51 protein-coding genes, 4 tRNA genes and 5 pseudogenes (1 of these 60 running past the window's edge) are annotated in these 57,245 nt (G+C 73.1%); 34 read left to right on the top strand and 26 right to left on the bottom strand.

Annotation, left to right across the window (positions count from 1 at the left end):
* The 4 genes from H299_RS0115355 to H299_RS0115340 all read left to right on the top strand — a co-directional run.
* Window positions 1–414, top strand: partial view of a M28 family metallopeptidase gene (locus tag H299_RS0115355; protein WP_486587285.1) — the 3' portion only. Its footprint begins 1,188 nt before the window's first position; 414 of the gene's 1,602 nt are visible here — the last part of the coding sequence; its start codon lies off the left edge, out of view; it ends in the stop codon at window positions 412–414.
* 67 nt (window positions 415–481) lie between these two features.
* A complete protein-coding gene (locus H299_RS0115350) occupies window positions 482–868 on the top strand; it encodes a hypothetical protein (protein ID WP_486587284.1) in 387 nt (128 codons plus the stop codon).
* Window positions 869–1,040: 172 nt separating this feature from the next.
* Window positions 1,041–1,337 carry a type II toxin-antitoxin system VapB family antitoxin gene (locus H299_RS0115345; RefSeq protein ID WP_006377352.1) on the top strand — a complete coding sequence of 99 codons (297 nt, stop codon included), beginning with the start codon at window positions 1,041–1,043 and terminating at the stop codon, window positions 1,335–1,337.
* Window positions 1,338–1,428: 91 nt separating this feature from the next.
* Window positions 1,429–2,139, top strand: a complete 711-nt coding sequence (locus H299_RS0115340) for a LytR C-terminal domain-containing protein (RefSeq protein ID WP_078512766.1) — start codon at window positions 1,429–1,431, stop codon at window positions 2,137–2,139.
* Window positions 2,140–2,151: 12 nt separating this feature from the next.
* Here the strand turns inward: H299_RS0115340 and upp are convergent, their stop codons facing one another.
* A complete protein-coding gene (gene upp, locus H299_RS0115335; RefSeq protein WP_027749118.1) occupies window positions 2,152–2,787 on the bottom strand; it encodes a uracil phosphoribosyltransferase in 636 nt (211 codons plus the stop codon).
* A 94-nt stretch (window positions 2,788–2,881) separates the two neighbouring features.
* On the opposite strand from upp, the gene H299_RS39950 reads away from it, so the two are divergent.
* From H299_RS39950 to H299_RS0115290, 9 genes are all read left to right on the top strand, one after another.
* On the top strand, window positions 2,882–3,043 hold the full coding sequence (locus H299_RS39950; RefSeq protein ID WP_199782453.1) for a hypothetical protein: 162 nt from the start codon (window positions 2,882–2,884) through the stop codon (window positions 3,041–3,043).
* 154 nt (window positions 3,044–3,197) lie between these two features.
* Window positions 3,198–3,743, top strand: coding sequence for a tRNA adenosine deaminase-associated protein (locus tag H299_RS0115325; protein ID WP_027749117.1), 546 nt, complete (start codon window positions 3,198–3,200; stop codon window positions 3,741–3,743).
* Window positions 3,744–3,761: 18 nt separating this feature from the next.
* Window positions 3,762–4,331, top strand: a complete 570-nt coding sequence (gene tadA, locus H299_RS34360; RefSeq protein WP_027749116.1) for a tRNA adenosine(34) deaminase TadA — start codon at window positions 3,762–3,764, stop codon at window positions 4,329–4,331.
* Between the two features lie 10 nt (window positions 4,332–4,341).
* Window positions 4,342–4,428: transfer RNA gene (locus H299_RS0115315), tRNA-Ser, on the top strand.
* Window positions 4,429–4,907: 479 nt separating this feature from the next.
* Window positions 4,908–5,681, top strand: coding sequence for a hypothetical protein (locus tag H299_RS34355; RefSeq protein ID WP_037759179.1), 774 nt, complete (start codon window positions 4,908–4,910; stop codon window positions 5,679–5,681).
* Between the two features lie 8 nt (window positions 5,682–5,689).
* Window positions 5,690–6,379 (top strand): sortase domain-containing protein, encoded by a 690-nt coding sequence (locus H299_RS34350; RefSeq protein WP_051262503.1) that lies wholly within the window; start codon window positions 5,690–5,692, stop codon window positions 6,377–6,379.
* Window positions 6,380–6,780: 401 nt separating this feature from the next.
* Window positions 6,781–6,942, top strand: a complete 162-nt coding sequence (locus tag H299_RS39945) for a hypothetical protein (RefSeq protein ID WP_199782452.1) — start codon at window positions 6,781–6,783, stop codon at window positions 6,940–6,942.
* Between the two features lie 321 nt (window positions 6,943–7,263).
* Complete coding sequence (locus H299_RS0115295; RefSeq protein ID WP_027749115.1) at window positions 7,264–8,082, top strand: RNA polymerase sigma factor SigF; 819 nt, start codon at window positions 7,264–7,266, stop codon at window positions 8,080–8,082.
* 198 nt (window positions 8,083–8,280) lie between these two features.
* Entirely contained in the window at window positions 8,281–9,183 is a 903-nt protein-coding gene (locus H299_RS0115290) for an RNA polymerase sigma factor SigF (RefSeq protein WP_027749114.1), read from the top strand.
* Window positions 9,184–9,473: 290 nt separating this feature from the next.
* On the opposite strand, the gene H299_RS0115285 is transcribed toward H299_RS0115290, so the two are convergent.
* The gene (locus H299_RS0115285) at window positions 9,474–9,683 is read right to left on the bottom strand and encodes a hypothetical protein (protein ID WP_027749113.1); all 210 of its coding nucleotides are present in this window, start codon (window positions 9,681–9,683) and stop codon (window positions 9,474–9,476) included.
* Between the two features lie 219 nt (window positions 9,684–9,902).
* Here H299_RS0115285 and H299_RS0115280 point away from each other — a divergent pair, with 219 nt between their 5' ends.
* The 5 genes from H299_RS0115280 to H299_RS0115260 all read left to right on the top strand — a co-directional run bounded on the left by H299_RS0115280 (window position 9,903) and on the right by H299_RS0115260 (window position 14,558).
* The gene (locus tag H299_RS0115280) at window positions 9,903–10,382 is read left to right on the top strand and encodes a MarR family transcriptional regulator (protein ID WP_027749112.1); all 480 of its coding nucleotides are present in this window, start codon (window positions 9,903–9,905) and stop codon (window positions 10,380–10,382) included.
* Between the two features lie 32 nt (window positions 10,383–10,414).
* Window positions 10,415–12,142: an MDR family MFS transporter gene (locus H299_RS34345; RefSeq protein ID WP_078512765.1), complete on the top strand. Its 1,728-nt coding sequence runs from the start codon at window positions 10,415–10,417 to the stop codon at window positions 12,140–12,142.
* A gap of 106 nt (window positions 12,143–12,248) precedes the next feature.
* Complete coding sequence (locus H299_RS34340) at window positions 12,249–13,076, top strand: YceI family protein (RefSeq protein ID WP_037759177.1); 828 nt, start codon at window positions 12,249–12,251, stop codon at window positions 13,074–13,076.
* 492 nt (window positions 13,077–13,568) lie between these two features.
* On the top strand, window positions 13,569–13,967 hold the full coding sequence (locus H299_RS40465; RefSeq protein ID WP_486587283.1) for a hypothetical protein: 399 nt from the start codon (window positions 13,569–13,571) through the stop codon (window positions 13,965–13,967).
* Between the two features lie 171 nt (window positions 13,968–14,138).
* Window positions 14,139–14,558, top strand: a complete 420-nt coding sequence (locus H299_RS0115260) for a hypothetical protein (RefSeq protein ID WP_027749111.1) — start codon at window positions 14,139–14,141, stop codon at window positions 14,556–14,558.
* 171 nt (window positions 14,559–14,729) lie between these two features.
* Here the strand turns inward: H299_RS0115260 and H299_RS0115255 are convergent.
* Window positions 14,730–14,802: transfer RNA gene (locus H299_RS0115255), tRNA-Arg, on the bottom strand.
* Window positions 14,803–15,000: 198 nt separating this feature from the next.
* A tRNA-Ser gene (locus H299_RS0115250) sits at window positions 15,001–15,090 on the bottom strand.
* A 254-nt stretch (window positions 15,091–15,344) separates the two neighbouring features.
* On the opposite strand from H299_RS0115250, the gene H299_RS34330 reads away from it, so the two are divergent.
* Together H299_RS34330 and H299_RS0115240 are read left to right on the top strand one after the other, a co-directional pair.
* Complete coding sequence (locus tag H299_RS34330; RefSeq protein WP_486587282.1) at window positions 15,345–15,857, top strand: SSI family serine proteinase inhibitor; 513 nt, start codon at window positions 15,345–15,347, stop codon at window positions 15,855–15,857.
* A 310-nt stretch (window positions 15,858–16,167) separates the two neighbouring features.
* Window positions 16,168–20,337: a PAS domain-containing protein gene (locus H299_RS0115240; RefSeq protein ID WP_027749110.1), complete on the top strand. Its 4,170-nt coding sequence runs from the start codon at window positions 16,168–16,170 to the stop codon at window positions 20,335–20,337.
* A 38-nt stretch (window positions 20,338–20,375) separates the two neighbouring features.
* Here the strand turns inward: H299_RS0115240 and H299_RS38380 are convergent.
* A pseudogene (locus H299_RS38380) lies at window positions 20,376–20,950 on the bottom strand (AMP-binding protein); the annotation flags it as partial.
* Window positions 20,951–21,277: 327 nt separating this feature from the next.
* Here H299_RS38380 and H299_RS39630 point away from each other — a divergent pair.
* Window positions 21,278–21,415, top strand: a complete 138-nt coding sequence (locus H299_RS39630) for a hypothetical protein (protein WP_158692337.1) — start codon at window positions 21,278–21,280, stop codon at window positions 21,413–21,415.
* A 730-nt stretch (window positions 21,416–22,145) separates the two neighbouring features.
* Here H299_RS39630 and H299_RS0115215 read toward each other — a convergent pair.
* From H299_RS0115215 to H299_RS40450, 5 genes and pseudogenes are all read right to left on the bottom strand, one after another.
* Window positions 22,146–22,328: a DUF397 domain-containing protein gene (locus H299_RS0115215; RefSeq protein WP_027749107.1), complete on the bottom strand. Its 183-nt coding sequence runs from the start codon at window positions 22,326–22,328 to the stop codon at window positions 22,146–22,148.
* Window positions 22,312–22,833 (bottom strand): annotated as a pseudogene (locus tag H299_RS38370) (Scr1 family TA system antitoxin-like transcriptional regulator); the annotation flags it as partial. The gene H299_RS0115215 and the pseudogene H299_RS38370, both read right to left, overlap by 17 nt.
* Before the next feature lie 112 nt (window positions 22,834–22,945).
* Window positions 22,946–23,206: pseudogene (locus H299_RS40460) on the bottom strand (alkaline phosphatase D family protein); the annotation flags it as partial.
* Window positions 23,191–23,322, bottom strand: a pseudogene (locus H299_RS40455) (alkaline phosphatase D family protein); the annotation flags it as partial. The pseudogenes H299_RS40460 and H299_RS40455, both read right to left, overlap by 16 nt.
* Window positions 23,323–23,360: 38 nt before the next feature.
* Window positions 23,361–23,573: pseudogene (locus H299_RS40450) on the bottom strand (AMP-binding protein); the annotation flags it as partial.
* Between the two features lie 150 nt (window positions 23,574–23,723).
* On the opposite strand from H299_RS40450, the gene H299_RS0115195 reads away from it, so the two are divergent.
* Complete coding sequence (locus H299_RS0115195; RefSeq protein ID WP_027749105.1) at window positions 23,724–24,029, top strand: hypothetical protein; 306 nt, start codon at window positions 23,724–23,726, stop codon at window positions 24,027–24,029.
* Complete coding sequence (locus H299_RS40445; protein ID WP_486587281.1) at window positions 24,016–24,414, top strand: DUF7848 domain-containing protein; 399 nt, start codon at window positions 24,016–24,018, stop codon at window positions 24,412–24,414. Before H299_RS0115195 ends, H299_RS40445 begins: the two co-directional genes overlap by 14 nt.
* Here the strand turns inward: H299_RS40445 and H299_RS0115190 are convergent.
* From H299_RS0115190 to H299_RS0115140, 11 genes are all read right to left on the bottom strand, one after another.
* Window positions 24,326–24,886 carry a SigE family RNA polymerase sigma factor gene (locus H299_RS0115190; RefSeq protein ID WP_486587297.1) on the bottom strand — a complete coding sequence of 187 codons (561 nt, stop codon included), beginning with the start codon at window positions 24,884–24,886 and terminating at the stop codon, window positions 24,326–24,328. The two genes, H299_RS40445 and H299_RS0115190, sit on opposite strands and share 89 nt — an antisense overlap.
* A 176-nt stretch (window positions 24,887–25,062) precedes the next feature.
* Window positions 25,063–25,980: a DUF1906 domain-containing protein gene (locus H299_RS0115185; protein ID WP_486587280.1), complete on the bottom strand. Its 918-nt coding sequence runs from the start codon at window positions 25,978–25,980 to the stop codon at window positions 25,063–25,065.
* A gap of 208 nt (window positions 25,981–26,188) precedes the next feature.
* Window positions 26,189–26,428, bottom strand: a complete 240-nt coding sequence (locus H299_RS0115180; protein ID WP_027749102.1) for a hypothetical protein — start codon at window positions 26,426–26,428, stop codon at window positions 26,189–26,191.
* Window positions 26,429–26,741: 313 nt separating this feature from the next.
* Window positions 26,742–28,091 (bottom strand): MFS transporter, encoded by a 1,350-nt coding sequence (locus tag H299_RS34315; RefSeq protein WP_051262501.1) that lies wholly within the window; start codon window positions 28,089–28,091, stop codon window positions 26,742–26,744.
* On the bottom strand, window positions 28,088–29,560 hold the full coding sequence (locus H299_RS0115170) for a glutamine synthetase (RefSeq protein ID WP_199782451.1): 1,473 nt from the start codon (window positions 29,558–29,560) through the stop codon (window positions 28,088–28,090). The genes H299_RS34315 and H299_RS0115170 overlap by 4 nt, the downstream gene beginning before the upstream one ends.
* A complete protein-coding gene (locus H299_RS0115165) occupies window positions 29,557–31,374 on the bottom strand; it encodes an IucA/IucC family protein (RefSeq protein WP_027749100.1) in 1,818 nt (605 codons plus the stop codon). The genes H299_RS0115170 and H299_RS0115165 overlap by 4 nt, the downstream gene beginning before the upstream one ends.
* Window positions 31,371–32,846 (bottom strand): lysine N(6)-hydroxylase/L-ornithine N(5)-oxygenase family protein, encoded by a 1,476-nt coding sequence (locus H299_RS34310; RefSeq protein WP_486587296.1) that lies wholly within the window; start codon window positions 32,844–32,846, stop codon window positions 31,371–31,373. Before H299_RS34310 ends, H299_RS0115165 begins: the two co-directional genes overlap by 4 nt.
* Window positions 32,847–32,938: 92 nt before the next feature.
* Entirely contained in the window at window positions 32,939–34,561 is a 1,623-nt protein-coding gene (locus H299_RS34305; protein WP_078512760.1) for an aminotransferase class V-fold PLP-dependent enzyme, read from the bottom strand.
* A gap of 302 nt (window positions 34,562–34,863) precedes the next feature.
* Entirely contained in the window at window positions 34,864–35,733 is an 870-nt protein-coding gene (locus tag H299_RS0115150) for an ABC transporter ATP-binding protein (protein ID WP_051262526.1), read from the bottom strand.
* Window positions 35,734–35,741: 8 nt separating this feature from the next.
* Window positions 35,742–36,902 carry an iron ABC transporter permease gene (locus H299_RS0115145; RefSeq protein ID WP_027749098.1) on the bottom strand — a complete coding sequence of 387 codons (1,161 nt, stop codon included), beginning with the start codon at window positions 36,900–36,902 and terminating at the stop codon, window positions 35,742–35,744.
* Between the two features lie 26 nt (window positions 36,903–36,928).
* On the bottom strand, window positions 36,929–37,984 hold the full coding sequence (locus H299_RS0115140) for a FecCD family ABC transporter permease (protein ID WP_486587279.1): 1,056 nt from the start codon (window positions 37,982–37,984) through the stop codon (window positions 36,929–36,931).
* 90 nt (window positions 37,985–38,074) lie between these two features.
* Here H299_RS0115140 and H299_RS0115135 point away from each other — a divergent pair, with 90 nt between their 5' ends.
* Entirely contained in the window at window positions 38,075–39,088 is a 1,014-nt protein-coding gene (locus H299_RS0115135) for an iron-siderophore ABC transporter substrate-binding protein (RefSeq protein WP_027749096.1), read from the top strand.
* A 125-nt stretch (window positions 39,089–39,213) separates the two neighbouring features.
* On the opposite strand, the gene H299_RS34300 is transcribed toward H299_RS0115135, so the two are convergent.
* A complete protein-coding gene (locus H299_RS34300) occupies window positions 39,214–40,008 on the bottom strand; it encodes a (2Fe-2S)-binding protein (protein ID WP_037759221.1) in 795 nt (264 codons plus the stop codon).
* 193 nt (window positions 40,009–40,201) lie between these two features.
* Between H299_RS34300 and H299_RS0115125 the strand changes: the two genes are divergently transcribed.
* Window positions 40,202–42,871, top strand: a complete 2,670-nt coding sequence (locus H299_RS0115125) for a hypothetical protein (protein ID WP_158692336.1) — start codon at window positions 40,202–40,204, stop codon at window positions 42,869–42,871.
* 203 nt (window positions 42,872–43,074) lie between these two features.
* On the opposite strand, the gene H299_RS0115120 is transcribed toward H299_RS0115125, so the two are convergent.
* Window positions 43,075–43,164: transfer RNA gene (locus H299_RS0115120), tRNA-Ser, on the bottom strand.
* A gap of 256 nt (window positions 43,165–43,420) precedes the next feature.
* On the opposite strand from H299_RS0115120, the gene H299_RS0115115 reads away from it, so the two are divergent.
* Window positions 43,421–44,194: a D-Ala-D-Ala carboxypeptidase family metallohydrolase gene (locus H299_RS0115115; protein ID WP_027749094.1), complete on the top strand. Its 774-nt coding sequence runs from the start codon at window positions 43,421–43,423 to the stop codon at window positions 44,192–44,194.
* 114 nt (window positions 44,195–44,308) lie between these two features.
* Here H299_RS0115115 and H299_RS0115110 read toward each other — a convergent pair whose 3' ends face one another.
* On the bottom strand, window positions 44,309–46,222 hold the full coding sequence (locus H299_RS0115110; protein WP_027749093.1) for a trypsin-like peptidase domain-containing protein: 1,914 nt from the start codon (window positions 46,220–46,222) through the stop codon (window positions 44,309–44,311).
* Window positions 46,223–46,429: 207 nt separating this feature from the next.
* Between H299_RS0115110 and H299_RS0115105 the strand changes: the two genes are divergently transcribed.
* The 3 genes from H299_RS0115105 to H299_RS0115095 all read left to right on the top strand — a co-directional run bounded on the left by H299_RS0115105 (window position 46,430) and on the right by H299_RS0115095 (window position 49,407).
* Window positions 46,430–47,272 (top strand): glycerophosphodiester phosphodiesterase, encoded by an 843-nt coding sequence (locus H299_RS0115105; RefSeq protein WP_037759172.1) that lies wholly within the window; start codon window positions 46,430–46,432, stop codon window positions 47,270–47,272.
* Between the two features lie 217 nt (window positions 47,273–47,489).
* Window positions 47,490–48,104, top strand: coding sequence for an ATP-binding protein (locus H299_RS0115100; protein WP_027749091.1), 615 nt, complete (start codon window positions 47,490–47,492; stop codon window positions 48,102–48,104).
* A gap of 334 nt (window positions 48,105–48,438) precedes the next feature.
* The gene (locus tag H299_RS0115095) at window positions 48,439–49,407 is read left to right on the top strand and encodes a DUF5926 family protein (RefSeq protein ID WP_027749090.1); all 969 of its coding nucleotides are present in this window, start codon (window positions 48,439–48,441) and stop codon (window positions 49,405–49,407) included.
* A gap of 491 nt (window positions 49,408–49,898) precedes the next feature.
* Here H299_RS0115095 and H299_RS0115090 read toward each other — a convergent pair whose 3' ends face one another.
* Window positions 49,899–50,609 carry a bifunctional DNA primase/polymerase gene (locus H299_RS0115090; RefSeq protein ID WP_027749089.1) on the bottom strand — a complete coding sequence of 237 codons (711 nt, stop codon included), beginning with the start codon at window positions 50,607–50,609 and terminating at the stop codon, window positions 49,899–49,901.
* A 564-nt stretch (window positions 50,610–51,173) separates the two neighbouring features.
* Here H299_RS0115090 and H299_RS0115085 point away from each other — a divergent pair.
* From H299_RS0115085 to H299_RS34295, 4 genes are all read left to right on the top strand, one after another.
* Window positions 51,174–52,556, top strand: coding sequence for a PP2C family protein-serine/threonine phosphatase (locus H299_RS0115085; protein WP_037759167.1), 1,383 nt, complete (start codon window positions 51,174–51,176; stop codon window positions 52,554–52,556).
* Between the two features lie 143 nt (window positions 52,557–52,699).
* Window positions 52,700–54,157: an aminopeptidase P family protein gene (locus tag H299_RS0115080; RefSeq protein WP_078512781.1), complete on the top strand. Its 1,458-nt coding sequence runs from the start codon at window positions 52,700–52,702 to the stop codon at window positions 54,155–54,157.
* Window positions 54,158–54,299: 142 nt separating this feature from the next.
* Window positions 54,300–54,371, top strand: coding sequence for a putative leader peptide (locus H299_RS40440; protein ID WP_486587295.1), 72 nt, complete (start codon window positions 54,300–54,302; stop codon window positions 54,369–54,371).
* A gap of 294 nt (window positions 54,372–54,665) precedes the next feature.
* Entirely contained in the window at window positions 54,666–55,679 is a 1,014-nt protein-coding gene (locus tag H299_RS34295) for a sulfite exporter TauE/SafE family protein (protein ID WP_051262499.1), read from the top strand.
* Between the two features lie 43 nt (window positions 55,680–55,722).
* Here H299_RS34295 and H299_RS0115070 read toward each other — a convergent pair whose 3' ends face one another.
* Entirely contained in the window at window positions 55,723–56,589 is an 867-nt protein-coding gene (locus tag H299_RS0115070) for an SAM-dependent methyltransferase (RefSeq protein WP_027749086.1), read from the bottom strand.
* 297 nt (window positions 56,590–56,886) lie between these two features.
* On the opposite strand from H299_RS0115070, the gene H299_RS0115065 reads away from it, so the two are divergent.
* Window positions 56,887–57,129 carry a DUF397 domain-containing protein gene (locus H299_RS0115065; RefSeq protein ID WP_027749085.1) on the top strand — a complete coding sequence of 81 codons (243 nt, stop codon included), beginning with the start codon at window positions 56,887–56,889 and terminating at the stop codon, window positions 57,127–57,129.
* Window positions 57,130–57,245: the final 116 nt, after the last annotated feature.

Raw genomic sequence — 57,245 nt, 5'->3', positions numbered from 1 at the left:
GGGCCGGAGGGCTCGGCCCAGCTCGAACACGCCATCAACACCTTCCTGCGCGAGCGGGGCGACGAGCCGCGCGGCACGGACTTCTCCGGCCGCTCGGACTACGGCCCGTTCATCGAGGTGGGCATCCCCTCCGGCGGCACCTTCACCGGCGCCGAGGGGATCAAATCCGCGGAGGAGGCCGCGCTGTGGGGCGGTGAGGCGGGCGTCGCGTACGACAAGTGCTACCACGCGGCGTGCGACGGTCTCGACAACATCAGCAAGGAGGCGCTCGACATCAACGTCGACGTCATCGCCGACGCCGTCGGCCACTACGCCTGGGACACCGGCCCGCTGAAGCGCAAGGCCCCGGTACGGCCCACCGTCCGGACGGCGGGCGGCCAGGGCGGGCCGCACGCGCACCACACCACGCAGTAGCGGCAACCCGCTGAACCGCGGCAACCTCTCGCACGTCCGGCCGGGCGCGCGAGGGTTGCCGCCCGGGGTGTCCGGGAGGACGCTGGAGGGGAAGCCGCCGGGTCTCCGCGAGCGCGGCTGGACCGCGCCGGTCGTGGCGGCCGCGAGGAGCAGCGCCATGCGGGTCATGCTGCGCGCACATCTGGACACCGCCTCGGCGAACGAGGCAATCAAGACCGGCCGTCTACCCGAGATCATGCGGGAGCTGACGGCACGGCTGGAGCCGGAGGCGGCCTACTTCGGCCCGGGCGACGGCGTGCGGACCTGCACGTTCGTCTTCGACATGCAGGACAGCTCGGAGATGCCCGTCATCTCCGAGCCGCTCTTCCAGGAACTGGGCGCACGGCTCGAGTGCTGTCCGGTGATGAACGCCGAGGACCTGCGGAGGGGTCTCGCCGCCCGCGAGCAGGGCTGACTTCCCCACCAGCGGCAGCGCCCGTCCCGCGCGCCTCCCCTGCGCGCCCCCTGCTCCCGTCGGCTCAGGGCGCGCGTTCCGGCAGCAGTTCTGCCCCTTCGTCTGCTGTGTCAGTTTTTGCGCTCCCGCAGCATGGCTGCGCCCGGCACCGCTCGCCCGGTAGGCTTTCCGTGTGATCTTCAAGCGAATCGGAAACGGGCGGCCGTACCCCGACCACGGCCGGGAAAGCACCCGCCAGTGGGCGGATGTGGCCCCACGCCCGGTGCGCCTGGACCAGCTCGTCACCACGAAGGGCCAGCTCGACCTGGAGACCCTGCTCGCCGAGGACTCGACGTTCTACGGCGACTTGTTCGCCCACGTCGTGAAGTGGCAGGGCGACCTCTACCTGGAGGACGGCCTGCACCGAGCGGTGCGCGCGGCGCTCCAGCAGCGGCAGGTGCTGCACGCGCGGGTCCTGGAGATGGACTGAGCGCCGCCCCCGTGTGACGCCCGGGTGATCGACACGGCTCGCCATTGATCATTTAGTAGGCATCATCCCTGTCGGGCATTACCCTGCGCACATGAGCATGCTCACTCCTCCCGGCATGGGCGGCCAGTACCGCATCAAGGGTGACCGCTACCCGCGCATGCGCCGCCCCGACAACCGCCGCAAGCTCGTGCTCGCCGGCGTCGCGGCGGTCACGGTCCTGGGCCTGACCGGCTGGGGGGCGCTCCAGCTCATCGACGTCTTCACCGGGGACGACGGCTCCACCGCCGAGGCCGCGGACCGGTCCGGGGACAAGTGCGCAGCGCCGGACGGGGGCGGCGCCGTGCCGGACGCCAAGCCCGGCGAAGGCGGGACCGGCGGGGAGAAGCCCACCGGGGACAAGACTGCCGGGGACAAGGCAGCCGCGGCGCTGCCCAAGCCCGGCAGCATCACCGTCAACGTGCTGAACGCCACCACGCGCAGCGGGCTCGCCGCCGACACCGCCGACGCCCTCAAGGAGCGCGGCTTCAAGATCGGCAAGGTCGCGAACGCGCCGGGCGAGTTCGACAAGAAGGTCCGCAACACCGGCCTGCTCGTGGGCGCGACCGGCCCGGACACGGCCGACAGGCTGAAGGTCCTCGGCCTCCACCTCAAGGGCGCCGACACCCGCTACGACCACCGCGACGGCGCGGACGTCGACCTGGTGATCGGCCGGACCTTCAAGAAGCTCACCGCGGAACAGGACGCCACCCGGGCCATGGCCGCGCTGGTGAGCCCCGGCCCGAAGCCCTCCCCCACCTGCTGACGCGGCTGCCCGCTACTCCGCCGGCCCGTACATCCGGTCGCCCGCGTCGCCCAGCCCCGGCACGATGTAGCCCTGCTCGTTCAGCCGCTCGTCGACGGCGGCGGTCACCACCGTGACCCGGGTGCCCGCCAACTCCCGCTCCACCACGCCGACGCCCTCGGGCGCGGCCAGCAGGCAGATCGCCGTGACCTCCTCGGCGCCGCGCGCGATCAGTTCGTTTATCCCGGCCACCAGCGTCCCGCCGGTCGCCAGCATCGGGTCCAGCACGTAGACCTGGCGCCCGGAGAGATCGTCGGGCATCCGCGTCGTGTACGTGCTCGGCCGGAGGGTGTTCTCGTCGCGGATCATCCCCAGGAAGCCGACCTCGGCCGTCGGCAGCAGCCGCACCATCCCCTCCAGCATGCCGAGCCCGGCGCGCAGGATCGGCACCACCAGCGGCCGCGGATGCGAGAGCCGCACCCCGGTCGTCGAGGTGACGGGGGTGACGAGGTCCACCGCCTCGGTGCGCACCTCGCGGGTGGCCTCGTAGGCGAGCAGGGTCACCAGCTCGTCGGCCAGCCGCCGGAAGGTGGGGGAGTCGGTGCGCTGGTCGCGCAGGGTGGTGAGCTTGTGCGCCACCAACGGGTGGTCGACAACGTTGATCCGCATAGGACCCGACAGTAACGGAGACCGAGCGCCGCCAGGAGTGGCGTGACACCGCTTCCCGGAGGGAAAGTAGGCATGTACGCCCGGAGGTGTGCATATGCCAGAACCCAGCAAGTCAGACGCGGAGCGGCTCCGGCGCAGAGCCCACTTCCTCCGCGAGCTGAACGAGGCCAAGGAGCTGCGCGACCGCGTGCAGCCGCGCCGCGCCCGAGCGGCACGTATGCGGCAGCAGATGCGAATGCGGACGTTTCGCTGGTGACGCAGGCGCCCGAGGGGCGACTTCCGGACAAACACCTGCCCGACGCACGGTCGAAGACCCTTCGCGAAGCCGCTGTTTCTGCCACGATTCGATTGGGGCGGGGGCGCGGTCCTCGCCGGCACTCGGGCACACGGAAACAAGTGGGAGAGTCACGGTGTATTTCGCCGCACTGCTCGCGCGCACCGAAGACGGGTGGGAAGCGAGCGACACGGAGCTCGACGATGTGGAGACCCTCGCCGATCTCGCCGACCTGGCCCGCCAGGCCGCATCCGACGACGAGACGGTGCTGGTCTGCATCGAGCAGGACGGCACCTGGTTCGGTGTCGTCCGCGTGGACGGGGAGGAGGACCCCCGGATCTACGTCTCGGACGCCGCTGCCGCCATGCGCAGCGCGTACGGCGAGATCCTGCTCTCGGACGACCTGCTCGGCCGCGAACCGGAGGACCCGGCCGCCCTCGAACAGCTCGTCGACCTCGACGGCACGGAGGACGGCGAGCCGGAGCCCGAGGGCGACGGATCGGCCGGCCCGGAGCCGGCCGACTCGGCGGACTCCGTCCCGTCCGGGCCGCTGGGCGACGCCGCCCTCCTGTCCGACCTGGGCATGGACGAGAAGGAGCTGCTCACGCTGACCGCCGAGGACGCGCTCGGCGAGATCGCGGACGTCCTGGGCTGCACGGACGTCCTGGAGGCGGTCCGGTAGCCGGGCCTTCGAGGCGATATGGACCACACCGCTGACCCCTCGGCGCCGTACGGCCCCGCGCACGACGGCGCCGACCCCGACCCCGTGCGCGATCCCTGGCTGGCGCCCATGCGGCTCGCCCTCGGCGAGGCCGTACGGGCACCGGAGACCGGTGACGTGCCGGTCGGCGCCGTCGTCCTCGGCCCGGACGGCGGCGTGCTCGGCCGGGGACGCAACGCACGCGAGGCCACCGGCGACCCGACCGCGCACGCCGAGGTGCTCGCCCTGCGCGAGGCGGCGCGCGCGGTCGGCGGCTGGCGGCTGCACGGCTGCACCCTGCTGGTGACCCTGGAGCCGTGCACGATGTGCGCCGGGGCCGTCGTGCTCTCCCGGCTCGACCGGGTCGTCTACGGCGCGACCGACCCGAAGGCGGGCGCGGCCGGCTCGCTGTGGGACGTCGTACGCGACCGGCGGCTCAACCACCGCCCCGAGGTGATCCACGGGGTACGGGCGGCCGAGTGCGGGCGCCTGCTGACGGACTTCTTCCGCGCGGACGCCGCGAGCGCCGGGCCGGATACCGATTTCGGCGACGCCCCCACTGTGGGCTAAGCTTCCTCTCGGTAGCGTGTCCGAGCGGCCGAAGGAGCTCGCCTCGAAAGCGAGTGAGGGTGCAAGCTCTCCGTGGGTTCAAATCCCACCGCTACCGCTCTGAGCAGCAAGGACGAAGGGCCGGACCCAGGTGGGTCCGGCCCTTCGCCGTGTGCGGGGTCGCGTTGCGGGCCGGGACCGCACCTCGGTCGGCCCACCTCGGTTCAGCTCCGGCGGACGGGGCGCGGCCCGTGCTGAACACACCGTGCGCGAGCGGCGATCCGGGCCGTGATCCAGGTGGCGGGGAAACGGACACGTCACCTGTGTGCACGAGACCTCGAAGGAAGTTGCACCCCGCCACCGGACACCCGGCGTTCTGGTGGGCGCACGTTGAGTGAGCTGGTACGACGCCGGTGCCGACGGGCTGCGGAGCCCGCGCGGCACGGGTCGCCGGGCAGGGGACCACCGTCGGTTCCGGTGGCGTGTCGGGGTGGTGACCGGCAGGTTTCTAGTCATGCGCCAGCGGCGCATCGACCTCACTCCGCGCTGCCGCCCCACGTCCGGGCGCTCCGCCTCCCCCTCACAGTTGGAGATTCCATGAAGAAGAGCACCGTCAGCGCGCTCGCCGCGCTGGCCGCCGTCCTGCCCCTGGGTGCGCTCGCACCGGTCGCGGCCGCCGACGGCATGCCCGGCCACCGCGAGGTGAAGCTGCACGCCACCCTCGACCCCATCAAGGTAAACAGGGTCACCGCCTCGGGTACCGCCATGGTGCGGCTGACGGGGAACGAAGCCCACGTGACGGTCAAGGCTTCCGGGCTGCTGGCCGGAGCCCCGCACGCCCAGCACTTCCACATCGCCGCCAAGGGCGTGTGCCCGCCGGACTCGGCCGCGCGCGAGCACAACGGCAAGCTGAGCCTGAACACCACCGACGGCCGGCCCTTCTACGGCATGATCGGCACCTCGCTGACCACCAGGGGCGACACCAGCCCCGCCTCGGGTCTCGCGGTGGACCGCTTCCCCGCCGGGCCGAACGTCCACTACCAGCGCACCATCACCGTGTCGGACGCGGCTGCGAAGAGCCTGCGCGCGGGAACCGCCGTGGTCGTTGTGCACGGCATCGACTACAACGGCAACGGCAAGTACGACAACGTCCTGGGGGCCAGCGACCTTGACCCGAAGCTGCCGGCCGAGGCCACCAACCCCGCCCTGTGCGGGGCGTTGAAGAAGTCCCCCCACGGTGCCGTGCGGGGCGGTGAGGGCGGCACGCAGTCCGGCGAGGACATGACGCTTGCTGCCTCCGGCGGCGTCGCCCTGCTGATTGCCTCCGGCGGCGCGTTCTACCTGCGGCGCCGCACCGGTCTCCAGCGCTGACGGCACGGATGCCGATCAGTTGGCGCATCGGCCGCCGCGGTGCCTGCACCGCGGCGGCCACCGTCTGCGCCATCACGGGTCTGGCCCTGCTCGGGGTGGCCTTCGCCCCGCCGCCGCACCCCCCTCCCGCGCCACCACCGGGGGCCCACGCGTCCGCCCCGCCGCACACGGGGCTGCGGGGCGCGCGTACGGCCGCGCTGCCGCCGTCCGGGCCGGTCCGGATCACGGTCGGGAAGATCGGCCTGAGCGCACCTGTCGAGCAGGTCGGCATCGCCGGGGACGGTTCCGTGGCCATGCCAGGCAAGGCCGGTCACGCCGGCTGGTACACCGGCTCGGCCACCCCCGGCGCGCGGGGCAACTCCGTCCTGGTGGGCCACCTGGACTCCGCCGCCGGTCCCGCGGTCTTCTACGGGCTGGGGGCGCTGCGCGGTGGCGACCGGATCAGCCTGGAGCGCCGGGACGGCCGCGAAGCCCGCTTCACGGTCACCGGCGTGGCCGTCTATCCGAAGGACGGCTTCCCCTCCGCGCGCGTGTACGCCGCCACGGCGGGCCCCCGGCTCACGCTCCTCACCTGTGCCGACTGGGACGAGGAGAGGCAGGACTACCGGGCCAACCTCGTCATCACCGCGCATCCGGCAGCGGGCCGGGACGCCACCGCGCCGCGCTGGTCCGCGCTGATCGCCACTGATCCGTACTGACCTACGGGCCGCGACGCGGGCGTGCGGGTGGCGGGGGCCGGTGCTCGGGGGAAGCGGCATCGGGGGGACAGACCGCTTCCCCCGAGGCGGACGGAGCCCGTGGGCCCGGCGCAGCCGGGGGAAGTGACGGCGACGGGCCCGGCAGAGGGGCCCCGTCCTGGCCCGAAGCGGTCCTGCCGGGATTCCCCGGGCCGTCTTCCATGCTGCCGGGTGGTCGGGCGCGGATCGCCCGGCAAAGGGCCTCGGTGAAGGGGGCTTTGGTCCCGAATGGACCGGATCACGGCTGCTCACCGCACGCTTCCGGCCTCTTTCCGTACCGGTTCCGGCGCGCGTGCGGCACCGCACTGGTTAAACTCTCGCGATTGCGGCAGAAAGGCGCATCAGCGGGGAGGCAGGTCCGGGTGGACATCAAGAAGATCGCGACGTACATCGTCATCGTCTTTGTGCTGTACACGATCATCAACTCACCCGAGCGTGCGGCCGAACTGGTGCAGGTCGGCTTCGAGGGGATCTCCGACGGCGCGCAGGGCGTCGGCGACTTCATGACCGAACTCATCAACTGACCGACGGCGGGCGCGCCGCCACCGCCGCGCACCACCGTCCCCGCCGCGCCACCGTCCCCGCCGCGCCGCCCGGCGGCCGTGCCGGGCGCCTCGCGGCCCCCGGCGGCCCCCTCCGCACCACCGGCCCCGCACACCTCTCCCCGCTCCGTACGGGAGCGCGTGGCGCGTCGCCGTACGCACCGGTGTTCGGCGTGCGAGTGGCCCAACTGCCCGGCAACACGTGATGACCGGGTGCTTGCACACTGTGCACATGTCTTGTGATGCTATGACCGCTTTTGCCGGATCAATGGACGGGTGCGGACCGAGAGGGGTGGTGGCTGAGTGGACGGTTCACCGACCCTCCCGGAGGCTTCGTCCGGAAGCACCCAGCGGAACCGCAGCGCCGCGGCCCGCGCGCTGACCCAGGTGCTCTTCGAGCAGCTGACGGGCCTGGAGGCGGGCACCTCCGAGCACACCCGGGTGCGCGACACGCTCGTCGAGGTGAACCTCCCCCTCGTGCGCTACGTGGCCGCGCGCTTCCGCAGCCGCAACGAGCCGATGGAGGACGTGGTCCAGGTCGGCACCATCGGCCTGATCAACGCGATCGACCGCTTCGACGCCGAACGCGGCGTGCAGTTCCCGACCTTCGCCATGCCGACGATCATCGGCGAGATCCGGCGCTACTTCCGGGACAACGTCCGCACCGTCCACGTACCCCGGCGGCTGCACGAGATGTGGGTGCAGGTGAGCGCCGCGACCGAGGACCTCACCGTCCTGCACGGCCGGTCGCCGACCACCGCGGAGATCGCGGAACGGCTGAATCTCACCGAAGAGGATGTACTCGCCTGCATCGAGGCGGGCCGCTCGTACCGGGCGACCTCGCTGGAGGCGGCCCAGGAGCGCGAGGACGGGCCGCCCGGACTGCTGGACCGGCTCGGCTACGAGGACCCCGAACTGGACGGCGTGGAGCACCGCGATCTCGTCCGCCACCTGCTGGTACAGCTTCCCGAGCGGGAGCAGCGCATCCTGCTGCTGCGCTACTACCGGAACCTGACGCAGTCCCAGATCAGTGTCGAGCTGGGGGTCTCGCAGATGCACGTCTCCCGGCTGCTGTCGCGCAGCTTCGCCCGCCTGAGGGCCGCAAACCGGATCGAAGCGTAACCGTTTCGGGTGAGTCGTGATCCAGCCCCGGTTCGCTGATCGGGAAAATTTTGTCGACTTGGCGCTACGTCGCGTTGCTGACTTGTGACATTCTGCGAGAACTGCGTTTGCCGTGACGGCGCTTCCGGTATTCAGGGGGAGGTGCCTCCCTCAGCCGAGGGCGCCGTCCCGACCCGTCCGCGACCTCCAGGGGGTGGCATGTCCGTAGAACTGGGCAGCTCGAAGGTGCTCTCCGAGAACACGACAGCCGACGCACCGCACGCGGCTCCCGAGGACCTGGCGGTCCCCGATGTCCCCCAGGCCGCGGCGATCCCCCCGACGGCGCCGGCGGCTGCCGCGATCGACACCCGCACCCTCTCCCGCTCCCTGTTCCTCCGGCTCGCCGTCCTCGATCAGGACAGCCCGGAGCGTACGTATGTCCGTGACACGCTCATCGAGCTGAACCTCCCGCTCGTGCGCTACGCGGCGGCGCGCTTCCGCAGCCGCAACGAGCCGATGGAGGACATCGTCCAGGTCGGCACCATCGGCCTGATCAAGGCGATCGACCGCTTCGACTGCGAACGCGGCGTGGAGTTCCCGACGTTCGCGATGCCGACCGTCGTGGGCGAGATCAAGCGCTTCTTCCGGGACACCTCGTGGTCGGTGCGGGTGCCGCGCAGGCTCCAGGAGTTGCGCCTGGCGCTGACCAAGGCGTCCGACGAGCTGTCGCAGACCCTGGATCGCTCACCGACGGTGCCCGAACTCGCCGCCTGCCTCGGGGTGTCCGAGGAGGACGTGGTGGACGGCCTCGCGGTCGGCAACGCCTACACCGCCTCCTCGCTCGACTCGCCCTCCATGGAGGAGGACGGCGGCGAGGGCTCCCTCGCGGACCGGCTGGGTTACGAGGACAGCGCCCTGGAGGGCGTCGAGTACCGCGAGTCGCTGAAGCCGCTGCTGGCCCGGCTGCCGGCGCGCGAGCGGCAGATCATCATGCTGCGCTTCTTCGCGAACATGACGCAGTCGCAGATCGGCGAGGAGGTCGGCATCTCGCAGATGCACGTCTCCCGGCTGCTGACGCGCACGCTGGCACAGCTGCGCGAAGGGCTGATCACGGAAGGCTGACGGCAGGGCGGGCCGCCGCCCGGCGCGGCGGTCGCCTCACCGAAGACGCGCGCGCATACGCGTACACGCGCGGGCGTGCGCGGCGCGCAGCACGCGCGCCCGGAGGCGCGGGCGCGGGCCGGTCCCGGCAGGACACTGGACGCCACTGGACGGCTGCGCACAGCGCAGCACGGCACAGCACCGTACGGGCGCGCGGCGCCCGTACGTACGCGCACGGCACAGCGCGGCGGACCCGTACCCGCACCAGACGCACCGGGCGGGCGCGCCCAGCCGCGCGGGGGTCGGTGGCGTCAGCCCAGCGCGAGCCAGCCGACGGCGACGACGACCACGATCACCGCGAGCACTCCGACGATCATGCCGACCCGCGGACCGGACGACCCCGTAGCCGCGGCCTGGCGCTGGGAACCCCCCTCGTCGACGAAGGCGCGGAACATCTGGGTGTTGCCCGCGGGGTCCGGGGACCCGTCGGGGCCCTGCGGTGCTTGGGGGTTGTGAGCCATAGGGCAGGACCCTAGCGAACCCTCGGCACAGGAGACAGCCCCGGCCCCCGGACCGTGCCAGGGCACCGATTCCGGCGCGGGCACCGCCACTTGACCTCGCCTTGGGCAGCGGCAGACGGAGGCTTTGTGGATTGTTTGCCCTCCATGCCCGAATTCAACTTGCCTGTAGCAACCAAACGACCCTATGGTTGCCTAGAGCAACAAACGTAGGAGGAGTCGGTGACCGCAGCACGAGCCCAGTTCCGGGAACTCGCCCGGCAGCTCCGCTCCGTACACGCCGTGAACCGGGAGATCGCGCGCTGCCTGCCGCACGACTGTCCCCCCGCCTCGGCCGGAGTGCTGACCCTCCTCCACAAACACGGCGACATGCGGATGAGCCAGCTCACCGAGTACCTCGGCATCGACCTGTCGGTCACCAGCCGCCATGTCGCCCACGCCACCGAGCGTGGCTGGATCGAGCGCCTCCCCGACCCGCGCGACGGCCGCTCCCGGCTGCTGCGGCTCACCGGGAGCGGGCGACGGCAGTTGGACGACCTCTCGGAGCGGGCGTGCGCGACCCTCGAGACGCACCTGGCCGACTGGCCCGACGCCGACGTCGCCACGCTGAACACCCTGCTCGACCGGCTCCGTACGAGCTTCGGCACCACGCCCCTGCCCGGTGCGCGGTCCGACCCGGAGACGGCCCCGGCACGGCCCTGAAGTCACAGCCCGCAGCGATCAGTAAGGAAGCAATGGCCACGCCCACACCCGCGGGTGTGCGAGGAGCCGACAGCGGAAGCGTCGACAAGCACACGCACCCCCTCAGCGACACCGGCTCCGCCGAGCCCACGGGCTCCGCGCCCATGACCCACCGGCAGATAATGGAGGCGCTGTCCGGGCTGCTGCTCGGCATGTTCGTCGCCATCCTGTCGTCCACGATCGTCTCCACCGCGCTGCCGCAGATCATCTCGGACCTGAACGGCAGCCAGGGCTCCTACACCTGGGTGGTCACGGCCACGCTGCTGACCATGACCGCCAGCACCCCGCTGTGGGGCAAGCTCGCGGACCTCACCAGCAAGAAGCTGCTGGTGCAGCTCTCCCTGGTGATCTTCGTGCTGGCCTCGGCCGGAGCCGGGCTCTCCCAGGACACCGGCACGCTCATCGCCTTCCGCGCCGTCCAGGGCCTGGGCATGGGCGGTCTGACCGCGCTCGCCCAGATCATCCTCGCCGCGATGATCTCGCCGCGTGAGCGCGGACGCTACAACGGCTACCTCGGCGCGACCTTCGCCGTCGCCACCGTCGGCGGCCCGCTGCTGGGCGGCGTCATCACCGACACCGAGTGGCTGGGCTGGCGCTGGTGCTTCTACGTGGCGGTGCCGTTCGCCGTCATCGCCCTGATCGTGCTCCAGAAGACCCTGAAGCTGCCGGTCGTACGGCGGCAGGGCGTGAAGATCGACTGGCTCGGCGCGGGCGTCTTCTCGGCCGCCGTCTCCGCCCTGCTGATCTGGGTGACGCTGGCCGGCGACTCGTACGCCTGGCTGTCCTGGCAGACGTACGCGCTGGTGGGCGGCGCGCTGGTGCTCTCGCTGCTGTTCGTCTTCATCGAGAGCCGGGCCAGGGAGCCGATCGTCCCGCTGCGCCTCTTCCGCAACCGGACGATCACGCTCGCCTCGCTCGCCTCGCTCTTCGTCGGCGTCGCGATGTTCGGCGCCACCGTATTCCTCAGCCAGTACTTCCAGCTCGCACGCGGCAACACGCCGACCATGTCCGGGCTCATGACCATCCCGATGATCGCGGGCCTGTTCCTCTCCTCCACCTTCTCCGGCCAGATCATCACCCGGACGGGGCGCTGGAAGGTCTGGCTCACCACCGGCGGCGTCCTGCTCACGTCCGGGCTCGGCCTGCTGGGCACCCTGCGCTACGACACCCCGTACTGGCGGGTCGCCGCCTTCATGGCGCTGCTCGGGCTCGGCGTCGGCATGATGATGCAGAACCTCGTGCTGTGTACGCAGAACCAGGTCGACGTGCAGGACCTGGGCGCGACCAGCTCCGTGGTGGCCTTCTTCCGCTCGCTCGGCGGCGCGATCGGCGTCTCCGCGCTCGGCGCCGTCCTGGCGGAGCGCATCAGCGGGTACACCCGGGAGGGCTTCGCCGAACTCGGCGGCGCCCCCGCCGGGAGCCCCTCCGGCGGCGGCATCCCCGACCTGAGCACGCTGCCCGCACCCGTGCGCACCGTGATCGAGAGCGCGTACGGGCACGGGATCGGTGACATCTACCTGTACGCGGCGCCGGTCGCGCTGATCGCGCTGGTGCTGGTGGTGTTCATCAAGGAGGTGCCGCTCAAGACCCAGTCCGGGATGCAGGAGGACGCCGGAGGCAGCGCGGCGGGTACGGCCGCTGCACCAGCCGCGCCCGCCGCACGGGCTGCGGACAGCGGGCGGCCGAAGGCCCGCGCCGCCGCGGCGGACCGTATGCGCTGATCACACCCGCCCGCCGACGCCCACGCCCGCCGCGGGCCATGCCGCCTGCGGCGGGCCGCGACCGGCCTGACAGGCTGGTGCGGCCCCGACGGACGAAGGAGAGCTGATGTCAGGCGTACGCGCGCACATCCGGACCCGCGAGGGAGAGGCGCTGCCCCACGCGGTGCTCACCGTGACCGACCTGGCGGGTGCCGAGGTGCTGTGTGCGTGGGCGGACCGCGACGGGGCCGTACGCAGCGGCGATCCGCTGGCCGAGGGGCCGTACACGGTCACCGCCAGCGCCCTGGGCTACGCCCCCGCCACCAGCACCGCGCGCGTCACCACCGCGGGCCGCGCCGACCTGGGCACCCTGGTGCTGGCCCGGAACGGCGGCCCCGACCTGCCCCCGCCCGGCCCCTGGACGATCGACCCGGCGCTCTCCCGCGTTGCGGCGACGGCGCAGCACCTGGGCATCTCCAGCGTGCACGGGCGGTTCACCGAACTGGGGGGCCGGATCGAGGTGGCCGAGGTGCCGGAGAGATCGAGCGTCGAGGCGGTGATAACCGCGTCCAGCATCGACACCGGAAGCGAGATGCGTGACCGCCACATCAGATCCGCCGACTTCCTCAACGTCGCGGAGCACCCGCACCTCACCTACCACGGCACCGGCGTGGAACCGGCGGGAGCGCCGGACCGCTGGACGGTGCACGGCCGGCTCTCGATGCACGGCGTCGTACGGGACGTGGCCCTCGACCTGACCTGCCTGGGCACGGGGCCGGACGCGCGGGGCGAGCTGCGCACCGCCTTCCGGGCGACCGCCGAACTGCGCCGCCACGACTTCGCGATGAACTACAACCCGGTGGTCGCCGCCGGGATCGCCGCCATCGGCACCACGCTCAGGATCGAGCTGGACATCCAGGCGGTACGGGGCGAGTCGCTGCCCCCGTCCGGCTGAGCCGACAGCGGCTGTTTTCGGCCGAGTTCGCCGGGACACGTATCGGACCGCGGATCTCCGAAGGCACGTACGAGACGCACATGTCGGAGCGACGACCCAGGTCGGCAGCGCCTTTCAGCGCGCGGGACTGTACACAACCCCTCACTTCCCGCCACTGATTCAATACCCAACGTTACCGAATACCGCCGCTCGGGGTGCACATCCGGCGGGACAGCCGAAACACTTGAGACGCGGTACGTCCCGCGGGCCTCCCCGTCGCGCGGGACCGGGCTGTACACGGACGGCCCAGCCGGGGGCGGTCACGGAGGAACCCCCGTCCTCCGGACCGGCCCTGGCCCGCCGCAGTCACCGCCGCAGTCACCGCTGCCGGCGGACGGCCGTCAACGCCGCGTCGCCCCCCTCACCCGAAAGGTGCAGGATCGGCGGGCGGAGACCGCGCGCTTCGCCATCCGCTCCTCGCGCGTACGGCGGCTGCCGTAACCTGCTGCGGCAATGTCCGATTTTGCCGAAGAGGCCCGCCCCCGCGTCCTGCACCTGCTGCGGATGGCGAACACGACGAACGAACGGGTGCGTTCGCAGATCATGGAGTACGCGGACGCCACCCCCGAGCCGCCGCTGATGGGCTCACTCGGCATCGGCACGACCGGTTGCTCCCGCTGCCGCCGCACCATGTGGCAGCAGCGCGACGCCGAAGGGCCGCTGTGGGTCTGCGCATTCTGCGGACACGTCGAGGGCGTCACCGTGGTCTGCCCGCGCTGCGAGGCCCAGATGGAACCCCCGCACCCCGGCGGCGACACGCACTGGTCCTGCCCCGACTGCCCCCACACGGCGGCAGCGGGCGACACCACCCCCGGGCCCCGCACCCCCGGGCCCCCGCCGCCGCCCGGCTGAGCCGCGTAGCGGACAGCTATGCTCACGAAGGCCGCGGATTCCGGGGCGGCTCGCTACGGTGACTCCGATATCGCCCAGCAGCTCCACGGGCCGGAGATGGCCCCCGCCGGACCGGGGCAACCGGCGGGCCCCTCGATTCCGCACGCAGCGAAGAGAGCACAGGAATCCCCTATGCCACACCTTGTTCCCTTGGCTTTGCCGTCCGGCTGGATAATCGCTTTCAACAGATTCCTCGAAATCTCCTCCCCAGCGGAACTGACGCAACGGGACAGGGAGAGTCTCCTCGGGCAGGACCTGCTCTCCCTGGAGCACATGCGCGCCGGACGGGACGGCGGCTGGGAACGCGTCCCCAACGGCTACCTCATCGACCTCGGGTGGTACCCACACGGGGAGGTGAACGGGTCATACGTGCTGTCTCTCATGCGTGGGGGGTGGGACGATCTCCTGGTCGAATTCAAGAGTCGTGACTACCGTGCGGTGGCAGCCGCGATCCGTGACCTCACGGGAAGGATCGACCTCGGCGAGCCGGCAGCCGGCATCGCGGCGCCCTTCACGGCGGAACCTCTCGCGCCGCCCGGAAAACCTGTCTAGAACCGGCTCCCCTGGCGGATGTGGTGCACAGTTTCGAGCGCAGAGCGCTCGCGGGCGGGTGGCTTTCGCCGGGTACCCACGGGAGCGACGGGCCGCCCGCGTGGAAACGGCTCCCGCCAAGATCACGACAGAAGCCCCGTACCGCAGATGCGGTACGGGGCTTCCGGACTGCGCGCTCGGCAGGATTCGAACCTGCAACCTTCTGATCCGTAGTCAGATGCTCTATCCGTTAAGCTACGAGCGCTCGGCTTCCGGCTGGTCTACCGCCGGGTTGCTTCGCGGGAACAACATTACATGACCGGTGCCCGCAGGTGAAATCCATTAGGGATACCGGGGCTGACCTGCGGAAACGTAGGTCAGAGGGTGCTGTCGGCGGGCCGCTGTGGCCACGGAAAAGCCCCGGCCGACGCGGCCGGGGCTTTGGTGATCGCGAGGATCGAAGCGGAGGCTCCGGGATTTGAACCCGGGATGGGGGGTTACCCCAAACCGCATTAGCAGTGCGGCGCCATAGACCAGACTAGGCGAAGCCTCCAGACACCCGCGCAGCGCAGCGCTGCGAAGTGCGTGCCCAGATCATGGCACAGCCTCAAGGGCCGTCACCAATCGGCCCCACCGTACTAGTCCGCCGGACTGCTGGGCAAAACACTTCTCCGCCACGCGCTCCCGCACACCCCCGCGCGCTCCGCCGAACGCATGGACCCGGTTGCGCAACGTCCCGCGCCGGGGAGCGTTAGTACGGCACAGGGCGCGATGGGGCGCGCCTCCACGCAGACACCTGGAGTGACCATGCTTCGCCGTACCGTCAGCACCCTCGCCGCCACCGCCGCGCTGGTCGCGGTCGCCGCAGGCGCCGCCGCGTCGGCCGCGCCCGCCAAGCCCCTACCGGCGAAGGCGGACCGCCTCCGCGTCACCGTCGACGGCAGCGGGAACCGGGCCCTGAACGGCTCCCACACCCTCAGCTGCCACCCCGTCGGCGGCAGCCACCCGGACGCGCGGGCCGCCTGCGCGGCGATCGCCTCCGCCTCGCGGGACCGTGCCGCCGAGGGCACCGACGTCTTCGCCCCGGTCCCCAAGGACGCCAACTGCGCGATGATCTACGGCGGTCCGATCACCGCCCGCGTCACCGGGATCTGGCGCGGTCAGCCCGTGGACGCCGAGTACAGCCGGGCCAACGGCTGCGAGATCAGCCGCTGGGACCAGCTCGTGCCCGCGCTGCCGGACGCGGCGGAGAAGAACAACACCCCGTCGGGCACCGCGCGCCCCGGCGCCGTGCCAGCGGGAGCGTGGGCGGCGAGGTAGGTGACGCGGCGGCGGGCGCGGCGGCGGATGCGGGCCGCCGGAGGGGCGCGGGCGGGGCGTGGGCCGGGTGGAAGATCGCCTTCGGCCCGCTGCCGCTCGTGACCAGGCATGGTTACGGTGCGCAGCCGCCGTCACAGCCTTCTCACTCCTTCCCCTTCCCTTCCTCTCCCGCATCCTCCGCCGCACCCGCGACCGCGCCCCGTAGACTCCCCTCCAGTGACACGCCCGGACCAGGCGGCACACTGACCGCCGCGGTCAGCCCGGTCGGCTGGTCACCGGCACCATGCGGTTACAGGGAGGAAGCACCGTCGTGAGCAGCAGGCCATCCCGAGGCGCTGCTCGCCTCGCCGCCATACTTGACGCGCTGCCGGACGCATTGCTGCTGGTCAACTGCAACGGCACCGTGGTGAACGCGAACACCATCGCGCTGGAGGCGTTCGAGACGCCCGGCACCGCGCTGGTGGGGCGTGGCCTGCTCGATCTGCTGCCGGAGTTCGACTCCAAGCGGATTCCGGGTTCGATGCGCAGGCCGGACGAGGACGAGGGCAACGTCCGTACGCCGCCGACGCGCATGATCGCGCGGCGTACCGACGGCAGCGAGTTCCCGGTCGAGGTGACCAGCGCCAACGTCGCCGACGGGCGGACGCCCTACGAGTCGTCCTTCGAGGCCGCCTGGGCGGACCACGGCGGGGCGGGCGGGCGCGGCCCCGCCGGGCGCAGTCCGCACTACACGGGGGACGAGCTGCTCATGCTCGTCGTCCGCGACCTCACCGGCACCCTGGACACCGAGACCGAACTGGCCCGGCAGCAGCGGCAGACGGAGATGATCCTGCGCGCCGCCTCGGAGGGCGTCGTCGGGGTGGACACCGACGGCCGGGTGGTGCTCGTCAACCCGTCCGCCGCGCAGATCCTGGGTCACCGCGCCAGCGACCTCGGCGGCCAGGAGCTGCACCCGCTCGTGCACCACTCGCGTCCCGACGGCAGCCCGCTGCCGTACGAGGAGACGCCGCTGAGCGACACGCTCCGCTCCGGGCGCAAGCACCGGGTCCGCGCGGGCCAGGTGCTGTGGGCGAAGAACGGGCAGGCGGTGCCGGTCGACATGACCACCTCGCCGGTGCGCGACGGGGACCAGCTGGTCGGCGCCGTCCTCACCTTCACCGACCGGCGGGCGTACGAGTCGCTGCTGGAGCGGCAGGAGCAGCTGCTCGCCGTGCTCGGGGACGCGCTGCGCGGCCCGCTGGACCAGCTGCGCGGCCAGCTGACCGGGCTGGCGGCGGACCCCGCGGGCCAGCTGTGGCCGGAGGCGAACCAGGTCCTGCACCATCTGGCGGCGGGCTACGCCCGGATGACCACGCTGGTCGACAACGTCCTCGCCTACCAGCGGCTGGACGCGGGCAAGGAGAAGCTGCGGCGCGAGCAGGTGTCGCTGGACGGCGTCGTGGCGGCGGGCGTGGACGGCGCGGTCGAGCTGATCGGGCCGGGGCGCGCGCAGTTCGCGGTGCACGCTCCGCCGATCGAGGCCGAGGTCGACCCGGAGCGGATGGTGACGGCGCTGGCGCACCTGATCGCGGACGTCGCGGGCGTGGACGCCACCGGTACGGCGCCCGTGGAGGCGCGGGCCGGCGGGGACTCGACGATCGTGGTGGCGGCGGCGCAGCGCGGCGACGTGGTGCGGATCGAGGTGCGCGGCCCGTACAAGGGCGGCAGCCCCGTCCACGAGCCGGTGGTGCGCGGCATCGTGCGGCAGCACGGCGGAGTCCTCCAGACGCACGAGGTGCCGGGCGCGGGCGGCGGCAGCGCGTACGTGCTGGAGGTGCCGGTCACGGCCACGCCGGGCGGCACGCTGAAGCCCAGGGCGGGCGGGAGCGGTACGGGGGCGGCGGCGCCCTCGGGTACGGACACGCCCGCCGGTACGGACGTTCCCGCCGTTGCGGCGGACGGGGCGCGGTCCGGCGGGAACGAGACGACGGTGATGCCCGTACCGGCGCAGCCCGCACGGGGGTCGCAGCGGGCGCTGGAGGAGTCGGCGGCGGCAGCCGCGCACCCGGCGGCGGGCGCGGCCGTGGGCACCGGGCAGCAGGACGCGGGCGGCGAACGGTCGGAGGGCGCGGGCGCGGACCTCACTTCGGTGCACCTGCGCGGCACCGACGGCGTGGGGAACGACGGCCGGGGCGGACACCGCGGCGGGCACCGCGGCGGCGGTCCCGCAGCGGGGCCGGGCGGCCCCGGCGAGCCGGACCAGGCCCCCCGGCCGACGGGGCGGCGGCGGGGGCGGCCGAGTCCCGCCGAGGAGCAGGGCCCGGAGCACCCGGGCCAGCACGCGCCCGCTCCGCACGCTGCGCACTCTCCGCACGCCGCACCCCCGGCGCCGCCCGTCCCGGGGGCGGACGGCGGCAGCACGCGGCGGCCCCTGGCCGACCCGGACGCGGGTGCGGACGGCGGCGCGGACGATACGGGCAGCGGCCCGGGCTTCGGAGGAAACGGCACTGCGGGCGGCCGTACGGCTCCCGGCGCGGCCCCCGCTCCGTACCCGGGCGGCAGCCAGCAGGGCGGAAACAGCAACGGAGGCGGCAACGGTCGGCGGGCGCGCCGCGCGCTGGCGGCGCCCGCCGAAGACCGGCAGGGCGGCGGCGCCGGTGCGGCCCCGGGTGAGGGCGCGGGCTCGCCGATGCCCGCGCTCGGCCCCGGCCCCAGTTCGGGCCCCGGCCCTGCCGGGGGCGGCGGCACGCAGGGGGGCGAGGGCGCCCCCGAGGGAAGTGGCGGCGGCGAGGCGAGTGGCGGCGGCGAGGGCGGCACCGGCACCGACCTGTCGCCCGCCGTGGTCGGCGGCGGCCGGCGCGCCCGGCGGCTCGCCGCGGCGCGGGCCCGCGCAGAGGAGCAGGCCGCCGGTCAGCCGTCCGGCAACGAGCCGTTCGCGCTCCCGCCCCCCGCGGACCAACTGCCGGGCGCGCAGCCGCCGCCCGCGCCGTCCGGCACGCCCGCGCACGGCACGCCCGCACGCGACACCCCCGCGCACGGCACGCCCGCGCACAGCGCCGCGCTGCCCGGCGCGCAGCCGCAGCCCCTGCCGCTGCCCGCGCCGGACGCCCCGGGGCCCGGCCCCGAGGACGCGTCCGCCGAGGGCCCGGCCGACCCGCGGGTCGCCGACCACTCCGTGGTCGCGGCGAGCCCGATCCTCGGCGGCGGACCGCTGCCGCAGCTGCCCGCCCAGCAGCACCAGTCCCCCGGCAGCGAGGTCGAGCCGTACACGGCGGACCAGGGGTCCGGCGGCATCAGCGTGCGCACGCTCGGCCAGGGTGTGCCCTTCGCCCGTCAGCTCGCCGACAGCGGGAAGCACCCGCAGGGGCACGCCGCCTCGGCGCCCGCCCCGGCGATCCCGTCCACGCCGTCCACGCCCGGCACACCGACCACACCAGGCACGCTGGGCACACCGGGCACGTCCGATACACCGGGCACGTCCGGTACGCCGACGTCACCGGCCGCGCCGGCCGGTTCGGGGCGGCGCCGCAGGCTCTCGACCCCGGCGGCGAACGGCGAGCAGAGCGCGGCGCCGCCGGAGGCACAGCCGCAGCCCCAGGCCCAGCCGCAGCCGCAGCCGCACCCCCAGCCGCCCACCCCGGCCCGCCAGTTCGCCGTCGGCGCCCCCGACGAGGGCTCGGCCGAGGGCCCCGAGCCGCTGGACGGCCCGAACGGCATCGTGGAGGTCCCCGCCGACAGCGCGCTCGCCATGCCGATGCACCCCCAGGACGACGAGCTGCCCCCCGAACCGCTGGACAACCCCCGGCGCCTCCTCGTCTGGCCCGAGCCGGACATCTCCACGCAGCAGGCGCTCTCGGCGCGCGGCTACCGGCCGGTCATCGTCCACTCGCGCGAGGAGGTGGACGCGCAGATCGCCGCGTACCCCGCCGCGCTGTTCGTCGACCCGCTCACCGGCCCGATCACCCGTACGGCGCTCCAGTCGCTGCGCCAGGCGGCGGTGGCCGCCGAGGTGCCGGTGCTGGTCACGGCCGGGCTCGGGCAGGCGACGCGGGAGGCGGCGTACGGCGCGGACCCGGCGGTGCTGCTGAAGGCGCTCGCGCCGCGCGACAGCGAGCAGCACCCGCCCCGGGTGCTGCTGGTCGAGGAGAACCCGGCGATCGCGAGCGCGTTCTCGTCCACGCTGGAGCGCCGCGGCATGCAGGTCGCGCACGCGCCGACGGACTCGGATGCGGTGAACGTCGCGGCGCAGATCCGGCCGAACCTGGTGGTGATGGACCTCATGCAGGTACGCCGCCGCCGCGCCGGGATCATCGACTGGCTGCGGGTGAACGGGCTGCTGCACCGTACGCCGTTCGTCGTCTACACAGCGGCGGACATGAACCCGGCGGAGCTGCCCCGGCTGGCCTCCGGCGAGACGGTGCTCTTCCTGGCCGAGCGGTCGACCAGCGGCGAGGTGCAGTCCCGGATCGTCGACCTGCTGGCGAAGATCGGCGCGAGCTGACCGCACAGCACGGACGCCCGCACGGACGGCCGCGGGGCGCCCGCCGCCGTACGCGCCCGGATCACCTTCTTGTCGATCTTCCCCACGCTCGTCTTCGGCACCGCCTCGACCCGCGCCCAGCGCTCCGGCAGCTGCCGGCGCGGGAAGGTCGCGCCGAGGAAGCCCCGCAGCTCCGAGGGCATCAGCTCCCCGCCCGGCCCGACCAGCCGCGCCTCGACGGAGACGGGGAAGCGGCCCTGGCTCACGCGGTACGGCCACTCCTCCTCGGCGGAGCGGCCGGGACGGGGCGCCGGGGCGTGGGTGCCGAGCGGGGAGGTCTCGGTCATGCCCCAGGGGGGCAGACGCGCACCCCGTACCGCTCCTCGAACTCCCGCATCACGGCGGGCGGGCAGGCGGAACCGCCGATGGTGACGGTGCGCAGGGACGAGATGCCGCGCGGGCGCACGGTCAGTTCGGCGAGCAGGCCCTGCCAGATGGCGGGGACGGCGGCGGCGTGCGTGGGCCGTTCGGCGGCGATCATCTCGGCGAGCGGGGCGGGTTGCAGGAAACGGTCCGGCATCAGCATGCCGAGCCCGGTCATGAAGGCGGCGTGCGGCAGTCCCCAGCCGTGCACGAGTTGCCCAGGCAAAGAATCCGTTGACCGCGCGGCGACACCCCACTAACGTGGCGGGCGACACTTAACGGTCACGCTCGATGGGGTACAAGAATGCGACGTTTTGCCAAAGTAACCGTGCAATCGGCAGTGACTGCTCTGGCACTGGCCTCGTGCCTGACAGCCGCAGCGGGTACCGCCCAGGCGACAACCACAGCGGGTACCGCCCAGGCGGCAGCCGCAGCGGGTACCGTCCAGGCGGCAGCCCCGACGTGCAGTCCGAACCTCAACAGGGCCGAGAACAAGGCGAGTGTCATTTGCAGCACCGGGGGCAGCGGCTGGTACCGGGTGAAGGCTCAGTGCTCCAAGGCCACCTACCCCTACGTGACCACCGTCTACGGCCCCTGGGTGTACGACCGCCAGCTCTCCACGGTGTACGGCAAGAACTACAACTGCCATGTCACCTCGGCCGGTGTCGACTTCTGATGATCCACGGCTAGTGCTGGGTGGGCCGTCCGGTGATATCGCGGGCGGTCCACCCAGATCGAGCGGCCGTGGAGAGCGGTGACGCCCGAAGGATGGCCTCGTCACCGCTCGCCTCCAGCCCCCGCACGGCGCGGCCTCCCGTGGCGGACTCCCCGAACCACACCCGTGAACGGCCCTCCCGGCAGAAGGCCCAGGACGACGGCGACGGACGAAACGCGAACCCGGACCGCACGCCGCCCCGGGACTCCACGGGTACCGAGCAGGCGAACAGAGACCGGGAGGCCCGACCCGGAGTCTCCCTTGTGGCCGGCGAGGCGTACAGCCGCCACCTCACCAGCCCCTCAGCTGGTGGGCAAGGGCAAGGACGTTGTACGCGACCTACTCAACGGCGTTTAGAGCATGGGCAGTTGGCTGAAATCGCAGCTGATTTCGTTCGCCAAGAACATGATTCCGGGGCCGATCGCGAAGGCACTCGGCATCGCGTCGCCGTCCAAGGTCATGGCGCAGCAAGTCGGCCGCTGGATTCCCGCAGGTCTGGTCAAGCCTGGTGATTGTGCGGACATACGCAGCGGTATGTCACTACCGGCGCGTCTCCCCGCCACCCGGCACCCGGGTGGCACCGGGTGGCTCGGACCGTCCGGCGGTCGAGGGCGTACGGAGGCGCGGCGGGCGCGTGCGGCAGCACCCCGCGCCGGGCTCCGGTGGCAGGGCGCCGCGTGAGCGTGAGCCGTCAGGCGTCGAGTCGGCCGCCCTTCACCGCCTGGACGAACGCGGCCCAGCCGTCGGCCGGGAAGGCGAGGACGGGCCCGTGCGGGTCCTTGCTGTCCCGCACCGGTATGACGTCGGCGTACCCGTCCGCCACCTCTACGCAGGCCGACTGGCCGTTGCTGTGGCTGGACCGGTCGTCTGACAACCGACTCGTTCAACACCACGCGAAGCACGGCCGAGACCGAGGGTCGGGTGAGGAGTGCCTGCCGCCCGATCCGCAGGTGCACCCGGCGTTCGATCTCCTCGTCATCGTCTCGCGAGTTGTCCGACCGGATGATGGTGCGGGCGTACTCCTCGGTTTGGAGCAGGCCCGGCACAAGGTCGCTCTCATACCAATCAATCTATGACGCCGCCTCTTCGAGACCGATGAAGACGTCGAACTTCTCCGGTACGACATCTCCGTAAGAGTGCCACCAGCCTTTCGCCTTGGTCTCGCGAGCGAGGCCCATCAGCGCTGCCGTGAGGTCCGGCGGCGCACCGTAGACCTTGCACATGGCCTCGGCATCGAGCGCGCGCAACGACGACTGCCCCGTCTCGATGCGCCACATCTTGCCCTCCGACCACTCCAGCGCTTGGGCCGCAGCCTTCACAGTGAGCCGCGCACGCCCACGGAGGTCTCGCAGGTGCCTCCCTAACTGGCGTCGCGGCACCGTCCGCGGTCTCGACCGGCGATCCCGGGTTGTCGACGTAGGGCGTGACCCGGAAAGTGGCCCGCATCTCGCGGGAGTCGGCGCGGATCACCGGGTAACCACACTGCGAGTTGTGCCGCTTGATGTGCGGGTTGACGCCCGGGGTCATCCAGTCGCGGCCGACCTTGTCCTGGGGCGCACCGTTGGCGCCTGAGGAGATCGACGTACCCGCGAACTCGGTGCCGACGACCGGTGAGTCCGGGTCGTCGAAGTCGAGCTTGAGGTCGCAGACGACACTGCGGTGGATGTCGCCGGTGTGACCACGGGGTTCTCGACCCCGCGGCGGTGCATACCGGCGAGGAGGCGGTTTCGGGCCGCGGTGTAGCCGTCCCACATGTCCAACCCCGAGGACAGCACGGCCTGGTCCGGGTTCTGGTCGACCTGGCTGACGAGCGTCTGGTTGGCGAGCACGTTCCAGACCGCGCGGGACCGGCCGGTGCCGTTCAGCAGCCACCGCTCCTGGCGGTCGCCCAGTATGGTCCGGGACGGGGCGCCGGAGCGTGGGTGACCAGCGGGGAGGTCTCGGTCATGCCCCAGACGTAGCAGACGCGCACCCCTTACCGCTCCTCGAACTCCCGCATCACGGCGGGCGGGCAGGCGGAACCGCCGATGGTGACGGTGCGCAGGGACGAGATGCCGCGCGGGCGCACGGTCAGTTCGGCGAGCAGGCCCTGCCAGATGGCGGGGACGGCGGCGGTGTGCGGCAGTCCCCAGCCGTGCACGAGTTGCCCAGGCAAAGAATCCGTTGACCGCGCGGCGGCACCCCATTAACGTGGCGGGCGACACTTAACGGTCACGCTCGATGGGGTACAAGAATGCGACGTTTTGCCAAAGTAACCGTGCAATCGGCAGTGACTGCTCTGGCACTGGCCTCGTGCCTGACAGCCGCAGCGGGTACCGCCCAGGCGACAGCCACAGCGGGTAACGCCCAGGCGGCAGCCCTGAAGTGCACTCCGACCCTCAACAAGGCCGAGAACAAGGCGAGTGTCAAGTGCACCGGGGGCGGCGGCTACTACCGGGTGAAGGCTCAGTGCGCCCAGGCCACCTACCCCTACGTGACCACCATCTACGGCCCCTGGAAGTGGTACGGCAAGGTCTCCACGGTGTACGGCAAGAACTACAACTGCCACGTCACCTCGGCAGGTGTCGGCTTCTGATGATCCACGGCTAGTGCTGGGTGGGCCGTCCGGTGATATCGCGGGCGGTCCACCCACCACCGCCGAACGCTGGACGCTCCAGCACGCCCAGCGCCTGCCCACTCACACCACCTTCCGGGAGATCATCCGCTTGGTCGGGGCGCGGTGCTTGACGTGCGGGCGGCCGGGCGGTGCGGCTCGACCCCTCGACGGCGAGCGCCGGAGGGGGAGCGCGAGGGGGCGGCGGGCGCGGTGCGGCGCGGCAGGCCCGCCCCCGTACGCACGGGCGATCCCGTACGACGGACGCGGTGTGCGGCCTACGCCGCCGCCGGCTCACCGCGGGTGTCGGCGGCGAGCTGCTGGTCCTCGCGGAGCTTGGCCAGCGCGCGGGAGACGGCGCTCTTGACCGTGCCGACGGAGACGCCGAGCACCTCGGCGGTCTGGACCTCGCTCAGGTCCTCGTAGTAGCGCAGCACCACCATCGCGCGCTGGCGGGCGGGAAGCTTCAGCACCGCGCGCCACATCGCGTCGCGCACGGCCTGCTGCTCGGCCGGGTCGGGACCGGGCTGGGGCTCCGGTTCCGGCAGGTCCTCGACGGCGAACTCGTCGATCCTGCGCTTGCGCCACTGCGACGTACGGGTGTTGAGCAGGGCGCGCCGGACGTAGCCGTCCAGTGCGCGGTGGTCCTCGATCCGTTCCCACGCCAGGTACGTCTTGGTGAGCGCGGTCTGGAGCAGGTCCTCGGCGTCGCAGGGGTTGGCGGTGAGCGAGCGGGCGGTGCGCAGAAGCACCGGCCCGCGCGTCCGCACGTACGAAGTGAACGTCAGCGGCGTCACCGTCGCAGCGGAGCTCCTTGCGCTCCGTTGGGTGCCAGTCATGGTCATGGCTCAACGCTAGAAGCGCCGCGTTCCCCGCGGATCGCCCGGAGGTCCCGATGCCACCTCCGCCTCAGGTTGTAGAGCTTGGGCTCAGGTACACCTACCGCAGGTGGAGAACGTACCGCCCAGGCATCAGGGTCGGCCTCCGGGTATGCCGTCGATCACTCTACGAGCACTCACCGCACGATGGCCACCGGTGCGTCCACGAGGTTCCGGTCGATCTGCACGGTGCGCCCGCCGTGCGTCTCCTTCACGTTGCCGCGGTACTGGTGGATACGGCGGTGCGGCTGCCAGGCGTCGCGCGCGAGGGTGGGCTCACCGTGCAGGTCGGGGGAGGTCTGCCAGCGCGCGAACCACATCACGGCGGGCAGGTCCCGCTCGCCCGCCGCCCGCGCCTGCTCCAGGTGTGCGACCCCGGAGGTGGCGCTGCTGTAGAAGCCGGGAAGGTAGTCGAGGCGGTGCACCTCGCGGTTCCAGCCCTTGATGAAGCTCAGGGTCGTCCGCGCGCAGGAGGTGTTCCGGATGTCGTACGCCTCCATGTCGAGGTAGACGGGGCTCTTCTCCGCCATGCCCAACGCCCTTGCCTGAGCCACCGCGTCGCGCCCCTCGCGTGCGCCCTGCCCGGCGGGGTCGCGGGTGTCGATGGCGTAGCGGCGCTTGTTCTCCGCGTAGACGCAGGGGGGCTGCGAGCCGACGTAGAGGGGGAGGAGGTGCCAGCCCATGCCGGTCACCTCGCCGACCCACTCCCGGTCGAGGTTGGGCTGCACGGGGCAGGCTCGGCCGCGACCTCCGATGTAGACGCCGACGGCCCGGTAGGGGGAGGCTTTCCAGGCGCGCATGGTGCCGCTGGTGGGGGCGACGCAGGTGTCGAAGGCGCGGCCTTCGAAGACCTTGGCGCCTTCGTCGCCCGGGTCCGCGCCGAGGTCGCCCGCGGTGCCGCTGAAGCCGCCGGGTCCGGCACCCTGGCCTTCCGCGAGGGCCGGGGTGACACCGACGGCCAGCAGCGAGGCGAGCACCGCCAGCAGGACGCCGGTGACGCGCAGGCCCGACGGACGCCGGTCTTTTCTTCGCATGATCTGAGATGTCTGCCGCATGGCCCGAGTGAAAGGGCCGGCCGGCCCCGCGGACGGACCGACATGCCGCGCGGGCCGCCGTCTTCAGTCGTTCGCCGCAGCGGACGGCGAGCGACGGGCACCGGACGGGGGACGCGGAACGGGCAGCGCGCCCGCACCTGGAATGCGGACGCGCTGTCCCACTCACCCCCTCCCCCGGCCGTCCCCCCTGCTCAGGGCCGGTGTCCGGTCACCAGAGCGCGGTGAAGTTCACCGTGGTCGAGCGGTCCTCCTGGTCGACGAAGGTGAAGGCGGAGTCGCTGACGTTGGCGTTGTTCACCTTGTTGGTGTTGCCGAGGCCCGTCGCGGTCTGGCCGCTGAAGTTGGCGTTCCCGCCGTTGTCCGCCTGTGCCACTCCGCTCAGCAGGGCGAACGCCAGCGGTACGGAGGCGGCTGCGGCGAGGACGCGGGCGGTGCGGATACGTGCCATGTCTCGTTCCTCCAAGAAGGTCATCAGGTGGCTGGTAGGGGCAGTTCGGCCGGCCGTCCGGACCGCCCCTGGTGCTGCACGACATCGCGGAACCAGAGTTGCCCAGCAGACTTCGGGCGAATCGCCCCTGACGGTCCGGTTCACGCGCAAGCGTGAGCATTCCGCGCCAAACCCCCGCGCGCCCCGGCAACCCGTCGCCGCGCCCCGTACGCCGCACCGACCCCGCGCGACGCCTCCGGAGAACCGTTTCGGCGCGATTTCGGCCAATATCTGTTCCCGCAGGTCGCCGCGCGCGCCCCACCGGGCCGGACGGTCACCGGGCCGGACGCGTGGCCGCGCCCGGCGCGAGGACGAGCGCGAGCGCGCAGACGGCCAGCGCGAGGCCCGCCGCGGGCACCGCTCCCCAGCGGTCCAGGACCACCCCGGCCAGCGGGCTCACGGCAGCCGCGGCGGCCGTGGTCAGCGAGGCGATCCAGCCGAACGCCTCGCCCCGGCGGGCCGGGCCGGAGAGGTCCGCGACGCTGTCGTACAGGGCGGCGAGGGCGGGCGGGATGACGGTGCCGCCCAGCCCGAGGGCCAGGCATACGGTGACCGGGGTGCCCGCGCCCAGGCGTTCGGAGAGGGCCGGGAGCAGCAGGGCCACCCCCAGGGCGACCAGCGCCAGCCGCCGGCGCAGCACGGCGGTGCCGGTCAGGCCGACCGTCGCGGCAAGGCCGCCGACGGCGGACCCGGCCGCCCACACACCGGTCAGGAGCCCGCCGAGGGCCGCGGTGCCGCGCGAGTGCGCCCAGGAGACCAGGATGAAGTCGATCACCGAGAAGGCGGCGATCAGGGCGGTGACGGCGGCGATGGCCCGCAGGGCGGGCCGGTTGCGCAACAGCGAGCGGCTGCCGTCCGTACCGCTCGGCGGGCCGTCCGCGGGTTCTTCGGACAGCTCCGCGCCGCCCGTGTCCGCCGCCCGCTCAGCCCGCTCAGCCCGCTCAGCCCGCTCAGCGCCGCCCGTGTCCGCCACCGGCTCCGGCCGGTCCACCCCGGCCCGGCGTACGGCGCCCGCCAGGCCGAGCCCCCCGAGCACGGCCAGCCCCCCGCACACCGCGACCGAGCCGCGTGCCCCGAGCGCGGCCAGCGCCAGCGAGGCGACGCCGGGACCGAGGACGAGCACGATCTCGTTCACCGTGGCCTGGAGCGTGTACGCCCGCTGCCGCAGCGGCCCACGGGTCAGCTGGGCGACCTTGCACCGCGCCACCTGGGTCGAGGGCGGGCAGGCGAGCCCGACCAGGAACGCCGCCCCCGCCAGCACCCGCCACCCCGCCGACGCGGGCACCGCCGCCAGTGCCCCGAGCCCGGCGCCGTAGAGCAGCGACGTCCAGACCAGCAGCCGGGCGGCGGGACGGCGGTCGACGGCACGGCCGCGCAGCGGCCCGGTGATGCCCTGGCCGAGCACGAGCGCCCCGGTGACGAGCCCGGCGGTGGCGTACGAGCCGGTGAGGTCGGCCGCGACGACGAGCAGGGCGATGACCGTCGCGGAGAGGTGCAGCCGCGCGAGCAGGCTCCAGCCCAGCAGGGAGAGCAGGGCCGGGGTCGCCGCGAGTTCCCTGAGCGTGTGCCCGGGGCCGGGCCGCCCCGCCGGTCCGACGGGCTGCTCGGTCGCCGATGCGCTCACGAGCGCAGGGCACCGCGTCGGCGCTGCCAGTCGGTGACGCTCTCGCACCAGGCGTCGATCTCCGCCTGGAAGAGCGCGGCGTAGTGGTCGACGACCTCCTGGCCCAGCAGCCGGACCGGGAGTTTCGCGGCGGCGAATCGTTCCAGCGCCTGCCACGGCGTGGTCGCGAGCCGGTCCACGGTCTCCCGGGCGGGCGGCAGCGGCAGCCCGTCGCGTACGCCGGAGAGCCCGGCGGCCAGCAGCGCGGCGACGGCCAGGTGCGGCTGGGCGTCCGCGCCGGGGAAGCGGCACTCCAGGCGCAGCGACGGGCCGCGCCCGGCCAGGCGTACGGCGGCGGTGCGGTCGTCCACGCCCCAGCGGACGGCGGTGGGCGCGAAGTCGCCGGTGCGCAGGCGTACGTAGGAGTTGGCGGTGGGCGCCCACAGCACGGTCAGGTCGGCGGCGGCGCGCAGCACTCCGGCGAGGAACGCGGCCAGGACCGGGCCGGGGCGGCGCGCGCCGCCGTCCTGGTGGTCAGCGTCGGGGCCGGTCTGGCCGAGGCCCGTCCCGTCGAGCCCGTTGAGCGAGAGGTGGACGTGGCAGGAGCTGCCCTGCCCCGGCCCCTCGGCGGCCAGGTACGACGCCCGCAGGCCGTGCCGCGCGGCGGCCTGCCGCACCAGCGTCTGCTGGAGCATCGCGTCGTCGCAGGCGGCCAGGGCGTCACGGTGGCGCAGCACGATCTCATACTGTCCCGGATGGCACTCGGCGCGCGCCGACTCCACGCCGAGCGCGGCCTCGTCCAGGGTGGCGCGCACCTCCCGTAGCAGCGGGGCCAGCGGTTCGGTGCCGCCGAGCGCGTAGTCGACGCCGTGCGCGGTCAGCGGGCTGCCGTCGGGCCGGTAGAAGGTGACCTCGTGCTCCAGTCCGACGGAGGGGACGAGTCCCAGTTCCTCCGCCTCGGCCAGCTGCTCGCGCAGCACGGTGCGCGGCGCGACCGCGACGGGCCCGCCGTCGGGCCACCGCGCGTCGCAGACGGCGTACCAGCTGCCCGCCTCGCCCGGTACCGGCGTCAAGGTGGCCGGGTCCGGGCGCAGCAGGAGGTCGGAGTAGGTGTCGTAGTACGGCCGCAGGGCGGGCGCGTCGCAGGTGCCGCGTTCGGCGTCCCAGGCGAAGAGGTAGGTGCAGGCGCCGTATCCGTGGTCCAGGACGGTGTCCAGGGCGAAGCCGCCGTCCAGTTCGACGGCGGCGAAACGGGCGTGCGGGTCGGGGGCCAGCAGGATGAGCCGCCGTACGCCGCTGGCGGCCAGCTCGCCGCGCATCGCGGCGCCCGCCGCCGTACGGGCCGCCAGCGGGCGGGGGCCCACCGGGCGGCGCCAGAACGGCGGCGGGTCGTGCGGCGCGGGGGACGCGTGCGGCGCGTGCGCCGGGGCGGGGGGCGGGCCGCCCCGGTGGTCCGGGCCGCCGTCCGGGAAGGTGCCCGTCCCGCTCACCAGGCGCCTGCCGGGCCGCTGCCCGCCAGCGGGTTGGGCACCCGGCCGAAGCGGACGTCGAACTCCTCGTCCCGGTCGACCCGTTCGAAGCCCTCGCCCGCGAGGTGCTCGCGGTTGAGGCAGACCCGTTCCACGTCGGGTGCGAACAGGTCGAGGTCCGGGTAGCGCTTGGCGTCGAGCGGGAAGCGGTCGGCGTAGCCGCGAATGACGTTCCGCACCTGCTCCCACATGGCGGCGCGCGGGTAGTCCAGGTCGTCGTACGCGATCTCGGCCAGGAAGCGCACCTGCCCGGAGAAGACGGACGAGAAGAGCGACTGCGCCATCAGCGGAGCGGGCCAGCGCAGCATGTCCTTGCGCGCCTCCTCGGCGAGCGTGTCGTGCACCGGCAGGTCGGCCTCGACCAGGTCGACGCCCTGCGCGAAGTCCTTGATCAGGACGCGCAGTGGGCGGCCGTCCGGGTCGGTGATCAGGACGAGGTTCTGGCTGTGCGGGCAGAAGGCGACGCCGTAGCGGTAGAGCCAGTGCAGCAGCGGGGTGAGGATGAGGTCGTAGAGCTTGCCGAACCACTCCTCGGCTCCCATCTCGGAGGTGCCGATCAGGTGGGCGAGGACGCTGTCCCCCCGCGCGTCCCGGTAGGGCAGCGCGGCGAGGGAGATCGCGCGCTCGCCGGGCGCGAGCCGGGTGCGCAGCGGCTCGCGCCAGAGCGCCCCGAGGGTCTCGTGGAAGCGGTACGGCAGTTCCTCCAGGGAGCCGAAGAGGGGGTGCGTCACCGAGACGGCGGCCACCTCGCCCAGCAGGTCGAAGCGGTACTCGTCGCGCAGCAGCGGGTCGCCCTCGTGCAGCTCGCGCAGCCAGCGGGTGACGGACGGACCGGCCAGTGTGGCGGCGGAGTTGAGGCCGCGGTAGACGAGCGTGTTGCGCACGGAGCAGGCCGTCTTGACGTCCCTGCGGGTGGGGTGGCTGGCGTTGGCCAGCGTGCGGACGGTCTGGTGCGGGACGTAGACGTCGTCGGAGTCGCCGAGCAGCACGATGCGCCCGGTGGCGACCTCGGCGGCGTACAGCGTGCCGACGATCTCCTCCCACTGCCAGGGGTGCACCGGAATCCACAGGTAGTCGGCGGGGTCGCCGTACGCGGCGAGCCGCTCGGCGAAGCGCGCACGGGTGGCGTCGTCCAGCTCCTCCGCGAGGAGCGTCTCCGCGTCCAGCTCCGGCACCGAGCGGAAGCTCGCCAGGTCCCGGTGGACGGCGGCCCAGCGGACGGGGAAGGCCGTACGCGCCTCGGGGGCGAAGCGCGCGCGGTCGGCGGCCGAGAAGCCGACCCGGCCCTTGTTCACCACGATGCGCGGGTGCCCGGTCAGGCGGCCGTCCGCCTCGTCGTACGGCAGTGCGGCCAACTCGGCGGCGGTCAGCGGCGCTTCGAGGCGGGCGGCCTCGTTGGCGACGGTCGCGGTCAGCTCGCTCAGCACGTCGGCCAGGCGCATGCCGGTCAGGCCGAGGACGGTACGGGCGTCGGTGACCAGCGTGCGCGGGTCGTCGGCGGGCGCCGGTCCGGGGGCGGCGGCGGTGTGCCGGGTGGCCGAACCGGCGGTCACCACCCAGCAGAGGAAGGCGCCGCGGCGGGCGCGGAAGCGGTAGGTGACCTCGCCGGGAAGGTCGAGGCGCCAGGCCGGGTCGGCGCCCTCGGTGACCGGCTCCGGATCGGCGACGGGTTCGAAGAGGAACTCGTACGACAGCTCACCGAGCATCTTCTCGGTGATCAGTGCGCCTGCCTGCTGCCAGGCACGGGCGGCCGTCTCGGGTATCTGCGCGGTCACGAACGTCCTCCTGTGGTTCCCGCGGTGTCTGCCGCGGTGGCTTCGGGTGGTGCTGCGGCTTCGGGTGTGGGTGCGGCTTCGGGTGTGGCTGCGGCTTCGGCGCGCTCCGTGGCGCCGCGTACGGGGGGTTCGTCGGCGACGCCGTCGAGCCCGAAGGTGGTGAAGGCGGTGCGCACGGGGAGCGGGTAAGTCTCCTTGCCGGTCACCGAGTTGAGGATGACCGCCGACCGCCAGGCGGCGAGCCCCAGATCCGGCGCCCCGACCCCGTGGGTGTGCCGCTCGGCGTTCTGCACGTACACCCCGCCCGCGACCTCGCCGTCCAGCACCAGGCGGTGCGTACGGTCCACCAGCGGGCGGCCGGAGGCGTCGCGGCGCAGGTGCTTCCGGAGGGGGGCGAGGAGGCCGTCGAGGGAGCGCTCGCGGTAGCCGGTGGCCAGCACGACGGCGTCCGTGGTCAGTGTGGCGCGGGTGCGCTGCTGGCCGTGTTCCAGGGCGAGTTGGAGGCGCCCGGCGGTGCGGCTGCCGCCGCGCACCGTCACGCCGGGGGTCAGGGCCGCATCGGGCCAGCCGCCTTCCAGGGTGCGGCGGTACAGCTCCTCGTGGATGCCGGCGAGGGTGTCGCCGCTGACGCCCTTGTACAGCTGCCACTGCTCCGGCAGCACCTGGTCGCGGGTCGTCTCGGACAGCCCGTGGAAGTAGCGGGTGTAGTCCGGGGTGAACTGCTCCAGGCCGATACGCGAGTACTCCATCGGCGCGAACGCGGGGGTGCGCGCCAGCCAGGTCAGCCCCTCCCGGCCGCGCGGGCGGGCGCGCAGCAGGTCCAGGAAGACCTCGGCGCCGGACTGCCCGGAGCCGACGACGGTGACGTGCCGCGCCGCGAGCAGCGCCTCGCGGTGCGCGAGGTAGTCCGCCGAGTGCAGCACCGGGGGCGCCGTGCCGGAACCGGCCGGGGCGGCCCCGGCCCGGGACTCCTGGGCCAACGCCCGCAGCGGTTGCGGGACATGGGGCGCGGTGCCGACGCCCAGCACCAGGTTGCGCGCGTACGTACGGCCCGCCGCGTCCGCGCCGGTGCCGGTTCCGATGCGGGTGTACTCGACCGCGAAGGCGCCGTGCCGGGCGTCCCAGCGCACGGTGTCCACCCGGCGGCCGTAGTGGCAGGACGGCAGCCGCTCGGCGACCCAGCGGCAGTACGCGTCGTACTCGGCCCGGTGGATGTGGAAGCGCTCGGCGAAGTAGAACGGGAAGAGGCGCTCGCGGGAGCGGAGGTAGTTGAGGAACGACCACGGGCTGGTCGGGTCGACCATGGTCACCAGGTCGGCCAGGAAGGGGACTTGCAGGGTGGCGCCGTCGATGAGCAGGCCGGGGTGCCAGTGGAAGGCGGCGCGCTGCTCGTAGAAGGCGGTGCGGAGGCCGGGTGCCGCGTCGGCGAGCGCAGCGAGGGAGAGGTTGAACGGGCCGGTGCCCACGCCCAGTACGTCGAGCGGCTCGGCCGCCGGGCCGTGCGGAGCTTCCGGGCCGCGCGGGCCTTCCGGGACGGGCGCCGGGCCGTCCGCCGCTGCGGGGCTCACCGGCGCTCCCCGCCCGCCGGCGCGGCCCCGGCCCCGGCAGGCGCGACCCCGGCCCCGGCAGGCGCGACCCCGGCCCCGGCGGGCGCGGCGTCCGCGAGCCCGGCACCGCGCGCGAGCCCCGCGTGGTCGGCCACGAGCTTCAGCAGCCCGTCCAAGTCGGCCTGCTGCGCCTGCGGGTGGAGCAGCGTGGCCTTCAACCACAGTTTCGGCTGCCCGTCCTCGTCCGTGGCGACGGCCCGCCCCAGTACGGCGCGCCCGTCGGCCAGCAGCCGTCGGCGGATCTCGGCGACGAGGGCGTCCCCCTCGGCCGGCGGCAGCGCGTCGGCGGCGGTCGGGCGGAGCAGCACGGTGCTGATGCCGATGTCACCGGCGCGGCGGCGCAGCGCGGGGTGCGTGTCGACCGCCGCGGCGAACCGCACGGCCGAGTCGACGCAGTGCTCCACGAGCCGCCCCAGCCCCTCCCGGCCCAGCGCGCGCAGCGTGACGGCGATCTTCAGCGCGTCCGGGCGGCGGGAGGTGCGGATGGAGCGGCCGAGGAAGTCCGGCAGCCCGGCCTCGGTGTCGTCGTCGGCGTTGAGGTAGTCCGTGCTGAACGACAGCGGGTCCAGCCGTTCGCGGTCCGCGACCGCCAGCACCCCGGCGGCGACCGGCTGCCAGCCCAGCTTGTGCAGGTCGAAGGTGACGGAGGCGGCGGCGTCGAGCCCCGCCAGCCGGGCGGCCAGCCGGTCGCTGAAGAGCAGCGGCCCGCCGTACGCCGCGTCCACGTGCACCTCGGCGCCGTGCGCGGCGGCGATCCGGTTGATCTCGGGAAGCGGGTCGATCAGCCCCTCGTCGGTGGTGCCCGCGGTGGCCACCACCAGTGCGGGGCCGGACAGTTGGGCCAGGGCGGCGTCCAGCGCGGCCGGGGAAAGCCGCCCCTGGCGGCACTCCACCGAGACCGGCGTGGGCAGCCCGAGCATCCAGGCCGCGCGGCGCACGCTGTGGTGCCCGTTGGCCCCGCACAGCACCTGGACGGTACGGGCGCCCCCGGCCCGGGCGCGCTCCCGGGCCAGCAGCAGCGCGACGAGGTTGGACTCGGTGCCGCCGGTGGTGATCAGGGCGTCGGGCGCGGTGCGCGCGGGGTAGACCAGGGCGGCCAGCGCGCTGGTCGTCTGTTCCTCGATCACTCCGGCGGCGGGTGCCTGGTCCCAGGAGTCCATGGACGGGTTGAGCGCGGAGGCCGCCAGGTCGGCGGCGACGGAGACCGCCAGCGGCGGGCAGTGCAGATGGGCGGCGCAGGCCGGGTCGGCCGGATCGGTGGCGCCCTCCGTCACCGCCCGTACGAGGTCGGTCAGCGCGGCGGACGCGCCGATCCCCTGCGCCGGGAGCAGCGGCGCGCAGCGGGCGACGGTGCGTGCCGTCACCTCCGCCGGGGTGCCCGCCGGGGCCGGGCCGCCGCGGGCCGCCGCGCCGTCGGCGAGGGCGTCCAGGACGACGCCGGTCAACTCGCGGAGCACCCGCGGCCCTTCCACCCCGCCCGCGACGGCTGCCGCCCGGGGCGCGGGCACGGAGGCGGATGTCCCCGGACGGGTCCGGGACCCGTGCCGCCCTTGGCGAACTGGGAGTTGAGCACGCTGCATGCCGATGCCCTTCGGTCGTGGCCCAGGTGCGGTCCTCGCTGACGCGCGGCGCATGGGCACACCACGCTACCGAGAACCCACAGTCCGTACTGTAATTTGGGTTAGCCTAACCTAACTTAAATGGAGCTTGGATGCTGCCCCGCCCCCACCCCCGCGGCCTGCGCGTACGGGGCGCCAAGTGCCCAACCGCCGTGCGGGCAGCACGAAACGGCGCGCCGGCCGGGGGCGGCGCGCGTAGGGGGGTGAGAAAGCGGGAGCCGTACGTCAGGGGCCGGACGGGCCGGGCCGACGCGGCCCGGCGGTCAGCTCGCGGCGGCCTCCGCCTCGTCGGCGCGGCCGAGCGGGATCACCAGCGGCACGCCGGTCTCCTCGTCGTACCGCACCCGCGCCCGCAGTTCGAAGACCTCGCGCAGCAGTTCCTCCGTGAGGACCTCGGCGGGCGTGCCCTGGGCCACGATCCGGCCCTCCTTCATGGCCACCAGCCGGTCGGCGTAGCGCGCGGCCAGCGACAGTTCGTGCAGCACCAGCAGCACGGTGCGGCCGGTCTCCCGGTGCAGCCTGCGCACCAGGTCCAGCACGTCGAGCTGGTGGGCCAGGTCCAGGTGGTTGGTCGGCTCGTCCAGGAGCATCAACTCGGTCTCCTGGGCGAGCGTCATGGCGATCCAAGCGCGCTGGCGCTGGCCGCCGGAGAGTTCGTCCAGGGTGCGTTCGGCGAGGTCGTAGGTACCCGTGCTGCGCAGCGCCTGCGCGACGGCGTCCTCGTCCTGGGCGGACCAGCGGCTGTACCAGGACTGGTGCGGATGCCTGCCGCGCGCGACCAGGTCCGCGACGGTGAGCCCCTCGGGCGCCACCGGTGACTGCGGCAACAGGCCCACCAGGCCCGCCACTTGGCGGGTGGGCATGGTGTGCACCGGCTTGCCGTCCAGCAGTACGCGGCCCGAGGCGGGCTTCATCAGCCGCCCGAAGGCGCGCAACAGGGTCGACTTTCCACAGCCGTTGGGACCGATCACGGCCGTCACCGTGCCCTCGACGATGTCCAGGTCCAGATCGTGCACGACGGGCTGGTCACCGTAGGCGAGGGTCAGCCGGTCGGCGCGCAGCCGCACCCGCGGCCTGTCGGCGGCGGCGTCGGCGTCATCGGCGGCGGGCACGGTGGCCCCGGCCTTCCCCATGGTGTCCGTCATGATCGCTGGGCCTTTCCGCCACGGATGAGCAGGTACAGCAGGTACGGCGCGCCGAGGGCCGCCGTCAGGATGCCGACGGGCAGTTCGACCCGCCCGAAGGCGGTACGCCCCAGCACGTCCGCCCACACCGTCACGGCCGCGCCGATCAGCGCCGAGGCCAGCAGAGGCGGCGTGCCGGTACGCAGCAGGCGCACGGCGATCTGCGGGCAGACCAGGGCGACGAAGGTGATCGGCCCGGCGGCGGCGCACGCCGTCGCGGTGAGCAGGACGGCGGTCAGCAGCAGGGCGACCCGGGTGCCGGTCATCCGTACGCCCAGACCGCGCGCGGTGTCGTCGTCGAAGTTGAGCGCACCGAAGGGGAAGGAGAGGATCAGCGCGGCGGGCAGCAGCAGGGCCAGCGCCCAGCCCACGGCCTGCGCGTTGTCCCAGTTGGTGCCGTTGAGGCTGCCCGTCATCCAGACGACGGCGCGGCCCGCGTCCACGATGGACGCCTTGATGAGCAGCCAGGACACGACGCTGGAGAGGATCGCCTGCATGCCGACGCCGACGAGCAGGACACGGAAGCCGGAGAGGCCGCGCCGTACGGCGAGCACGTAGACGAGGACGGCGGTCAGCAGTCCGCCGACGACCGACGCGGTGGGCACCCCTATCTCGCCCAACGTGCCGCCCACGCTGCCGTATTCGCCGCCCAGGACGATGACCGAGACGGCGCCGACCCCGGCGCCGTACGTGATGCCCAGGACGTCTGGGCTGGCCAGCGGGTTGCGCGCGAGGCCCTGGATGATGGCCCCGGCCAGCGCCAGCGAGGCTCCCACCAGCGCGCCCACGACCGCCCGCGGCAGCCGGAACTCGATGACGACGAGCCGCTGCCCGGCGTCGCCGCCGCCGAACAGGATGCGCACGACGTCCACCACGGAGATCGGCGAGTCGCCGCGCCCCGTGCCGACCACGATCGCGGCGAAGAGCGCGACGGCGGCGAGCACCGGGACGACCACCGTACGGGGGCGCCACACGCCGGAGACGGCCCCGGCGCGCAGCGGTGTACGGCCCGGCACGGCGGGGCCGCGGGGGGCTTCGGCGGCCTTGGCCGCAGAGCCTGCCGTAGCCGCAGAGCCCGCCGTACCCGCAGAACCCGCCTCGCCGGCCTCGGCCCGCATGACCTCCCCCGTCCCCTCCGCCGCCGTCACAGCCGCACCGGCTTGCGACGGCGCACCAGGTAGATGAACACCGGCCCCCCGGCGAGCGCGAGCATGATGCCCACCGGCAGTTCGCCGGGCCGGGCCACGACCCGCCCCAGCACGTCCCCGCAGAGCATCAGGATCGCACCGAGCAGCCCGGCGTAGCAGAGCACCCAGCGGTAGTCGGGCCCGGTGAACGCCCGCCCGATGTGCGTGGCCATCAGCCCGACGAAGCCGATCGGCCCGCACACCGCGACGGCCGTACCGGTGAGCAGCGTGATGGCCGCCATGCCGGTGAGCCGGGTCAGCCCGACCCGTACGCCCAGGGCCCGTGCGACGTCCTCGCCCAGGGAAAGGGCGTTCAGGCCGGGCGCGTTGGCGGCGGCGAGCAGCAGACCGAGGCCGATGAAGGGCAGCATGTCGACGGTCAGGTCGAGCGGACGGCCGCCCACCGCGCCGACCGTCCAGAACCGGTAGACCTCCAGGGCGCGTTGGTCGAGGAGGATCATTCCGGCGGTGAGCGCGGTGAACAGCGCGTGCACGGCGGCCCCGGCGAGCGCCAGCGTCACCGGGGTGGCGCCGCCGCGCGCCGCCGTACCCACCAGGTAGACGGCGGTGGTGGCGAGCATCGCCCCGGCGAAGCCGAACCAGACGTAGCCGTACAGTGAGCTGATCCCGAGCACGAAGATGCCGCCCGCGACGAACATCCCCGCGCCCGCGCTCACTCCGAGCAGCACCGGGTCGGCGATCGGATTGCGGGTGTGCCCCTGCATGAGCGCACCGGCGACGCCGAGCGCGCAGCCGGCCACGATCGCCAGGACGGTGCGCGGCAGGCGCAGCGAGCGGACGATGACGTCGCCCTCGGTGCCGTTGGGGCTCCACAGCCCGTGCCACACCTGCTCCAGGCTCAGCGGTTTGCTGCCGAGCACGATGCTCGACAACGCCGCGAGGAGCAGGAGTCCGCACAGCACGGCGAGGCCCGTCCAGCGTCTGGCCGTCCGTTCTGTCGCGATCTGCCGGGGCACCGCTCGGCGCGGCGCGGCAGATAGCGCTTCTGTCACGATCTCCTCCGGTCCGGCCACTCTGTTCGTGGAAACACTTAGGTGAGCCTATCCTTACGCGGCAGACCAACGGAAGAAGGGACCACCCTCATGAGAGCCCACTGGCTCACCCGGATCGGCCGCACGGCCGGGGCCGTCGCCATCACCGTCGGCCTCGTCGCCACCGCGGCGTGCAGCAGCGACTCCGACGACGAGAGCGACGGCAAGGAGGGCAAGGGGAAGTCCTCTTCGGACTCCGCGTTCCCGCGTACAGTCAAGCACGCGATGGACTCGGCGAAGCTGGACGCGAGCCCGAAGCGCATCGTCGCCCTGGACATGACCTTCGTCGACGCGGCGCTGGCCCTGGAGGGCGAGGTTGTCGGATACACGACGCTGGCGGGCTCCGACGAGGCGCTGCCCGAGTACTTCGGCAAGGACAAGGGCAAGTTCGCGGCCGACGCCAAGCCCGTCGGCACGCTGGAGGAGCCCAGCCTGGAGAAGATCGCGGCGCTGGAGCCCGATCTGATCCTGTCCGCCAAGGTCCGCCACGAGAAGCTGTACCCGCAGCTGGAGAAGATCGCACCGACCGTCTTCTCCGAGACCACGGGCGGCACGTGGAAGGAGAACCTCAACCTCGTGGCGGAGGCGCTCGGCCAGGAGAAGCTGGCGAAGCAGAAGATCAGCGCCTTCGAGAAGCGCGCCAAGACGATCGGCGACAGCGTCCGCGAGAAGGAGGGCGGCAACCCCGAGGTCTCGGTGGTCCGCTTCGTCGACGGACCGACGCGCATCTACCAGGAGAACACCTACACCGGGGTCATCGTCAACGACCTCGGCTTCGACAAGCCCGCCGCCGCCAAGGGCAACAACTTCAACACCGAGATCTCCGACGAGGAGATCAAGAAGATGGACGCCGACGACATCTTCATCACCACCTACGCGGACGAGGCCGGGCTGTCCCAGAAGACGAAGGACAAGTTCGAGGCCAACCCGCTGTGGAAGAAGCTCAAGGGCGAGACGCACGAGGTGGACGACGCGATCTGGATGAGCGCGGTCGGCCTGTACGGCGCGCACGGCGTGCTGGACGACATCGCGAAGACCTACGGGGTCGACGCGGCCACCGCCTGACGCTGCTGCCCCCGCACTGATGACACGTCAGGTCGACTGTCGCGCAAGGGCCTTCGGGGTACCAGTACCCGGAGGCCCGCGCGCCGCCGGAGCCGACCCCCGACCCCCGCGCGCGACCCTTCGGCTCAGCAGCTCCGGGGACATCCCGCGCACAGCTCGGCGGGCCGCAGCGTGTAGTACAGGCAGCAGCCCACCCGCGTACGGGCGGGCTCGCCGTCCGGCTCGGTCGGCGGCTCGAAGTGCGCACCGCCCACGAACGGCGGCGTACCGCCCGGCAGCAGCGCGCCCGCCGCGTCGGCGGCGGACTGCGGGGTGCCGAGCACCCGCCCCAAGTGGCGCAGCGAGTCGGTGAGTTCGTCGCACGCCAGACCCCACAGCGCGTGCTTGCCGCGGCGCAGGAACGGGCGGAACCCGTCCAGCACGGGGCCCAGGTGCGCGGCCACCGCGGTCCGCAGCTCGGCGCGCAGCGCCGCCGCCCCGGTCACCGTGCGCGCCCCGGAGTGCTCCGCCGCCGGATCACCGCGCAGCGCGGTCACGGCCGAGGGGCGCACCGACAGCGCCCGGTCGCGCCAGCCGTAGCCGACACCGTCCAACGGCAGCCGGGGTACGCGGCGTTCCAGGAACCAGGGCGCGGCCATGGCCAGGCACACCGTGAAGGCGTAGCGGTGCAGGACCCAGGTGGCGGCCACGTCGGTGCGCGGCGCCGTACCGTACGCGCCGTGGATGCGCTCCGTCTCGGCGCGCACGAGGCGTTCCACCACGGCCTGGTCCTCCGCGAGCTGACGCCCCGTCACCCAGCCGTCGCCCGCCCGCGGCGCCCCGATGTCGAAGCGCGCGAGCGGCGAGGCGGCCCGCAGTCTGCGGTAACTCCCCACGAGCGGCGCGGAGCGAGTGGCCGGGGCAGGGTCTTCGAGCAGCACGGGGTGGCTTTTCCTCAGGGAACGACGGACCGGCAAGGCAAGTAAGGCTTACCTTACAGTTCTGTCCCGCCAGTTTCCCCGCGCCCCTCCCGCCCCTGCGCCCCATGGATCACGCGCGCACGCGCGAACCGCACGGAACGCTCTACCGACGCGCCGGCAGCCACTGTCAGTGGACGACCCTAGGGTCGTCGTCATGGATCTTCAGGGAAGAACCGTCGTACTGATGGGACGGTTCCACACGCTGTCGCATGCCGCCGCGAAGGCCGGTCTCGTGGCACTGGGCGCGCGGGTGTCGAGTTCGGTATCCGACAGCACGGATCTCGTCTTCTGCGGGGATGGCGTGGAGGGCCGCAAAGTAGGGCATCCGTTCACCCGCGGAATTCCGATCTATGACGGGAAGGCGTTGCGGTCCCTTCTGCGGCGGACCGGCCGGCCCTCGGCCGGCGAGGACTCAGCTCCCGGTGAGGCAGGGACGTTCGCGGATCACGCCTTGCTCGCCTCGGTCACCGACCCGGCTGCGGCGCTGGGCGTGCTGCGGGAAGCGGACTGGTCTGCCTTCGTCTCCGGGCGAGACCTGCTGCCGCTTCGGGGCCTGCTGCTGGAGCTGGAAGAGACGCACGGGGTCACGGAGGCGCACCGGTTCGCCACTGAACGGATTCGCCGGCTCGGCGGCACCCGGTTGCAGCATCCGTTCCAGCACGCCACCGAGATCGTCGACCACGCCATCAGCCCGTGCGGACGCTATCTGGCCACCGGCAGCCACTGCGGGGACGACTACGGTCTCGGTGGTGTGCTGCAGATCTGGGAGATCGCGAGCGGCCGTTGCGTCAACGCCCTCCACAGGATCGGAGGCGGCGTCGGTTTTCCCGGCTACCACGACACCATCCAGTGGTCGGCTGACAGTACCCGGGTGGGGCTCGTCCACCACACCAATCTGATAGGGGTGTTCGATCCGTTCGACGCCGCGCCCCACCCCCAACCGATCGCCGGTGCGAGCGTGACGGACGGTGCGAGCCGGCCGCCGAGGTGGGCGCTGGCGCCCGACGGCACACAGGCGTACATCGCCTCGGGATCACCCTGTGCCGTCATGGGCTGCGTCGTCCCGCTGGAGGCGGGCACGCTGCAGTGGTCGCCATGGCATGCACCGGCGTCGCATCCGTACCTGCTGAGCGAGACGCTTCCCTCGGAGTTCACACGGACGAACGACGACGGCCAGGCGTGGCTGGAGAACGCGAGCTGGTCGCGGGACGGGAGTCAACTCCTCACGCACGACGCGAGCAGCGGGCAGACCTTCGCGGTCTCCATGGCCACCAAACAGATGAGGGTGCTCACCGAGGACGAGCGCCGGGAGGCGCGCGTCTGGCACGGCGCTTCGGCGGGCGACGACTCGGGCGGGGTGCGGGTCACCGTGGACTCGACCCGCGTGACCTTCCGTCGGCCCGGCAACGGAGAAGCGCTGAGTGACGTCGTCTTCCTCCGCGAACCACAAGAACCTCGGTGCGTGGAACACGAGTACGGCTTCGAGCGGTACAACGTGCACTTCGCGCTGGACGAGGACACCTGGTGCGCGGCGTTCCACGAGGGCGTGGTGATCGCGCCGCCCGAGCGCAGGGAAGAGGTCGAGGCAGTGCTGGCCTGGGCGGTCGACCGGCGTTTCGCCTGGCCGGTGCGGTGGGGCGGGCTCGACATCGTGCCGGACGCGCGGACCGCCGCCGAACGACTGGGCGAAGAGGGCGCCGGCTACTACGTTCGGGAGTACGTCGAAGGGCTCGAAACCGACGGGGCCGACGGGGCCGCGCAGCCGACCACGACGGGGAAAGCCGATGCCCGCGAGGACGGAGCGTGGCCCCCGCCCGACACGGCGACCATGGAGGTCCTGTTCTCGGTGGTGACGGAATCCCTCTCTGCGCTCGGGAGCGTCTGGGATTTCGTCGTGGACCCGGCTCTGCGCCACACGGCCCGGCTCCGGGCCCGGCGAGGGGAGGCCGGCGGAGCCGCGGAAGCGCTGGGGGCGATGTCGGCCACGGATCAGCGCGTCGCGGCCGCTGCCGATGTGGCGATGATCCTGGCCCGTGCGGGACGAACCGAACAGGCGCTCAGGTTCTTCGCCGAGGTCGAGGCGGGTGCGGAGGCGGCCTTGGGGCCGAACGGCATCGCCGACCTGGCTTCCTCCGTCGGCGGCGCCTACCAGGCTCTGGGCGAAATCGCCGCCGCCGACGTGTGGTTCGCCCGTGCCCACGACGCGATCGAACCGGAGACCGACACAGGTCGGCACCGCCTCCCCGTCATCTGGGCGCTGACCGAGTGCGGACGCGAGGACGAGGCCCGAGCCCTGTGGGCGCGAGGCGGGCAGTGGCAGAGAACCCCCGAACGGAGGTACTGCGAGCCGTGGATGCACTACCTGCTGGCCACCGGCCGGCTCGACATGGCCGAGGAGTTCCTCGAAGCTCAGGTTCCACCCGGCCGGGACCGGCCATCGAGCATGATCAAGGCACTGGCCGAGCTGGGCCGGCCGGATCTGCTCCGATCCTGGCTCGACGACAGTTGGGCCTTCGAGAACCAGTACTACGAGCGGGCTCAGAGCATCGCCGACGGCACCCCGAGGCGGTCCCTGCCGCCGACCCCGACCGAGCAGGAGATCGCGGCACTCGCCCAGGCGCACGCCGAACTGCTCAGGACGCCGAGGTCCAGGCGCCGCAGACCAACCGAGTTGCTCATCCTGCAGGCCGCCGAGTGCGGACATCTCAGCGCCGTGCTGGACCTGCTCGGCCGCCTGCCGGCTGACGACTTCAACGACAGGCCGTCGTCGGCGCTCTCCGCACTGTGGATCGCCGCCACGGGCCAGGACCTGGCCCCGTGGTGACGCCCGTCTCCGCGCCCGGCCTCGGACCAGCTCCTCGACTACGCCCTGACCGACCCTGAGCCGTAGGCCACTCACCGGCCTGGCCACAGGCTGGCCGCACGCGCTGGTCAGGACTGCGACACGGTGGGACACGCTGACACAGGCAGTGAGCAGTGGAGGGGTCCGCAACTGCGGACCCCTCGCTCACCTGCGGCTTTGCCATATGGCGGAGGCGGTGGGATTCGAACCCACGGTGACATTGCTGCCACGACGGTTTTCAAGACCGATCCCTTAGGCCGCTCGGGCACACCTCCCGGCGCCGCCCCGGCAGACCCCGACGGCGGCACGGGGACAGCCTAGCGGGCGGCGGCGGGGCGGGTGCCGGGCGGTCGCGACGGCGACCGGGCGCGGAGGCGCGGGCCGGGGCTGGATCATTGGTACACGCCTCTGGCGGTGGGCGTGCGGCGTTGACCTGCCGAAGCGGTGCGGTCAGGCTGCTGGGTGTCGTACCGATGAGCCGGGCCTCCGGCTGCCTCCGCCACCGGAGGCCGAACCCCCACAGGAGTCCGCATGAAGAGACGCATCCTCGGTTTGCTGACCGCACTTGTCATGATCACGTCGGGTTTACTGGCCGGTTCGGCGGTCGCCGCCGCCCCGTCGGCCGCCCCGTCCGCCGCCAAGTCCGGGCCGGCCTTGGCCGACGGCTGCTACACCTGGGGCCGCACGCTCAAGGAGGGCGCGAGCGGCGCCGACGTCACGCAGTTGCAGATCCGCGTGGCCGGATACCCCGGCTACGGCTCCGTACTCGCCGTCGACGGCAGCTACGGCCCGGCCACGAAGGCCGCCGTCACCCGCTTCCAGCGGGCGTACGGGCTGAGCGCCGACGGCGTGGCCGGTCCGAAGACCTTCAGCAAGATCTACGCGCTCCAGGACAACGACTGCACCCCCATCCACTTCACCTACGCCGAACTGAACGGCTGCAACACCAGCTGGTCCGGCGGCGCGGTCTCCGCCGCGACGGCCAAGTCGAACGCGCTGCGGGCCATGTGGGAGCTCGAGGCGCTGCGGCACGCGCTCGGTGACAAGCCGATCCGGGTCACCAGCGGCTTCCGCTCCCGCGCCTGCAACGACGCCGTCGGCGGCTCGCCGAGCAGCCGCCACATGTACGGCGACGGGGTGGACCTCGGAGTCATTCCGCACTCGCTGTGCACGCTGGCGAAGCAGGCCCGCAACCACGGCTTCCGGGGCATCCTCGGCCCGGGCTACCCGGGCCACAGCGACCACACGCACGTGGACCACCGCTCCAGCCGCTTCTGGTCGGCGTCCTCCTGCGGCGTGGGCTGACCAGGCCGCCCACCGGACTCCACCTCCCGGAACGGGAGAGCCCCGCCGCACGGACCGGTGTCCGTACGGCGGGGCTGCGCGTGTACGCGGGCGGCTGCGCGCCGCCGGGAGCACCTAGTCGCCCTTCTGGGACCCCAGGGTCAGCTCCGTGGTCCGCTCCTGGCCGTCCCGCTCGTACGTCACCTTCACCGTCTCGTCCGGCTCGTGCGTCCAGATGGTGGCGATCAGGGTGGGGCCGCTGTCGATCTGCCTGCCGTCGAACTCCGTGATGACGTCGCCCGGCTGGAGGCCCGCCTTGTCGGCCGGGCCACCCTCGGTGACCGGCTCGCCGTTGGTGGCGGACTTGGCGATCTCGGCGCCGCCCGTCGGCTTCTCGCCCATCTGCACCCGGACGCCGATCATCGGGTAGACCGGCACCCCGGTCTCGATCAGCTGACCGGCGACGCGCTTCGCCTGGTTGATCGGGATGGCGAAGCCGAGGCCGACGCTGCCGGACTGGCCCTCGCCCATCCCGCCGCCGCCCGAGCGGATCGCCGAGTTCACGCCGATCACGGCGCCCTTGCCGTCGAGCAGCGGGCCGCCGGAGTTGCCCGGGTTGATGGAGGCGTCGGTCTGGAGGGCGTTCATGTACGAGGCGTCGCCGCCCTCGCCGCCGCTGGCGGCCACCGGCCGGTCCTGGGCGCTGACGATGCCGGTGGTGACGGTGCCGGACAGCCCGAACGGGGCGCCGATCGCGATCGTCGCGTCGCCCACCTTCATCTTGTCCGAGTCGCCCAGCGGCAGCGGCTCCAACTCGCGGTCGCCCGCGTCCTTCAGCTTGATCACCGCGATGTCGTAGCCCTCGGCACGGCCGACGATCTCCGCCCCGTACGTCTTGCCGTCGGAGAAGGTGGCGGTCACCTTCCCGCCGTCCGCCGCGCTGGCGACCACGTGGTTGTTGGTGAGGATGTGGCCCTCCTCGTCGTAGACGAAGCCGGTGCCGGTGCCGCCGCTCTCCCCGCCCGACGCCTCGATGGTCACGACGCTGGGCAGTGCCTTGTCCGCTATCCCCGCGACCGACTTGGGCGAGCGGTTCAGCTCCTCGGAGCGCTGGCCGGACGCGCCGTCCGCGTCGGAGGAGACCGTGGTGGAACCGGAGTCGTCCCGGTCCGCCGCCCAGAAGCCGATCCCGCCGCCCACGCCGCCCGCGAAGAGGGCGGCGGCCAGCACGGCCGCGATCAGCACGCCGGGGCCGCGCCTGCCGCCCGAGCCGGACGGCGTCGGCGCGGGCGGGGTGCCCCACGGGCCCTGCGGACCCTGCGGCCCGCCACCGGCCGGGCCGCCGGGGGTGCCCGGCTCGCCGCCGTAGCCGCCGCCGGACGGCGGCGTACCTTGGCCGCCCGCCGGGCCCGTGCCGTGCGGCTGGCCGCCCGCGGGGGCGCCGCCCCACTGGCCCGCGTGGGCCTCGGCGCCCGGCATGGTCGTCACGGCGGTGACGGGCGGCTGCTGCCGCGTGATGTCGGGCGACGTCATGTCGGGCGCTGCCAGGTCGGGGGACGTCTGGACGGAGGACGCGGCGGCAGAAGCGGCGGGGTCCACCTCGGTGACCGGCGGGGCGGAGCGCTGAAGGCCGGTGGTCGGCGTGTCGTGCGCGGCAGCGGCTCCGGCTCCGGCAACGGCTCCGGCGCCCGGGACGGGGCGCGGCGCGGCGTCGGCGGGCACGGCCCGCAGCTGGGTCGTACCGGCGCTCCCGACGTCCGCGCTCGTGTCGACGCCCTGCTCGGGCGCATCGGGCGCGGGCACGCGCTTGAGCACCGCGGTGTCCTCGCTTCCACCGGCCGGCGGCGACGGGGTGTCCCGTACGGCGCCGCCCGGCGCCGCGTCCCGCGGCGGGGTGGGCTCGGGCAGCGCGAAATCGCCGTCCTGCGACCGGGCAGCCGAGGACTCCGGCGACGGGCCGCCGACCGCGGGACCGGTCGGCGCGGCACCTTGCGTGGGGGGCGCACCCGCCGCGGGTGTGGCGGCGTCGCCCTCGTTCTCGGTGCTCACAGCTCTCTCCTCAGGTACACGACATCGCGGAAGGGATGTGCAAGTCTCCGGGCTCCTCTTCAGCCTTCCCCATGGCCTGTCAGAGGGGCGTAAATCACCGTACGCTCGCGACGAGCGAATCCTTACTCCCGGCAATTCCGGCGCCCGCACCGCGGTCGCACCGCACCCGGCCCAGCGGCACGGCCGCCCCGGTGGCACGATAACCCGGTGAGCCCCCAGAGCCGCCCCGCACGGCGGCCCCTCGACGCGCGACCGCCGGAGCGGATCTCCGTCGTCGCCCACCGGGGCGCCTCCGAGGACGTCCCCGAGCACACGCTGTCCGCCTACCGCAAAGCCATCGACGACGGCGCCGACGCGCTGGAATGCGACGTACGGCTGACCGCCGACGGCCATCTCGTCTGCGTCCACGACCGCCGCGTCAACCGCACCTCCAACGGCCGGGGCGCCGTCTCGGCACTCGAACTCGCCGAACTGGCCGAGCTGGACTTCGGCTCCTGGAAGCACGGGCAGGACGCGCAGCACGGCAAGGACCCCTACGAATCCCCCGACAGCGAGGACCCGGAGCGCACCTCCGTGCTCACCCTGGACCGGCTGCTGCGGCTGGTCGCGGAGGCCGGCCGCCCGGTCGGCCTGGCCATCGAGACCAAGCACCCCACCCGCTGGGCCGGGCAGGTCGAGGAGCGGTTGCTCGCGCTGCTCGACCAGCACCGGCCCGTCTCGCCGGTGCGGATCATGAGCTTCTCCGCCCGCTCGCTGCACCGGGTGCGGGCCGCCGCGCCGGACCTGCCCACCGTCTACCTGATGCAACTGCTGCTGCCCCGGCTGCGGGACGGGCGGCTGCCGCCCGGGGTGCCCGTCGCCGGGCCCGGCATGCGCATCCTGCGCGCCCACCCGGAGTACGTGGAGCGCGCGCACCGGGCCGGGCACGAGGTGCACGTCTGGACGGTGGACGATCCCGCGGACGTGGCGCTGTGCGCGCGGCTCGGCGTCGACGCGGTGATCACCAACCGGCCGCAGCAGGTCCGGGCCCAGCTGACGGCCGCGTCCTGATGAGGGGCGCGGGGCGCACGGCCCGGCTCGTCGGCCGCACACGCAGGGCACCAGGGCGCACGCGCGCCGTATTCGATGGTCACGAACGCGTCAAGACACATGCGCGTATCGGTTTCCTGTGCACCCCTTTTGGGAATTCATCACCTGGCGTGGGGCGGAGCCTGGCGTAAGGCCGTCGATGGCGGGGCCCGGCTTGGGGCAGAGGAGGTTTTCGGGGGTGGCGTTGATGGTGGCACAAGTGCCTGCTTCGTCGACCATGGCCGTGCCCCATGGTCCGGCAGGTGTCGGCGCGGCGCGGCGCAGGATGCGCGAGGAGCTGCGGGCGTGCGGCGCGCCGGAGGGCGTGGTCGACGATGCGACGCTGATCCTCTCCGAGCTGCTGAGCAACGCCTGCCGTCACGCCCGGCCGCTGGACGCGGGCGCGGAGGCGGGCGCGGGCGCCGCCGAGGAGGTCGTACGGGCGGCCTGGAGCCGCGACACCTCGGGCGAGCTGACCATCTCCGTGACCGACGGCGGCGGCCCCACCAGACCCCGCGCGGCGACTCCGTCGGTGAGCGCGCGCGGCGGCCGGGGGCTCGCGATCATCACCTCGCTGGCCAGCGACTGGGGCATCGAGGAGTGTCACGGCGGCGGCACCGGGGTTCCGGTCGCCGCCCGGGCGCGCGAGGGCCGCCGCCACGGCGCGGGCGGCCGGAGCGGCGGCACCGTGGTCACCGGGCCGCCCGCAGGGCAGCAGCCGGGGGTGACCGTCTGGGCGGTCCTCGCCCCGGGTGACGGCCTCGGCCGGGCGTTCGCCGGTTTCGACCTGTCGGAGCTGGACGAGTCGGCCTGACGAGGCGGTTCCCAGCTGTCCCCGGTTCTCTCCAGCACACGGCGGCGCTGCCTCCCGGCGCGGAGCCGTCCCACGTACGCGCCGTACGAGGACCGCCGGACAGAGGCCGGACGAACAGAGGCCGAGGCGAAGCGAGCAGGAGTCGCTCGCAGAGCCGAGGGGCGAACGCAGTGCACCAGACACCCCACCCCGCGAGCTGATCCCCTCCCCACCCCTCAGGGGTTCTCGCGCCGTGGCCGGTGCGACGGGTCCTGCGGACCTGTCGGCCGATTCGCCCGGTACGGCATAGGCTCGCGGCGGAAGTGCCCACCGCAGACCTGGAGTACCGCACGCCATGGCCAAGAAGCGCCGCCCCCTGACGAAGGCCAGCACACCGAAGCCCGTCGACGGCGAGGTTCCCGTCGTCGGCGCACGCGAGCCGTGTCCGTGCGGTTCCGGCCGCCGCTACAAGGCGTGCCACGGGCGGGCCGCCGCCCAGGCCGTCACCGAACTGGTCCGCCGCCCCTTCGAAGGGCTGCCCGCCGAGTACGACTGGGTCGCGCTGCGCGAGCTGGTGCCCGCCGCGACGGTCGAGTTGACGCTGCGGGACGGCCTGCCCGAGGGCGTTCCCGCGGTGCGGCTCGCGACGGTGCTGCCGATGGCCTGGCCCGCGCTGCGGCGCGACACCGGTGAGGTGCTCATCGGGCTCCAGAACGACACGCCCTCCGGGGACATCAGCCGGGATCTGGCGCATGTGCTCCAGCGCGCGCTGACCACCGAGCCGGGCAATCCGGTGGAGGTGGGGCGAGCGGCGCCGGACGGGCCGAGGCTCCAGGATCTGCTCGACCCGGAGGCCGCGTTCACGCCGGAGGTGCACAGCGGCTTCGAATTCTGGCTGGAGGACGCCGAGAAGGCGACCGGCGACGTTGCGGCATCGCTTGAACACGCCAATTCCGCCGCGATTCCCACCGCCCGGCTGAGCGGTTCGGAAGGGGCGTACTGGTGCGAAACCCCGGAGAAGAACCACCTGCGCTGGGTGATGACGCACCCCGAGGAGCAACTCCTCGACGCGCTCGCCCGACTGCACGCCGCGGGCGCCTCCTCGCTCGGTGAGGGCACCCGGCTGGTCGGCTCGTTCCGCGCGCACGGGCTCACGGTTCCCGTCTGGGACCTGCCCAGCGCGATGACCTCGGAGGACTGCGAGAAGCCCGCCGAGGAGTTCGCCGGCCGGCTGGCGGAGGCGCTCGCGGCGACCGCCCCGCTGACTCCGGAGGAGCGGCGGGCGCGCAGCGGGCTGACCAACCGTCAGGTCACCCTGAGCTGACCCGGGCGCGTCGGCGGGGCGGGGGAATATGACCGTGACCCCCGTCACAGTCATTGCGCTCAGCAGGTGTACCCACAGGTAATTCGACGTCCGGATCTGCGCGATCGAATTTGCGAAAAGCCGATCTCTTGTTACCGTTCATAGTGCCCGGTCGCTGGTGCATCCCCCGTCGCCAGCGGCCGGGCTTTTCGCTGCCCTGACACTCGCAGCGCCCTTCCGGCTCACTCCCGACTCGCCGCGAGGCAGGGGGAGTTGACCCGCAGTCGACTCCCCCTGGTGCAGCCGCCGAAGCGCTTCCCGCAACGCACCGGATATCCCCCGCACAACCGGCGGCGCATTACTCTCCGCCATGCGTACGGGTCAACTCCCGTGCCTCGGCGCGAGTTAACCACCCGAACGGGTGAACTTGCCTGGCAGCCGCGCCGATTGGACCGCGCCGAACGCCGCGTCCGCACCCGCGGGTGCGGCGCACCGCACCCGCGTTCGACCGCTCAGTACGCCAGCCTGCTGTCCGGGTCGGGCACCGCCGCGCTCGCCTCCACCAGGCCCTCGAGCAGGGTCTCCATCCGGGGCAGCCACGGCGCGCCGCACCCGCGTTCGACCGCCGGCCGCCGCTCCCAGCGCAGCGGCGCACCGGCCGCGCCCGAGGGCGGCAGCGCGACGTAGCCGCCCTCGCCGTGGAAGCGCAGCGAGCTGGGCACCCAGTCGTGGGTGTACAGCAGGTCGCCCAACTCCTCCAGCCCGTACGGGGCGACGAGCAGCGCGAAGCGCGTCGGGCTCGCCACCACGGGGCCGACCCGCACGCCGCGCCGCCGGAACTCCGCCAGCGCGCGCACCCCCGCGATCGCGGGGAGGCTCAGCGCGCACGGGGCGCGCCCGCCGCCGTCCGCTGCGGCTCCGGTGGCCAGGATCAGCGAGGCGTCCGGCCGCGCCGTCCACCACCAGCTGACCATGCGGGGGTCGGTGGTCGCAGCCAGGAGCACCGGGTCGACCGGGTGTGCGCCCGCAACCACGCAGTCCGGGTCACCGCAGGAGCACGCCGCCGAAGACGAATCCGAGGACGAATCCGGCAGGTCGGGCCGGTGGTCTCTCGCGCACGTCGCGCCGGGCACGACGGGCCACTGCCACTGGGTCGCACTGGTGAGCGCCGCGCTGTGCAGCGTTGACCGGGTCATGCGTCGCCTTCCGAGGATCTCGCGCATGAGCGCTCGTTCCTTTCCGTTCCGTGAACGCCAAGGATCTTCTCGTTCGGAGATCGTCTAGCCCATCACACCACGTAGATCACGAATAACTGTGCGTACAAGGCACTGCATCATGCCGCTCGACGAGCGTGGTACCAGGCGGGGGACAGCGCGCTGTCGGCGCTTCCTCTTCGTACTCCCGCCAATTCGGGGGTGGGCGCGGCCCTCACGGGGTAAGACGCGCGGGGTTCCTGCACAGTTCCGTACCCGCGATGGCCGAGGTGACTCTCCTCCCGTCGCACGACCGCCGCCTGGGAGAAGCATCGGCGCGCGATGAGCTGTCGTGCGCGCCCAGTCGACCTCAAAATGCGAGAGACGACAATACTTTTCCGCCAACTTCGCTCAGTCTCGGTCCGCTCACCGAGGGCACCGGCAGCACACGGGACACCATCAATCCCATCGGGACAATGCTGGACATCGTGTCATCTCTGCGTGTACATCTGGATGCGTTGAGAGCGGCCCAGCATGAGCATGAGGGTTTGCGATGCTATTGAGCACAGTTCACTTGGGCGAAAGCCGTCACCTATGAGCAAACCTCGTATGCCGAAAGTGGCTGGAATCAACCCTGCGATTCCCGCTCCGCCGCACACTGCGCCCGTCGATCAGCTGGCCGCCGTCCAGGACCGGCTCGCGAGCTGGATCTCCGACCTGACCACCCTGCACGACCTGACCGAGCGGCTCGCCCGCTCCGCCGGTCTCGACTCCGCGCTGCGCGAAGTCCTGGGCGCGGGTGCGGCCCTCGTCGGCGCGCGGCGCGGACTGCTCGCGCTCGCCCCCGCCGACGGGCTCGGCCCCGACCGCACCATCGGGCTGGGGCTCGGCCGCGCCGAACTGGGCCAGATCGAGACCGTGCCGCGCAACTCCGGCTCGTACACCCGGCTGATCGACGGCCTCGGCCCACCGAGCCCACCGGCCCCGCCCAGCGCGCCCGGCCCCCCGGCCATCGCCCACCCCGACATCGCCCTCGACGACCGCCTCGCCCCCCTGCACCGCGAGGTCGCCGCCCGCCTCGGCTGCGGCGCCAGCTACGCCGTCCCGCTCACCACCTCGGCCGGCGCCCGGGTGGGCGCCGCCGTCTGGCTCTACGACGAGCCCGCCGAGCCGGACGCGCGCCAGCGCCACCTGCTCGACCTCTACCTCCGCTGCGCCACCGAGCAGCTCGCCCGGCACCTGGAGCTGACCCGGGCGCGTACGGCGGTCACCGCCGTACGCGAGGAGATGCTGCCCAGCCGCCTGCCCCGGGTGCCCGGCGTGCGGCTGGCCGTCCGGCACCGTACGGCGCCGCGCGGCGGCGGCGACTGGTACGACGCGCTGGCGCTGCCCGAGGGCGCGCTCGGGCTGGCGGTCGGCGGCGTGACCGGCGGCGGACCGGGCGCGCTGGCGGCGATGGGGCGGCTGCGCGCCTCGCTGCGCGCGTACGCGGTGATGGAGGGCGAGGACCCGGTAGCCGTGCTCTCGGACCTCGAACTGCTGCTGCGGCTCACCGAGCCCGCCCGTTCCGCGACCGCGCTGTTCGGTTACGCCGAACCCGCCCGGCGCCGGATCGTACTGGCTGGTGCGGGGCACTGCCCGCCGCTGGTCACCGGGTACGGGCGCACCGAGTACGCCGAGACGACGCTCTCCGCTCCGCTGGGCATGCTGGCCTGCTGGGAGGCGCCGAGCCTCGAGCTGCGCCTGCGGCCGGGCGAGACGCTGCTGCTCTACAGCGACGGGCTGCTGCACCGGTGCGGTGGCGGCATGGACCAGGCGTTCGCCCGGCTGCGCGCGGTGGTGGCGGGCGCGCCGCCGGAGGCGGGCACCGATCCGGAGGCGATGGTCGACCACGTGCTGCGCGCGGTGCCGCCGGAGGGGCGGGACCGCGGGGACGACCGGGAGGACGTCGTCCTGCTGGCCGCGCGCTTCGGCTGACCGGCGGACCGGAGGGCTGACGGCCCCCGGACCGTGACAGAAACGTCACAAGCTTTCACTCCTGTACACCGACGGCCGCCGCCCTACCATGGACAACGGTCCGGAACAGGCATTCGGAACAGGAACGAGAAAGAGTGGTGGACGTGGCAGACGCCCCGGAGGAAGAGCCGATTCAGCAGCGGAAGAACGGCCAGTACGCGGAAGTCTCCGACGAGCTGGCCGCGAACATGCGGACGGGCTGGGCCGACACCGAGCTGCGGGATCTGGCCCCCGTCCCCCAGGCCGGGCGGACCGCCGCTCGCCGGGCGGCGCTCTCGGCCCGCTTCCCCGGTGAGCGTCTGGTGATCCCGGCGGGCAACCTGAAGACGCGTTCCAACGACACCGATTACGCCTTCCGCGCCTCGGTCGAGTACGCCTACCTCACCGGCGACACGACCGAGGACGGCGTCCTGGTCCTGGAGCCCGTCGAGGACGGCGCGACGGGGTCGGCCGGCGGCCACGACGCGACGCTCTACCTCCTGCCCCGCTCCGACCGGGAGAACGGCGAGTTCTGGCTCGACCACCAGGGCGAGCTGTGGGTCGGCCGCCGCCACAGCCTCACCGAGGCCGGGCAGCTGTACGGCATGGCCTGCGAGGACGTCCGCACGGTGGCGGACAAGCTGCGCGCGGCCACCGGGCCGGTGCGCACGGTGCGCGGGTACGACGCGGGCATCGACGCGGCGCACACCGACAAGGTGACGGCCGAGCGCGACGCGGAGCTGTGCACCTTCCTCTCCGAGATGCGGCTGATCAAGGACGCGTTCGAGATCGGCGAGCTGCAGAAGGCCTGCGAGTCGACGGTGCGCGGCTTCGAGGACGTCGTACGCGTGCTGGACCGGGCCGAGGCGACCTCCGAGCGGTACATCGAGGGCACCTTCTTCCTGCGCGCCCGCGTGGAGGGCAACGACATCGGGTACGGCTCGATCTGTGCCGCCGGACCGCACGCCACCACCCTGCACTGGGTGCGCAACGACGGCGCCGTCCGCTCCGGCGAGCTGCTGCTGCTGGACGCGGGCGTGGAGACGGACACCCTCTACACCGCCGACGTCACGCGTACGCTGCCGATCAACGGCCGCTTCGACGACCTCCAGCGCAAGATCTACGACGCGGTGTACGAGGCGCAGGAGGCGGGCATCGCCGCCGTGCGGCCGGGCGCGAAGTACCTGGACTTCCACTGGGCGGCGCAGCGCGTGCTCGCCGCCAGGCTCGTGGAGTGGGGTCTGCTGGAGGGCCCGGTCGACCGCGTGCTGGAGCTGGGCCTCCAGCGCCGCTGGACGCTGCACGGCACCGGTCACATGCTCGGCATGGACGTGCACGACTGCGCGGTCGCCCGCCGGGAGACGTACGTGGAGGGCACGTTGGAGCCCGGCATGTGCCTCACGGTGGAGCCCGGCCTCTACTTCCAGGCGGACGACCTGACGGTCCCCGAGGAGTACCGGGGCATCGGCGTGCGCATCGAGGACGACATCCTGGTGACCGAGGACGGCAACCGCAATCTGTCGGACGGGCTGCCGCGCACGAGCGACGAGGTCGAGTCCTGGATGGCCCGTCTCAGGGGCTGAGACCGGCAGATCGGCGGCACACGCCGCCCACCTGTGACAACGCGCCCCCCTCTGCTTCTCACACCGAGGAGTAGAGGGGGGCGCGTTCCATTCTTCGGACGCGCCCTGGTGACCGGCGCGTGCCGCTGCCATACTCCAGCACATGACAAGCGGAGTGAGACTGGTGCAGCGGCTGCACGTGGATCTCCTGCGCGTCTCCACCTGCATGTGTTGACTCTCGAAGGCGGCGCCCAGGGGCGGTTCGTGCCCCGCAGTGGCGCACGCCGTGGGCACCGGGCCGCTCCACCGAGCTGAACGGCCTGCCGCCCGCCCCCGCCCGGCAGTCCACGTCCACATGCAGCTCTCCTGACGCGGTGCTTCGCACTCCGGCTTGGCCGGTGTGCCCGGTCGGCGGTGCCTCCGCCGTGCCTCCCCGACTCCCGTGTCCCGTCAGCATGTCCGGTTGGCCTGTCCGAGCGCGGCCCCACACCCCTCCCGCTCCGCTCTTCGACCGCGACATGAGGACACCGTGACCCACTTCCTGATCTTCGCCTTCTTCGGGCTGGTCGCCCAACTCGTGGACGGCACCCTCGGCATGGCCTTCGGCGTCACCTCCACCACTCTGCTGCTCATAGCCGGCACCTCTCCCGCGACCGCCTCCGCCTCCGTCCACCTCGCCGAGATCGGCACCTCGCTGGTCTCCGGCTTCTCGCACTGGAAGTTCCGCAACGTCGACTGGAAGATCGTCTTCAGACTCGCGGTGCCCGGCGGCATCGGGGCGTTCGTCGGCGCCACCGTGCTCTCCAACCTCTCCACCGAGCTGGCCGAACCGTGGATGGCCGGGGTGCTGCTGGCGCTGGGCGTCTACATCTTCCTCCGCTTCACCTTCCGGCCGCCGCGCACGGACAAGGCGAAGTGGTCCACACCGCGCCGCCGTTACCTCGGACCGCTCGGCCTGTTCGCCGGGTTCGTCGACGCCACGGGCGGCGGCGGCTGGGGCCCGGTGGCCACCCCCGCGCTGCTGGGCTCAGGGCGGGTCGAGCCGCGCAAGGTGGTCGGTTCGGTGGACACCTCCGAGTTCGTCGTCTCGGTCGCGGCCAGCCTCGGCTTCCTGCTCGCACTCGGCGACGAGCAGCTGAACTGGGTGACGGTCGCCGGGCTCCTCGTCGGCGGCGCGGTGGCCGCGCCGTTCGCGGCGTGGCTGGTCAGCCGGGTGCCCACCCGGCTGCTCGGCTCGCTGGTCGGCGGCATCGTCATCCTCACCAACTCGCGCACCCTGCTGAAGACGAACGACGTGGACGGTCCGACGCGGGCCCTGGTGTACGTGGTGCTGTACGTGATCTGGGCGGCGGCCGTCGCCTACTCCGTGCAGGGCGTCCGCCGCGAGCGCGCGGAGGCCGCCGCCGCGGGCGGTGGCGGCGGCACCGGGGCGGACGGCGCGGCGCCGGACGAGGCGTCGGACGCGGTGGACGCGCACGCCACCGCGGACGCCACCGGGGCCGGGACCGGGGCCGGCTCGACGAAGGCGCCTTTCGTTCCCTGACCCCGCCGCGCCGTACTCCGCGGCGCGACCCGCCCGCGCGCGCTCAGCCGCGCGCGGGCGGCTTGACCGCGACGCCCGCCCACAGGCTCACCGCCGCGTCGTCCAGTTCACCGATCCGGGCCAGGCCCTCGGTGTCCTCGTCCGGGTGCCAGCGGTGCGGCACCTCCACCCCGGGCTCCACCAGCTCCAGGCCGGTGAAGAACCGCGCCACCTCCGCCTTGCTGCGCACCTGCGCACTGCCGCCGTCCGCCTTGTACACCTCGATCGCACTCTCCCACTCCTCCGGCGCGAAGTCCGGGGTGCACTGCGAGATCACCACGTAACTGCCGGGGGCGAGCGCGTCCACCAGCTCGGCGACCAGGCCGTGCGGGTCCTGCTCGTCGGTGAGGTAGTGCAGCAGCCCGACCAGGCTCAGCGCGACCGGCCGGGTCATGTCCAGGGTGTCACGCAGCTGCGCCGAGTTGAGGATGGCGCCGGGCTCGGTGATGTCCGCCTCGACGTAGGCCGTCCGCCCCTCGGGCGTACCGGTGAGCAGCGCGCGGGCGTGGGCCAGCACGATCGGGTCGTTGTCGGCGTAGACGACGCGGGCCGAGGGCAGGACGGACTGGACCACCTCGTGCAGGTTGGGCCGGGTGGGGATGCCGGTGCCGATGTCGAGGAACTGGCTGATGCCGCGCTCTGCGAGGTAGCGGCCCGCCCGGTGCATGAAGGAGCGGTTGGCGCGCGCGGCCGTACGGAAGCCGGGGAAGGCGGCGAGCAGCTTCTCGGCGACGGCGCGGTCCGGCGGGTAGTTGGTCTTGCCGCCCAGGAAGTAGTCGTAGATACGGGCGCTGTGGTGGCGGTCGAGACCGAGGTCGCGCTCGGGCGGCGCCTCTCCCGGGTCAGGGTCCTGTCCGTGCTGCTCGTCCATACGCGCCCCTTCGTACCTGCTCGGGGCACCGGCAGGCGGAACGAGCGCCCCGCGCCGGTGCGTTCGGCACATTCTGCACCCGCGCCACCGCGGCCCGGTAGCCCGCTGCCGCTTCCGCGGGACGGATTCGGACTGGTGAACAGGAGTGTCTGCAGGGGCAGTTGGTCTGGCGATGCAAGCACAGGCGCACTTACAGTTGTACGCACATCTGCAAGCACAGATGCGCGTACATCCACCGACACCGGCATCTGGCCAGGCAGAATCAGATACCGCGAACGGCAGTGAAGGAGCCGTGGGATGCAGCAGATCGACAACGGAGTTCCGGCCCATCTGATCGAGGGAGCCACCTGGCGCAAGAGCGGGCGGAGCGCTCCCGGCGGCAACTGCGTCGAGCTGGCCGCCCTCCCGGGCGGGGGCGTCGCCGTACGCAACTCCCGCGAGCCGGCCGGGCCCGCGCTCATCTACCCCGGGAAGGACCTGGCCGCCTTCCTCACCGGCATCAAGGACGGCGAGTTCGACTCCCTGCTGCCACAGCGCTAGTGCCGCGTCAGGCAAGGTTTGCCCGGTAGCGAGGCGTCCTGGTGCGGCCGGCCGGAAGGCGCCTGATCGGCCTCGTAGTGGGCTACTCGGTCGATCGGGCAACGCAGCGGATGGGC

Source organism: Streptomyces sp. CNH287 (assembly GCF_000424825.1).
Note: the sequence above shows the minus strand (reverse complement) of the source record. Positions and strands in the feature narration are given on the sequence as shown.

Coding starts and splice junctions, on each gene's coding strand:
- H299_RS0115260 (WP_027749111.1), top strand. CDS start 14,139: ATGCCACACCTTGTTCCCTTGGCTTTGCCGTCCGGCTGGATAATCGCT.
- H299_RS0115095 (WP_027749090.1), top strand. CDS start 48,439: ATGGCCAAGAAGCGCCGCCCCCTGACGAAGGCCAGCACACCGAAGCCC.
- H299_RS0115185 (WP_486587280.1), bottom strand. CDS start 25,980: ATGCGGCAGACATCTCAGATCATGCGAAGAAAAGACCGGCGTCCGTCG.
- H299_RS0115125 (WP_158692336.1), top strand. CDS start 40,202: ATGGATCTTCAGGGAAGAACCGTCGTACTGATGGGACGGTTCCACACG.
- H299_RS34330 (WP_486587282.1), top strand. CDS start 15,345: ATGCTTCGCCGTACCGTCAGCACCCTCGCCGCCACCGCCGCGCTGGTC.
- H299_RS0115145 (WP_027749098.1), bottom strand. CDS start 36,902: ATGCGGGCCGAGGCCGGCGAGGCGGGTTCTGCGGGTACGGCGGGCTCT.
- H299_RS34340 (WP_037759177.1), top strand. CDS start 12,249: ATGTCAGGCGTACGCGCGCACATCCGGACCCGCGAGGGAGAGGCGCTG.
- H299_RS0115090 (WP_027749089.1), bottom strand. CDS start 50,609: ATGCGCGAGATCCTCGGAAGGCGACGCATGACCCGGTCAACGCTGCAC.
- H299_RS0115065 (WP_027749085.1), top strand. CDS start 56,887: ATGCAGCAGATCGACAACGGAGTTCCGGCCCATCTGATCGAGGGAGCC.
- H299_RS0115190 (WP_486587297.1), bottom strand. CDS start 24,886: ATGACTGGCACCCAACGGAGCGCAAGGAGCTCCGCTGCGACGGTGACG.
- H299_RS39950 (WP_199782453.1), top strand. CDS start 2,882: ATGCCAGAACCCAGCAAGTCAGACGCGGAGCGGCTCCGGCGCAGAGCC.
- H299_RS0115115 (WP_027749094.1), top strand. CDS start 43,421: ATGAAGAGACGCATCCTCGGTTTGCTGACCGCACTTGTCATGATCACG.
- H299_RS40465 (WP_486587283.1), top strand. CDS start 13,569: ATGTCCGATTTTGCCGAAGAGGCCCGCCCCCGCGTCCTGCACCTGCTG.
- H299_RS34345 (WP_078512765.1), top strand. CDS start 10,415: ATGGCCACGCCCACACCCGCGGGTGTGCGAGGAGCCGACAGCGGAAGC.
- H299_RS0115290 (WP_027749114.1), top strand. CDS start 8,281: ATGTCCGTAGAACTGGGCAGCTCGAAGGTGCTCTCCGAGAACACGACA.
- H299_RS0115085 (WP_037759167.1), top strand. CDS start 51,174: ATGAGCAAACCTCGTATGCCGAAAGTGGCTGGAATCAACCCTGCGATT.
- H299_RS34355 (WP_037759179.1), top strand. CDS start 4,908: ATGAAGAAGAGCACCGTCAGCGCGCTCGCCGCGCTGGCCGCCGTCCTG.
- H299_RS0115180 (WP_027749102.1), bottom strand. CDS start 26,428: ATGGCACGTATCCGCACCGCCCGCGTCCTCGCCGCAGCCGCCTCCGTA.
- H299_RS34350 (WP_051262503.1), top strand. CDS start 5,690: ATGCCGATCAGTTGGCGCATCGGCCGCCGCGGTGCCTGCACCGCGGCG.
- H299_RS0115340 (WP_078512766.1), top strand. CDS start 1,429: ATGAGCATGCTCACTCCTCCCGGCATGGGCGGCCAGTACCGCATCAAG.
- H299_RS0115070 (WP_027749086.1), bottom strand. CDS start 56,589: ATGGACGAGCAGCACGGACAGGACCCTGACCCGGGAGAGGCGCCGCCC.
- H299_RS0115135 (WP_027749096.1), top strand. CDS start 38,075: ATGAGAGCCCACTGGCTCACCCGGATCGGCCGCACGGCCGGGGCCGTC.
- H299_RS0115285 (WP_027749113.1), bottom strand. CDS start 9,683: ATGGCTCACAACCCCCAAGCACCGCAGGGCCCCGACGGGTCCCCGGAC.
- H299_RS0115150 (WP_051262526.1), bottom strand. CDS start 35,733: ATGGGGAAGGCCGGGGCCACCGTGCCCGCCGCCGATGACGCCGACGCC.
- H299_RS34305 (WP_078512760.1), bottom strand. CDS start 34,561: ATGCAGCGTGCTCAACTCCCAGTTCGCCAAGGGCGGCACGGGTCCCGG.
- upp (WP_027749118.1), bottom strand. CDS start 2,787: ATGCGGATCAACGTTGTCGACCACCCGTTGGTGGCGCACAAGCTCACC.
- tadA (WP_027749116.1), top strand. CDS start 3,762: ATGGACCACACCGCTGACCCCTCGGCGCCGTACGGCCCCGCGCACGAC.